Origin of the sequence: Halomicrobium sp. IBSBa (genome assembly GCF_017612575.1) — an archaeon.
Lineage (GTDB): Archaea > Halobacteriota > Halobacteria > Halobacteriales > Haloarculaceae > Halomicrobium.
This window is the reverse complement of the sequence record NZ_JADPQC010000003.1, coordinates 280,022-334,104: the sequence shown is the minus strand read 5'-3', so window position 1 is coordinate 334,104 and position 54,083 is coordinate 280,022. Positions and strand designations below refer to the sequence as shown.

The following is a 54,083-nucleotide window of genomic DNA, read 5'->3' as shown; positions in this document are numbered from 1 at the left end:
GTCACGATCTCGTTGAGATGACTCATGGAACTCAAAAGCAAGAGCTCAAACAGATCCGTCAGCAGATCTCGCCTGAGCCGTTTGCAGAATAGCCTACTGCCTCCGTAACCGTCAGCCGCAAAAATGAGGAAACGTACGGCCCTATTTACAGCAACTCCGGTGTATCACTGGGTCCGCAGACAACAATATTCGCTGATGATGACTCGGTAAATTCGTCGATCAGCTGAACACCATCGTCGACCACGGAGTCTGGTACAACAAGGGTCCGCGTGTACCCCGGCTCCGAGAAGTCAGCGAGCTGTTCGAGTGCGTCACCATCTAGTGAATCTCCTGTCTCGACCTCGACGACAATGTTGTTGTCCTCGAAGCCCTCCAGAACGAGATCCGGCACATGATCTGTGCCCGGAGTAGCCGAGCGCGGATTTCCGTCTGCATCGACATCAATATGATCGGTGTAGATCGATGAGTTTGGATGTGCCGCGCCGGAAACCGCCTGAAAGGTTTCCTCGACGACGTCGTCGTGGTCTTTGTTTGTCTTGCTCAGCCTGTCCAGGACGTATCCTGCCGCGATCGTACCAACAATAGCGAGTCCAGTGCTCATTGTGTCTCTGTCTCCGTTGCTTTCAGTGGGAGACAGTCGTTTGGTATGTGTGATTAGATAATAAAAGCTCGTTAACCAGAGTGAAAGTAATAGACGGTAGGCTATACCGCCACTTCTCAGCTAACCGAGGAATGTTGGGCTCAAGAGTTTGCTCCTTCGTTGTGACTGGGTTTTATGTAATGTGCAGAGTAGGTGTGAGCTATGACCCTCCAGCAGATTACTGCTGATGACATCGCAGGCTGGGAATCTCTCGATGATATCGCTTCTTCTTTCGAGAAACGTGGGCTGAAGCCACAGGAGTAACTTGGCGAGGACAACGAACTCGTTCTCCATCTCACCGACACAGAGTTCATTGTGATCGTCGAGATTCTCGAGATCTTCCTTGATCAGATCAAATCCAGAGAGGTCGAAGTAGCCGATAGCGATGCGAATCTCCTCACAGTCTGGAATGACCTTCCGGTACGTGTCTTCGAGGGTCCACTCAGAATTGTCGACGAGTGGATTGAGTGAGAGCATAGCTGAGATAGTTGTGATATCCGCAGCAACCTGTTGAATATTTCGCCGGTTTTAGTCGACAGCATGCGACTGGACACCATACGACTGCTACCGGGTCATTCAGCTCGTTTGAATACTATTTTGTACTATCTTTCCGACGAGCAATGATATCATGACTCCTCTTGACATAATCATCCAATTCGTATTGTCTCTGCTGTTTAGCGTGCTACTCTCGGTTCTGATCGGATTGCCAACTTACCTCTTCCTGTCCAGAACAGACCAGACTATAGCACGAACCGCCTCTACTCTGTTCGCAGATGTAGAGCGCAAAACACTGCTAGCCAAGTCAATTCGAACTGCGATCATCGGCGGTATCGTCGGTGGGGTTGCATTTGCTGCCCTTGGACCGGCAATCACACCTGGAATCTATGACGCACAAGTAGAGTCTGGCCTCGTACAACAGCCGACACCAGAGATCGGTGTGTATGATGTTGGGGAACCGCCAGCATCTGCTCTGCATCAAGCGGGCTTACCTGAGAACGATTCATATTCCAGATATATGCTGAATATGAGCCTCAGTGGGCGGCGATCCATTGAAAACTACAATCTGAACATCCGGTTCGATGGATGTGTTGAAACAGCGTCGCTCGGGATTACAAACTTTGACTCCGCTGTCCTGACCAACCAGTCCGATCGGGTCCAGGTTGGTGAATTCAGAAACCGTCCAGCCAATTCGACCTGCTACGGTGCGGTACAGATTGATGACTTTACACCCTCTAACGAAGCAATATTCGTATTTATTGTAGATCACACACCTGAGTCCCCTCCGCAAAATATGTACCCTGAACCACAGCAATCTGGGTCTGTTTTGATGACAGATTCCTATTCATGGACCTTCAACGGTCGTCAGTACCACAACCGTGCTGAGTTACAGATCCATCAAATGAATACGACATCTACAAACGAAAAATAACATCGGGCTCAGACGGGGGCAGCACGACTTTACATGCTACTCCGACTCGTTGAGTAACGCGCCGAACCGCACCAACATCTCTGCTCCTTGCTCCGCACTCGTCGCCAACTTGTATCCATCCTCACCTTCTTCAACAACCCTAAGACTCGGGTGCGCCAACAGCACGAGCGACGACCGAATCCGATCCTCATCTGGCACCCCACCGTCGAGCATCCCGGTCAACACGTGACGTAGTTCCCCAGCAGTGTAGGCCCCATCACCGCGCTCCAGCGCTTCCATCACCGACACCAGCTCGTCCGCTGCCTGCCGTCGCTCCGTGATCGCTTCGTCGATCTCATCCATACGATCGTCCAGGAAGGCACCGGGCTCGAACAACACCGACGCGACGAATTCGGGCCGGAGCCCGAACTCCTCGTGTCGTTCGACCAGCCCTCGCAACCGAGCAGCGCTCACGAGCACCAGCCCGTCCCGGTTCGCGTCGTCGATCGCGGCGGGCGTGAAACCGGGCGCGACGACGACGGCGTATTCAGCCCCCCGACTCTCTTGATGCCCTCGAATGCGGCTGGCATCCGGCGACTGGAGTTGCCCGTTGCCGCGGGCCTTCACCTCGACGATCGCCTCGACTGGGCTCGTCAGTTGGACGTCCGTGTCGTCGCCGCCCTCGATCCACTGCGCTTCGAATCCGAGCCGGGAGAACGCTTCCGCGACCAGCTGCTCGAACTCGTCGTAGGCGTCGCCGTTCTTGCTCGCTGCGACGAGGCGCTCGCCGAAGTCCGCCGTCTCCTCCTCGTCGTCATCGTCAGGATCGTCGTCGACGTGGTGGACTCGCGACCCGGAGTCGGTCAGTTCGTTGATCGCGGTTTCGACGGACTCGTGTTCGGCCTCGACGCGTTCGATGCGATCGTCGGCGACGCGAGTGAATCCCTGGGGACGGTACCCGCTCTCGTAGCCGACCAGCTCGTTGAACGGCGCTACGTCGACGTCGATCTCCTCGAAGTCGGTGAAGAAAGTCAGGTACTGCCAAGGGTTGTCCAGATCCCACGGATTGCCTTCGAGGTCGTAGAGGTGCTCCGCGAGAGCCAGATCATCGCGCTTCGACAGGACTCGCGCCTGGGCGATGAAGCCGCCGTCGCGGTACACCAGTACGAGATCCCCCTGCGAGACCTTCCGCCACTTGTTCGCGACCGAGGTCCCCCAGACGCGAATCGGCTCGTCCTCGCTCGCTCGTGCCGTGAAGTCCTCCGGTAGGAAGTCGGCGAGCTCCGCGGGCTCGTAGCCCTCCTGCACCGATCTGAGATAGTCCTGATACGCGTCCTCCCGCCCCGCGGTGAAGATCACGATGCCGGTCATTTCTAGCCCGCAGAACGATCAGGGAGATAAAACCGACCGTCTTGATGAGTAGAGTGCCACAAATCAGCTGAAACACTCTCAGAACAGGAGAATAACACATGCCACGACAGGTGAACCGTAGCCCTGTGCGAGAAGATAGTAATCACTCCCGAGCGAATTCTTCTCGATGTAGGTGTACATCCCCACAGCAGCCATGATCAGTCCAAGGTTCGCGTACAAGACAACCAGTTGATGTGGACTGACGACATCACGAACATGCACGTTGATCGCGAGCGCATTGGCGAAGACCGCTGTTCGACTCACGTAGTGCTTCTCGACAAAGTACCCCAGCGTAACGAGTGCTAACGGCGTCAGATGTTGCAGGACGATATCCGGGAGCTCTTCGATCCAGACTGAAAAGACGAATTCGAGCTGTAGCAAAACCGTCTCAGTCATCTCGGCGTCCCTCCACTCCGACCCGGGGAACAGCCCCCAGATACTGAGCAATCTCGTTGACGGAGCTGGTGTTGATACAGCGGTGATTTCGATCGGGCATGCGTAGCTTTCAGATTGGTGTCGGTATAAGTCGACTAGACAGTTCAGGTGTAAACACGACGGAGAAGAGCGTTTACAGGCGAAAAGAGGAACTTCAGCTACTGAAGGACCTATGTGATATAAGTACCATCCGCCAGTGGACAATCACATGCCACCAACGTACAGCGCCCGAATCGACGAGGAGAAAGTTGAGGAGTTGAAAGAGCAATCTGGTGCAGACGCCGACAGTGAGGCAATTCGAGCGGCCGTCGAGTTCGCACTCTACGAGTCCCGAAAAATGCAGTTTCGGCTTGTGATGGGGATGTTCTTGCTCCTCATGGGAGCATCGAAGTATTTCACCGTTGAGATTGACCCCAGCTTTGCTCCCGTAGCGCTCATCGCTGGTATCGTTCTTCTCGAATATCCGTCGGTCCGTCGACTGGTTGAACGAGGTTCCAGCTTCATTCGCGGCTAAACTGATACATGAGGAAGGGTGTGAGATGTCACGACGACAGAGAAGCATACTTCAGAAACAATTCGCGCTGAGGAGAAAAAGAAAACCGCGGTCGTGACCTTGACCAGGCTCGGCAACTGGATATCGGTGTCGTCGTCGCCCTCGATCACGAGTGAACGACAGCGAACAACGTCACCCGTTACGTCCGAGTGTCTACGAGTTCCTCGTAGTCATATCCCGAACCACAGCTCTGGCAGTACACGGTCGGCCCTTGCTTGTCCCGGATATCGGCGTGACCCTTCGGGCACCGCATGATCCACCCGTCTTCGATCAGCGCGGGAATCTCAGATAGCTGGGCCATGTCGCAAGGATTCACAGAAATCCGCCACTGCTTCGCTGGCACACGCCCCGCGGCCCTCGACCGGGATGCCATCCTGGGAAGCGAGCCAGCGCCCCGTCGGCTGCTGTTTGACGACGATCGAGGTCCACTGGTCGTCGTGTACACACGTTTTCGGTCGATTCCCCGTCTCCCGATCGACTGCTATCGCGTGCCTTTGCATCGCAGTCGTCCCATGGAACTGGTGGGTAAAAGAGGCGAGCCACGGCCGCGGAGTGAAAGTGAAAGTGAAACGCGCGGCAGTTTCCGTCCGGATGTGGCTGTTCTTCACTGTCGCAGCCATTGAACGTCAATGCACATCCGATCGCACGGCAGCAGTGCGACCGGTGTGTACATCGTTCAATTTCCAGTATAATTCATACCGCCGGCTGTCCGTCTGTGAAGCATTTCGCGACTCCGTGTCGCGAATATCTTGAAGCAGTAACAGCCAGCAGTATCAGTACGTCTGTGGCGGCCGTTCGAGAATCTCGAAGATCTCCCGGGCGCGGTACTCCTTGTTGCGCTGTTGCCCCGTTACCTCCTCCAAGACACCCTCATCTTGGAGTGTATCGATCGCACGATAGGCCGTCGACCGCTCGATATCGAGCCGCTTCGCGACCGTCTTCGTCGTCACGTAGGGGTGTTCGAAGAGCGAGCACGCGAGCCGGTTTTTCGCGTACTGGACGCCGCCGTACTCGTCTTCGTAACGCCGTCGAAGCCGGTCCAGTGCCAGCGTTCGGTCGACCGACTCCTCGGCTTGCCGGGCGACACCATCGAGGAAAAACGACAACCAGCGCTCCCAGTCACCGCGGGTCCGAACCGCCTCCATCCGATCGACGTACGTGGCTTTGTTCCGATTGAAGTACTCACTGAGGGAGAGGTTCGGCCGTTCGAGTAGCCCAGTGTCGTACAGTTGGAGCGTGATGAGGAGGCGGCCGAGCCGTCCGTTACCGTCACCGTACGGGTGGATCGTTTCGAACTGGTAGTGGAACAGGGCGATGTCGACGAGTGGGTGATAGCTCCCACCGGTCTGATAGTAGGTGAGGAGAGCGTCCATGAGGCCGTCGACCTCGCTCGGAACCGGAGGAAGGAAGTCGCCGAGATGATTGGGCACTGACTTGTAAACACCGATGGTGTCGGTTGCGACGCGGTCGTCTGGAACGTCCGTGAGGAGTGCCTCGTGCAGTCCATGCAGCAGCGAAACAGAGATTGTCTCGCCGCTATCGAGCGAATCGATCCCGTCCTCGACCGCCTGTTCGTAGTTGAGGACTTCGCGTGTGTCCTTCGTTTCCGCGCTGCTCGTCGAAGCTTCGATCGGCGTGTCGCCGTCCGTCTCATCGAGAATTCGTGTTTCGAGGCTGTAGAGGGCATTATAGTCGACATCAGCGCCTTCGATCTCAGCTGATTCCATCGCTTCCTTCCGGAGGAGTGATGTGTAGAGGACAGGCGGGAAGTCGAGTTCGAGGCTGACGCCGCTCAGCTTGCCGAGCCAGAACGTGGCATCGGCCAGCAGGTCGTAGAAGTCCGAATCCAATGCGAGATCCCGCGAGGGTGGGAGTGGATCTGGCCTGTAGTACGACTCCCGCCCGTAGGAGATGAGATCACCGGGTGCGGAGTCTTCGAGTTCGCTATCTCTCATGCACGTACTGTCCCTATTTTCGCGAGGTAAATGAATTTAGCCCCTCTAAATGCAAAGAAGGTCCTGCAAGAGAAGAGAATGTTGTGTCCCAGCACCCTATACGCAACGATAACACCGTGTCGATCCGGTACTTTCGCACTGTTGCCGCAAAACACAGCCACAATCGTCGGGACTCACTGGTCGACCGGATCGAAGTTCAGCAGTAACCGCTCGCGCGTCTCGTTTGCCGAGCCGCTTGTCCCACTGTTGATGTAGTTCTTGCTGTCACGGGCCAGCACTCTCAAATCCGAACTACCCTCGGGGAGCTCCTGATACGAGCAGATCCCGTAGCCGTCGAGGTCACTGAGCATCCCAACCAGTTCCTCGTGGACGATCTCGCTGGTGGGGTAGTAGTCTTCGGTCCCGACGTAGGGCGGGTCGAAGTAGAACACCGTCTCGTCGCTGTCGTACTTTTCGACCAGTGCCTGCCAGTGAAGGTTCTCGACGACGACATCCTCGAACCGGTCGGCAAACTCCCGGAGCCGATCGATCTTGTTCGCAAAGCTGAGCGCCCGATTCGATACCTTGCTCGTTGCGAAGCCGTTTTGTCCGTCGTAAGCTCCGCCCCACTGCGCGTAGCGGAGATAGAAGAACTGGCCGGCCCGCTTGACGTCCTCTTTCGGGCGGTAGCCCTGGTAGTACGCTTCGGCCCACTCGGAGTGAATTGCCCGCGAGTACGGCACAGATGAGAGCCATTGCACCAGTTCGTCGGGCTGCTGACGGAGCACCTCGAAGAAGTGTACGAGATCCTCGTCGAGGTCGTTGTACACCTCCACAGTGCTCGTGTCGGGGTTTTTGTTCACCAGGACACCGGCAGCGCCGCCAAACACCTCGACGAAACACTCGTGTTGTGGGACCTGGTCGAGAATCCACGACGCGAGTCGGCTCTTGCCACCTGGGAAGGGGAAGACAGCGTCGACCATCGTCAAGCATCACCTCGCGTCTGAATGTCGACCACGCCGAGCCCGACGAGGATCTCCGTCACCCATCCCGGGATGTCTAGATCGCAGACAGTATCGGTGGCCACTGCCGTCGTCAGTGGCGTAGCGATCCCCTCAGCGTCGACACCGAACACCCACGGCTCTTCGGCGTCAATCTCGATCCGAGCGGCGAACTCTGGGTCGGATCGCCAGAGACGAACGCGGACATCTTCGTCGCCGACTCGTCGACGGGTCGTCTGATCTGGCCGCTGTGAGCGCGACATGTTTGAATCGACTAGACCGATGCTAAAAGGGCTGCGGCGGGCGGGTGACCGAATCGCCACGATAGCTGGCTATTTCGAGCGATTCGGCACTATTCGGCGCTGAAATGGCCGATGCGAGGTGACCGAACAGTGACCGAATGTGACCGAAACGGCAGGCTTCGCGATCAACAGAGCGGTCGGTATCGGCTGTCCTGTGTACTCCCATCGCGTTCGATCAGATCCGACTGGCAGAGGCTCCGCAGATACCGTCGGCGGGTCGACCGTGCCTTCGGCGACTGGGCGCGGTCTTCGTAGCGGGCGTGGAGCGTCCCGCTGTCGATCCCGTCGGCATCGCGGATGATTCGGAGCAAGAGACGATGGTGCGAACCGAGTGACCGGATATTTCGATCGCGGATTTCACTTGCGGCGTCGTCGGCGACTGCATCCACGACTGGTTTGGTGAGCTGGTTGTTCTCGTTGCGTTCGACGTGCAGAGCGGCCTGCCGAAGAAGTGCGATTGCATGACGCGCATCGCCGGCCGCGAGGTCCGCGATGTAGTCGATAACCCCGTCGGCGAGCCGCGAGCCGACCAGTCCGTGTTCAACGCGGCCGTCGATGATGTCGACGAGTTCGGTGTGTCTGTACTTGTCCATTCGGACAGTTTCAGCGCTCTGCATCCGTGATTTCGTCTTCGTACTGAGCTCTGTGAACCACTTGTCTTCGTCGATTGTGATGCAGATGAGCGAGACGTTCGGCACGTTCCAGAGGGCGAGCAACGGCTGATCGTCGATCGATCCGACCTCGTCGAGGACTACGATGATGTGGTCGTCACACTCTCGGAGTCGGCGTACGGCCTCCGACGACGCCGTCCCTTCGCGCTTGAGGTCGGCACCGAGACCGGTCTCTCGGATGATCTCGAAGAGGACTGCAGCAGGTGTGTTGTCGGCCATGCAGTTGACGTACGCCCATCGCAAATTCAACGCCTCCTTCTCTAACTGGCCGAGCGTGTATTTCGCGATCGTTGTCTTTCCCGCGCCACTGGGGCCGAAGATACAGACATCCTCGGGGCGACCGACCCTCGTCGGGTCGAGAACCGACGAGAGGTGATCGAGTTGTCCCTCGCGATGGTACAGATCCCGCGGCGGATACTCCGGTCGGAAGACCTTGGCGTTCGTGATCATGGGTCATTCGTTGGCGTACCACTGGTCAGACGATTCACACAGTTCCCGCGGCAAGGCGACGTTGCGTTCGGCCCCCACGACATCGCCATCGACGCTGAACCCCCCACAGTTATCGCAGTCGAAGAGTCGCTCGGTCGGCCTGTCGGGTTCGTCATCGTGGGGTAGCCACCCGTAAAATTCGATAGCACCGGAGCCACAGAACGGACAGTATTTGATGTCCTGATGGTCGCGATAGCCGCGAACGATCTGGTCGTCGGGTGCTTCGATACGGTACGTCATGTGAGCGTGCCGCAGCAGGTCAATCGCGGCGTCTCGATCCCATCGCCCACTCTCGTACCGATCGACGGCTTTCGATCGGAGTTGACGAAACATCTCTCGGTTATTTTCTTCCATATTCGTGGCATGAACGAGTTGGTAAATAGGTGGTCGCCACGTCCAGAGTGAAAGTGAAAGTAGAGCAAAAAGAGAGAACATCAGAAGTGGAGCGGGCGAAAGACGACTTGTTATACAAGTCGTAACAGACGCCGGGATTTTCACTCGGTACGCGGGGTGTATCGGGACCGATCCCACCGTTCGGAATTACTTTACTAACGACTTTTGAAGAAATCGGTATGCGAATCGAAGCGACCGAGGGGAACGAACACAAGGTCTGGCTGACCGACGGCGAGATCGAGGACCTCCGGCGAGCGACGAATAGCCAGCGCGACGACCTAATCATCCAGCTCGGTGCGTTCGTCGGCATGCGCGCCTTCGAGATCCCGCAGGTCCGTCCCGTCGACGTGAAGCAGACCGAGAGCGGCCAGTACCGTCTTCGGGTCGAGGCCGGGAAGGACACGAGCGGGAACGGCGGGAAGCCTCGCGACGCCTACCTCCCGGACAGCGTCGAGCGCGATCTCCAGCGCTACCAGAACGAGCACAACATCGCGCCGAAAGATCCGTTCGTCGACCTGTCCCAGCCCGGCGTCCGCGCGGTGGTCCGTCGGACCGCCGAGCGTGCAGCTGATCAAACTGGCGACGACGACTTCGAGAAGGTCTCGACGCACGACCTCCGGCGGCGCTTCGCCCAGCGCCTCCTGGTCGACCAGCAGATGAACCCGCGCGTCGTGATGGCCGTCGGTGGCTGGGACAGTTTCGCTGCAATCGAGCCCTACCTCAACGCGCCCAGTGAGGACGTGATCGACGAGGCGTTCGCAGAACTGTGATCGCCGATACTTCTAAATCTCCGTAGAACGGTCCAGCATACGGATAGGGTCGCCCCGCAACGTCTCTTTCGTGGCCCGGTCAGTTTCCATGCTCGCGGATGTCACATCCTACAGTGACGACCGCCGGGCAGGTCCGGCGAGGCGGTAGTTGTGGATGTGACTACTGATGTGATAGGTTTTCGGGAGATGTGCCGGGAAAAGTGACTCTCAGTCGAGACGCGTGATCATTTTGCCGTCGTCGATGTCCCACTCGATCAGGACCTCGTCGCCCTGTTCGATTTCGAACGCGTCAGCGAGCCCTTTCGGGATACTGACCCCGACGCTTCCCCCGAGATCGGTCACCGTCCGCGAGCATGGTTTACGGCCCATAGACAGCTAAATGTGTGACGTGGGGATCAAAAAGCATTGCCACCGTATGTAGCGGATTAATAGCTATTCTGTAGAAGATACGTAGCCGTTGCTCAGCTACCGCATAGCTATTTTATTTGATACTTTATCCACGGCTCCGGATGGCGCGGGTATCCGCGACCAAGCGTCGCGGATAGTACCCCTACCCATGCGATACGACGCTGCCGGCGGCGACGAACCGCCGGCTGACGGGCCAGAACGGCCCAGTCGAAACTGGCGAATCGACTGGCACAACGTCGACGAGCAGCGGCGCGTGCGGTCCCGTCGAGAAGCCGGCGGGGCGAGCCGCGATCTTGTCGACAAACCTGCCCCAGGAGGAAGCGCGTGAGACCCATCGAAGCCGCTGGAGTCGTCTCCCGGCTCGACGACACTGAGTGCAACCTCCGTTTTCGCGCCGAAACCACGGGTAGCGACCGAAACCGCTCACAGAACGAATGAGAAACACGATACTCGCGATTTTCCTGACCCTGACGCTCGTGGCATCGCCCATCGCCGGCTCGGCGGCCGCCGCTCAGCCCGGCCTGAACTTCACCTCGGAGAAGACGCCCAACCCGACCATCGTCGAAGACGAGCTGGTCGTCACCAGCCACGACATGGACGAGATGGACGGCCCCCTGGAGTACTACGACGACTCTGGTGAGGTCGCCACGCTTCCGGCGACGGTGAACCAGTCACAGGACACGCCCGTCGGTATCCGCTTCGACAAGATCGACGCCGACGTGTACACGCAGTTCCCCCGCATCTCTGGCGAAGTCGACAACGAAGCCAACTGGACCGTCGCCACCGACTGGACGACCTCCTCTGGTGGATCGTCGTCGATGAGCGTCGCCGACGCTGACGCCGACGGCGTCGAGAAACTGGAGTTCGCTGCTTCGGCTGCCTCCGGAGAGACCGCGACGGCGACGCTCTCCGAGAACGTCAGTATCACGAACGACCCCAACAAGCGCGTCCTCTCGACCGTACTGAACGTCGAGACGCTCTCGGGCACGGCCGAACTGCGTGCTGTCGACGGAGACGGTGACTACCGCTACGCCGAGATCAACGGCTCGGAGAACGCCGACGCCTCGGACATCATCGCCAACAGTACCGGCAACGGCTACGTCCTCCAGGAGCGCCTGAGCAACCTCCCACTGGCTGGCTCCGGTGACGGGAGCTTTGACGCCATTCAGAAGGTCGAGATTGTCGCTATCGACAACGACGTGACGGTCACTGTCGCCGGTCTCGATCTGGACAAGAAGTCTGAGTACGATCTCGCCGAAATCGAGCGCGACACCGACAGCGACGGCGAACGCGAACAGACCGTCGTCACCGATTACTACGAGGGTGGCACCGCCGACATCACCGGTCTCGATACCCTCGGGAGCGAGTTCGACAGCGCGGTTCTGAAGGATCTGCACGTCTACGACGTGCGATACGAGTTCGCCGATCTCACCGACGAGTCGGAGTACTCGATCAACGTCACGTCGGCCGACGAGTACAGCTATCCCCAGAAGCTCGAACTCTACGCGGACCTGCAGGTCCCTTCGCCGATCGACCTCTCGCACGGAACGCTCACGCTGGAGTTCGAACAGGGGCTTCCCGGTGAACGGTATCAGGTCGCCGAGGTCGCTCCCGACGCCGATAGCGACGCGGAGTTCGGCAACGTCTCGGACTCCGAGTACACCAGCTACGGGAGTTCGTTGAACTCGCAGGGCACGACACACGAGCTGGCGACTGTCTCGGCCGACACGAATCAGCGCGTTCACTTCGTCATCCTCTATCAGAACGAGGAGGTCGACACTCTCCAGGACACGAGTGCGATGGGGCCGACCGGTACGAGTGGCGACGGGTTCTTCTCGTCGCTGTTCGGGAAAGCCATCAGCGTCGTCGGAGCGGTCCTGGGTGCAGTGGGACTGCGACGCTACGCCGGAGGGTCGTAGCCGTGTCCGCTTCCGGTGCGGGCGGCTCTCGTGTTCGCCGTCTGTTCGATCGAGCGGCCAGAGCCGACTCCCTCGCAGGCGTCGTCTTCCAGGGGATCGGTGCTGTCCTGCTGGCTGGCGGGACAGCCCTCTCCAGCGGTGTGCTGACTATTGCCGACGTGATCATCGTCCCGGTCGGCTCGCTCACGAGCGAAGTGGGCGATCTCATCGGAGCCACGTTCGGCGGGGCGGCGACCATCATCAACGCCGGAGCGCTGGGCACCGCTGTCTCCATCGGTCCCGACGGGATGTTCAACCTCGGGCCGCTGTCGTTCGCGTTGGGCGTCGGCTCTGTGTTGCTGGCGGTCTACGCGATCTCGGCGTACCTGAGCGAGGAAGACACGGGCAATTTCTTTCCAGGACTCCCGTTCGACATCCCGACACCGGGCTTTGGCGGGCCAGAGGAGGACGATCAGTAGCACGATGCCCGGTCCCGAATCCGATCGTAGCGGCCACGTCACGGGGGTGACCGTCCGTGGTTGACTGGCGACAGTTCTTTCGTGCGGACGGCTACCGTCTCGACTTCGGTCGCATCGCCGAAGTCGGAGTCGGGACCGTCGCCAGCGCGGTCTTCACTGGCGTCGTGAGTGTCATCCTCGGCCTCGCGGATCTGCCCATCTCGCTGCTGTCGGGGCTGGCAGACTTCCTCGGCCGGTTCGTCGACGTGCGAATACTCGCACCGGAAGTCGTCCAGGCAGCCTTCGCGAGTGCAGGCGACTTCGTCCGCCAGAGCGGCCCAGCCGGCTATATAGTCGCGCTGGGGATCGTTCTCGTGACGACGTACGTCATCGCGGAGGTGGTCAGCCGTGTCCGCTAACGGCGGCCGGGACGGCGTCACTCTCCGCACGATCGTCGAAACGCTGGGACCGCTCGTCCAGTTCCTCCGGAGCAACGGCATCCAGTCGACACTGGGGACGCTGTTTCGGTTCCTGCGGAACCCGGTCAGGTTCGTGTTCAGCATCATCTCGTTCTACGTTCTGAACGGGATTCTGAACATCGTCTCGACGGTCACGAGTGCCGTCCTCGGCGCGTTCGACTACCTCGTTGCGTCACTGACGTTCGCACAGCGAGCACTCGGGCAGGCGTTCGGAGTGGCCGGCTTGAACGTACTGAGCGCACGGGCCGCACTGAACCAGATCGTCGTTACGCTCGCGGCCAGTGCCGGCCCAGCCGCGCCGATACTCGTCATCGGTGCCGGCGCGGTGACGTTGTTCCTGATCTATCGGGTCGGTATCGCACTGCTTGGAGAGCTGCCGGTCGGTAGCAGCGTCATCGATCTCCTCGGACTGAGATAGCCATGCAACGACTCAAGAACTTCATCTGGCATCCGCTCACCGGCTTGGCGGTCGGCATCGGTACGCTTGGCCAGTTCGGGTTCGCGTGGTTCGAGCCCATCTGGGGCCTCATCGTCGCCACGTCGAGCTACTGGTTCCCGGCAGTCGCGACCAGTTCGTCGACGCTGCTGCCGGAACTGGGCTACGGCGACCTCGGCACGAGGTTGCTGATCGCGGCGGCGAGTGTCTTCGTCGCTGTCCAGATCGACCGGCTCTACGAGCGGACCCAGGAGTACCTCGAAAACAGATGAGACACACACAGTACCCATCGATACGGCCGTACCGAGACCCCTCACCGAGAGGGTGTACTACTCACCGCCACGCGGGAGGTGTGCCGTGATGCCGTTCGGGAGCCTCGATTTGCTTGCCGGCGCTGGCGCGCTCTTTGGCGTCCTCGCGCTGGTGTTCGTCGGTCGCTACGCCGTCGCCTACGCTCGGTCGGACGACTTCGAGGTAGCGTGGGACCGGACAACGCAGTGGACGATGGCTGTCGCGATGGGTCTCGGGGCCGCTGTCTCGACGGGGCTCATCCAGCTCGGCGACCTGCTTGCAGCGGGCTTCGAGTTCGTCGTCGGTCACCCCTTCGCCGTCTCGAACCTCGGTATCACCGGTCTGGGAGCAGGCGCACTTTCGGGAGTCGTCTCGCTCAGTTCGTCCCAGTTCGTCGGTCTCGCGGTGATGATCGTCGGCGCGATCCTGCTGTTCGTGGAGGTGGACGACCTTGTCGAATAGTCTCGTGTCGGTCGATCGGGTCCGACTGTCGGATCTCTCGCCGATCGGATGGTTCGGCATCGCTCTCGCGATCGGCGCGCTCGGTTACGCCGCGAACGACCTCCTCAAGACCGTCGTCCGGGGCGGTCCCTGGGTTGATCCACTGGCCGTCGCTGGCGTTGGCCTCGTCTTCGGATTCGGTGTTGCCTACGTCGACGGCGGGCCAGAGATCGAAAGCACGTGTGACCATTGCGGTGCGTACATTCGCGCCCAGTCCAGCCGTGGCGGTGTCGACGAGTATATCGAGTGCCACGCGTCGGCCACGCCACGGCGGGCTACTCTCGGCCCGCTGTCTGTCGTCCTCCAACGCCAGACGGCCGAGTGGACGTACTGTTCGGGTGACTGTGCGACCGCTGACCGAGATCGTCGTGTCGCCATCGACGATGCCAGAGACGACATCGGACTGACCACAGAGGTGGCCGATGACTGAGCCATACTCGTTCCGGACGCTGGCCCATCCGACGATCGCACCGGAGACACTCGCCAGCTTCGTCGGTCTCGGATCGGTCGCCTACATGAGTGGGATGGCAATGAGGACCGGCGACTACGTCCTCGCCGGGCTCGCTGTGATGGCGCTGCTCGGATTGCTGGTCGCGCTGAATCGGGTCGACAAGCGAGCGCGGGAGTTGGAGGAGCCCACCACGCGATGACCCGCACGTCCATCGCGCTGCTGGCGCTGGTTGCCCTGCTGGTCACTGCCCCCGTGATCGGGCTGGTCGAGGCTCAGTCCGCAGAGACGACCACCAACGCGACGAGCAACGCCACTGCCAGCGGTGACGATCTCACCCTCGACGATCTCACAGACACTGGTCCACGGATGAGCAACTCGCCACCGAGCGTTCGGATGGGCGAGGATCAGTTCTTCTGGGTCGTCTACTGGCCGGCGAACAACCCCTTTGCCGACGTGGGTTCGTCGGACTCCGGCGAGTACCTTCCGCCTGGCCACACGGTCGGTCGGAACGCCGTCTACCTCCGGACGTGGGTCTACGAAAACCAGCAAGAGACCGTACACGTCGCCTACTGGGAGAGAGACCAGAAGGTCGTCCAGCAGGAAAACACGACGACGACGGTTCCGGTCGCCCGGAACGTCACCCACGTCACGCACAACGTCACCTTCGAGCGGGGACGGCCGACAGTGAAGGTCCCGCTCCGGCAGCACGACGACGAAGTGCGGGTGACGATGTGGATCGAGGGCAAAGAGTACGCGCGATGGGCTAACTTCGGCCACCGGAGTATCGCGACCACCCAATCGGTGGACATCGACAGCGCTGGAGACTATCTCTCAAGCGTCATCGTCGACTTCCTCGTCTGGATCCTCATCGGCGGGTTCGCCGTCGGCTGGGCGTGCAAGCGGGCACTCGACGAGGCAGGGATTGGCCCGCAGTACGGCTATGGTCCCTGGTTCCTGGCCCTCTCGATCCTCACCGGGCTGGGTGGCCTGCTGTTCTACGAGAACCTCGCGAATCTCGTCGTCAACGCCCAGTACGTGCTGGCGCTGTACGTCGTCGCGGTCATCGGCATCGTGATGCTGGAGACGTACACACGGAACATCTCGGCCGCCCTGTTCCTACGACCGACGCTGGAACACGCGGAGTCGCCGACGGGCGACGACGCCTACGACGTAGTCGACGCGGAAGCTCGCGAGGAGAAGATCGTCCGGACGAACCACGGCGTTTCGGTCGTCAAGCCGGGGCTGTTCCCGTTCCTCGCTCGCGTGTTCGGCAAGAGTGCTCGCCTCGCGAACGTCGACCAACTCCGAACGCGCGTCCCGATGCAGGACGACTCGAAGTGGGACGAACTCTACCTCGTCGACCCTGAGAGCGCGAAGCTCCTGTACTACGAGCCGGAAGGCTGGCGGCTCGACTGGCCACCGCTCGATCGTGAACACGCTGGCGAGTGGCTGGCGATCGCTGGTGCCATCACACTGGCTGTCGCGTCTGTCGCGCTCGGCGTTGCGGGCTTCCTGACGGTCGCGACCGTCACGAGCGTCGGCCTGCTGGTCTGGGCTGCCCACCCTGTTGACGGGAAGGCCGCCGTCAAGCCCGCCCCGGTGCATCTCCGGTCGGCCTTCGGCACGATGGTCAAGTACGCGGAAGATGTCGACGACGCGAAACACCTCTCGGAGGTCAAAGAGCAACTCGACCGCGAGCGGGTCCGGAAACAGCGCGATGTCGACGAGAAAGTGTCAGATCACGACCGCACGCTCGTCGAGGAGATCCTCGATCCCGACGAAGAGGTTCCGGCCGCGATGCGTGACGGCGACGGTGACGACGAGGATCTGACCGAGAGCCGCCGAGAGAACCCCCCAGCGACCGCCGACGGTGGTGACAGTGATGTCTGAAAGCGAGCGCCCTCACGCGTTCCGGCCGGCGCTGGTCACGCTCTCGAACAACGTCCGAGAGCGGTTCGACGAACTGCTCACCGGCGGGCTACGTGACGAGGATCGCGTGCTGACGTGGTTACAGGAGATGACGATGCGGACGCTGGGCCGTGTCGACGCACGCGTCTACTGGGACTTCGCTCGCCAGTTTCGGGGCACACAGGGGCTTCTCGTCGCCGCGATGGTTCGACCGTGTGCCCGTCGAGGCAAGATGCGAAGTCTCGACGAGGACGTGGCCGAGAAGCTACGCGAGCGGCTGCTGGCGAACTACTTTCAGCCGGCCCACGTCGACGCCTTCCGCCGGCTTCGCCACGAGGCAACTGAATACGTCAGCGAAGCCGACGGTGAATCCGAACACGACCCGACACGCCAGTCCTACCTCGCCATGCGGCCAGCAATGAGCGAGCTGGACGAGTGGCAAGAGCGTGCGCTGGCGTCGCTCCTGGACGGGTTCGAGAGCCGGTCAGCGATCCTCGACTGGGGAGACGACCTCCTGCTCGCAACGCACGGCGAGCTGGGCCGTGAGTGGACGAAGCGCGCCTACGAGGAGGAGCCGACCGTCGAGGTTCTGACCGGCGCGCAACCGGAACACGAGCGGGCTCGACGGCTCTTCGCGGCTCATCACGTGCTCCCGAAGTTCCGAGCCGGAGTTCGCGCTCTGAGTGGCGATGCCGGCGAGATGCCAGAGAACGGCCAGCACAACGACACGGAGCCACCGGACTGGTGATTCAATGAGTAGTCTCATCGAACCCAAGGCAGACACACAGGCACAGATTCGAGAGCAACTCCGAGCGGTCACGGAGCCACACGAGAAATCGTGTCAGGCTCTCGGCGATCCAGAAGCGCCGAACCACAACGACGGTGAAGCGCTCCACCGGCACTTTGCAGTCCCGCCGCTGCACAAGTACCTCGCTCAGGCAGACCGCAACGACGCGGCGGTCGCGAAGTTTCCGCGAGCGTTCGTGGACGCGATCGTTCACACAGACGAGCGCGATCTCGAACTCCTCCGTAAGCTCGTCGGCAAGGTCGACTACGACTTCCGCGATCCGAATCCAAGCCACGAGGCACTGGAGCGCTACCCTCGCTACCGCGCGAAGACGCTGGAGTGGATCGCCGACGATGCCGATCGGGTCCAAGACATTCGAGCGGTGAAAGGCACGGATCTGTTCGTCCACGGCGAGCCCGGCGGCGGGAAGTCGACACTCGCTCTCTCACAGGTGCTCTGGCGGATGGAGGTCAACAACGAGACGTGCCTCTGGGCCGAATCCGTCGACGAGTCTGGAACCAACGAACGCACCGAGTGGCTCACGTTCGCCCCGTTTGCGACGCTTGCGATACCGGAGGGAATGGATACACAGGTCCGGATCGTTCCGGAGAACGTCGCCGTCGACGAGTTCACTGTCCGCCCCGAGGAGATCGCCCGCGACGTGATCCGGTACGAGTCGATCCAGGATCTCGTCGGCCAGCTCGTGCCCGGCCAGTTCTACGTCGTGTTTCCGGATCCGCTGCATCGAGGGTGTCGAGAGGTGTCGAAGTTCAATTACTTCAACTACCGACAGGTGACGCCGCCCGACGAAGACGGCCCGGATCAGCCGACGGACGCCGACCAGTGGTGGTTCGCGTTCGTCGCCCACCGCATCTCCGGCGACGTGTTCCCGCATCCGACGTTCATCAACTTCGACGAGGCGGGAAATATCTTCGACCCCGACGCCGAGAAGGGCGTCCACGACCACTACGACAAGCTCCGCTGGTTTCGCAACAAGTACGCTGACGCTCGTAAGAAGCGGGTGAGCTTCGGGTACCAGGCACACGCACTCTCCGAGGTTCACCAGTTCGGTCGACAGAAGATCCGCTGGCGGCTGACGATGAACGGCAACAAACCGCCGATCGGTCGCTCGCTGCCTGGTGATCGCTCCTGCCCGCTGAACTCCGATCTCACGTCAGACATGGACGCTGGCGAGGGCATCATCTGGAAGGCACCGCACTTCGCGCCCGTCAAGTGGCCGAATCTGAAGGCACAGGCCAAACTCGATGCGGAGGTCAGTATCGACTTCCGCAACTGGCAGGAGGCGGTCAGCGGTGTTTGACGACCGGTTGGTTCGTTCAGAAAAACGTGCCAATTATGAGCGAATTCGGCGGTATGGTTCGAATCTGAGATCCGGTCGATACGGTGCCGTCGAGCCGATCGAGCTGCCCGCTACACACGCGCGCGTGCTTCAGATAGGAGTCGAGGGGGGACCCCCGTGTGAGCGCGTGCAGTACTGCGGAGGTGCGGTCGCGTGATGGTCGTCTACGAACTGGTGCAGTGGCTCGCCGATTTGATCGCGCCGCTGCTCGGCATCGAGGGCGTCCTCGTTACCGGGCTGGCGTCGACGGCGGTTGCTCTCTACTACCTGCGAGAAACGGCTGGCGTACTGGTCGTACTGGCTCGCTGGGCACGCATCGCATCGGTCATCATCGCCATCTTGTCGATCGTGCTGGCTGCTGGAGCCCATCTCGGGATCGTCGACCTCGCAGGCGGCTCACTGGTCGAACAGGCAGGGAACTGGATTGCAGAGGGGATTCACTGAGATGTCCGACTCACACACCGACTCGATAGCACTTGGATCGTGGTTGAACGAACGATATGACACGAGTGGCTGGCAGCGGCTCATCCGTCAGTGCGGCACGGTCGTGGCTGCGGTGCTGATCGTCCTCGCTGGCGTTCCGGTCGGCCCACTCTCCGGTAGTGTCGGAACAGCGGCGGCAGCCGACGACGGCACTCCCGTCGTCATTACTGGCGGAGGCGATGGTAATCTCAAACTGATTACCGCAAACAACGAAACGGTGAAATGGACCTATAGCAGACCCAACAACCTTGGTTCAGTGAGAGACTCTGAAATTGGCGATGGTGCCGTGTATGCGACGTTTGCCGATGAAGTCCACAAGGTCGATGTGACTGACGGAACGAAGATGTGGAACTATACCGGCCACGAGTACAGAATTCGTGCGCTCGACATCGGCCCGGATGGCTACGTATACTCCGGCTCACAGGACAACGAACTACACAAGATCGATCCCAGTGACGGATCGACCGTCTGGACGTACAGTTACGGTTCGACGGTAGAAGCCGTCGAAACAGCAGCCTCGGGCCACATCTACGTGGCGGGCGGCTCTGGCGAAGTACACAAGGTCAATCCGGACGGCACTAACGAGTGGACGTACACGGGAGATTCCAACCAAGTGTTGTCGATGGCAGTCGACAGTGGGAATGCGGTGTATTACGGCTCCTACAAGGGCTACATTCGGAAGCTCGATCCCAGCAGCGGGTCGAAAGTCTGGGAGTATAACGGCCACTCGAACGACGTGAACGGGTTGGGGGTGACCGACAGCGGCAATCTGTTATCGGCCGCCGAGGACAGCGAAGTCCACAAGATCGATCCAAGTGGTCCGTCTCGAATCTGGACGTATACCCACTCAGGATGGCTTAGAGACGTGTCGTCCGGATCCTCAGGGGATGTGTATGCCAGCGACATTGATGGCTACATCGTCCGCGTCGACGGCGATGCTGGTTCACAGGTGTGGGAGCGAAACGCAGTGAGAATCAGGGCATACACCGTCTCTGCCGGCACTGCGACGATCCCATCGACCGTCTCTGGGACAGTAACCGATGATGACGGCGACCCACTCAAAAACGCGACGATCAGTGCCACGTCTGGCCAGTCGACGAAAACGGACGCATCTGGAGCATACTCACTCCAGCTCTCGCCTGGTGAATACACGCTGTCGGTCTCGAAATCTGGCTACGCGGATGCGTCCCGTTCGATGACGGTTGGAGGGAGTTCGGCGAGCGGCGTCGATTTCACACTCTACGAGAGTGGTACCTACGAACAGCGGTTTGTCCTCGACGACCAGACGACCGATCGCCGGTTCAGCGACGATCCGAAGCTCATCGTCTGGCGACCCTCGCCACCCAGTACGACGACGACGTTCAATCACAACGACAGCGCGTTCGTACGCCTACAGGATGGCCAGCGGTACAACCTCACGGTCATCGATGGACTGGCGTACTACGAGCGGGTTGGCTTCGAGGCAAACAGGAGTCAGCCGAGGGAAACGCTCGTCGTCGGCGCGAGGGAGAACCAGACGACTCCGACGCCGACACCCACCATCCCGGAACGCTTGCAGGTTCGCTTCGAAGAGCTGGAGGACGAGTCCGACGGACAGGAAGTCGTCGTCCGATCGCCAGAGCCGGTGACGGAAGTGAACTACACGATCATCAACGAGACCGACGATCCGGTCTACAACGACACGCAGGAATTCGAGGAGCCGCGTGAGTACTACGAGGGAGAACTCGACGAGATCATCTCCACGAACGGGACCGAACTCTCTGAGGATGCGAGACTACGCTACTCCGGAGAGTTTGCCAACGGGTCGGCGTTCAACGGGACTGTCCCGTTCGAGACGTTCGAGTCCAGTGGCTTCCTCGGCGGGCCGACTGGTGCAGCCGGCAGCGAAGGCGGTGGATCGACCGGTGGACTCGTCATCCTCGCTGGCGGGGCACTCATCGTCGCGTATCGATACCGGGACCGACTCACGACTGCAGCCGGTCGTATCGCCGGCAAAATAACCAACTAAAAGCGGCTCTGACAGCAACAGAGTCGTCAACTCTCGCTTTGCCGCGACAGTATTCACAGACATCGTTTCGAGTGCTTCTCTTGCTTCGTGCGGTACGGTGCGGTGGCTGTGTTTTTTCGCTGATGTGCCCTTATGCACAATCCCCAGAACAGACCTGATCCTGCTTACCTTATTTGTACGCGTTTGTCAGACACCGTTCGGCGAAGACTATCCATACTGATATTCAACCAGAAGATTCTTGCTACATAAATAGGAAGAGCGTGATATCCAGACAGCATATGAAGCCACATCAAAAAGTTCCCTTGATCTTCTTGTATACCGATAATCGATCGGCGATAGAGGGAGCTACTCGGTTTCAGAAGCTGGTGTTTTTAGCACAGGAAGAAACAGATATCGAAGATTTCTATGAATACCGAGCGGACCGATTTGGTCCGTATTCCTACGGGTTACGACAGAATCTTGAAGTTCTATACGATGAGGGGTACCTTGACCGGCGAGTTGAAACGACGAGATATGGAACGCCGCGGATTGTCTACTCGATTACGCCTGATGGAGATCAAGCTGTTAGAGAACTTCTCAAAAAGGCGAACAACAGCGTATTTGATTTGATTGAGGAAACTAAACAGAAGTGGAACAATACGTCCACGAGCGAGTTGCTGGACTATGTATATGGCAAGTATACTAATTACTGCACAGCGAGCGAAATAACTCAGGGTACTCAGATGGATCCTGATGCTATAGCTGAACTCGGCACCGATGCCAAGCGAACACCAGCGGATCCTGAAACCTGGGGTGATTTACTCACCCCGACCCCGCACACGCTATACCAGCTTCCAAAACGTGACACGAACGCCTATTTCTACTACTTTACAGATTCCCAATACTCACGACAAGCGTCCAAATTTAAAGTACTCGATAACCAACTGACGCTGATCGGTCGGAACCGTACTCAGGCTGAGGTGGTGATGATTGATCGAGATCGTATTCGAACTGAACGTTGGGACCTGTTAACTGAAGGATTCGGAATTGATGACTATCCAGCACTCGTGGTCTCAGAGGGAGAGCTGGGGGTATCAGACCTCGAACTCACAGCAACCTCTTTCGAACCCACAGGTGCGGCATATGCCAAACTCGAAAATGGCATCATCGCTGATGATCTCCTTGGAGATGTTGACGACGTAACAAACTTCCTTAACAATCTATTTGATTGTGCTCGTGATGGTGAGTTGGAAACCGGAATGAGAAAGAAAAAGATTAAATCTTCACTCACCATTGCTGGGAAAGAAATAAAAGATATCCTTTCGGTCCCTGTTTAATCATACATCCTGGCGAACGTCACCAAGATTATCCGCCCCCTTCATTTCGACTGGTCCATCTGGAGTCAGCGGTGCAGGGGTGGGGGCTGGGTGTGTATTTTTGGACCGTATGTGCCCTTAGGCACACGTCCTAAGGGGTGCGTCCCGCTGGCCGGGCACGCGAAACGCGCTGACGGGCGACGATAGGCGGCGCTGGCCGGTCGAAGACTCGACTCGAAACTGGGGTTAGCGGGGTGCTGCGCGGATCGACTTATAAAAGAAGGACGCGAACGACAGCGTTGCCACTCATCTGTCGGGCTCTACCAGAGGGTCGCGGCCCGGTGCTGCTCTCGGGTGCCGTCGACGGAGACCTCGACGATTGCGTCGGCGAGCTGGTCGATCGACCGACCGTCACGCTTCCACGCGGTCCCCATCTCGTCGAGGACATCATCGAACATCGGCCGATCGGTGTATTTGAACCGGGAAAGGACGGTGTCGATCCGGACAACGGGCCTTTCACTCTCTGATTCGGTCGGCTCGAACTCGGCACCGTACTTCGCGAGCCACCGATCGAACGCGCTTGAGGCGGACTGACGCACGTCCTGGTCGACGATCTCGGCGACGCGATCGGCGGCGGTCTCGATCTGGTGCTCCACGGATTCGAAGATCGCTCGGACCTCGCGACGAAGCCGGTCGGTCACGAAGCGAACGTGGCCGTTGTCGCTGGTGAGAACGCCGTCCATCCGATCGAGACAGCGGTAGATCGTCGAGAGCGATAACCCAGTCTCGTCGGAGAGATCGCGAGCGTGGGTCCCGCCGTCGGCCGTCAGCGTCTCGACGATGTCCTCGTCGGCCGGCGTCATGTCACGAAGGCAGGTCAACAGGAGGTGCTCCTGCTGGGCTTCCAGCTGGGGAAGCGGGTCCGAGTGGATCGGAACCGGATCCGCAGCGGCGTGTGCGTAGAAGTGATCGTCGGCGACAAACGTCGTCCCACCGGCCGCGGTCGGAATGTCCGCCCACGTGAGGATCGACAGTAGTCGCTCGTCGAGTTCCTGGACGACATCGTAGCGATCCGCCCAGTCGACGGAGCCGCCGTCGGTGCGACCACCGACGAACTTCGTACCGACCTTCGGGTGATATAGGGGATCATCGGGTTCGAACTCCTCAGGATGCTCTGGCAAGTAGCTCTTGAGTTGCCCGCCGAGGCGGTGCTGAGAGACGAGGTGGGAGGCGCTAGCCGAACCGTGGCGGATCACGTGGTGATGGCCGCGTTCGTCCTCGTTGTCCCACTTGTGCATCCCTTTCGTACCGGCAGTGTCGGACAACAGCATCGCGAGGCGATCCATCACTCCGCCGGTCCCGATGAGCTTCTCGTTCATCGATCGCGTGATCCGAACGTACCGCTCCAGCGCGCTCACCCGTCCACCGAACGGCGCGTCGAAGTAGCCGTGATAGAGAGCGAGATCAGCATCATCGGCAAGCTCGAAGACGGCTCGCGTGAGGAATTCAGGGACCTCGTCGAGACGCATGTTCGACGGCTGGCAGTGGACTGACAACCCCTCATCGGGATCGGTGTGATCGAACGCCGTCGTCGTGGGTTCGCCCTCGGAGTTACGCATGTTCGGGTGCCGTGGAGAGAGGTTGTAGTCGCACTTACGCTCGTTGCTGCCCTGGATGTTGATTTCGAGTTCGTAGAGCCGATCTCCGGCAACAGCATCGGTCGGTCGCGGCGTAAACCCGGACTTCGAGTAGGTGAACCGAATCGTGACGGGTTCGCCGTCGATCTCAGTATCCATCTCGTGGTAGCCGTCGAACTCGTTGATGAGCAGATCCGACAGTGCCCAGTATGGATCGAGGCCGTCGTAGTCGACGCTCTCACTGTCTCCCTGGTCGACCGGCCCGTAGTAGAGCCAGCACTCGGCCTCGTGGTTTTGAGGAGCGACTTGGGTCACGCGTCGTCATCTCCGTCGGCTGCGACGGCTGTCTCGGTGCTCTCGGCAGCGTTGTCACCGTCGTCGAACAGATGTGGGTAGCGCTCCCGAAGCGGGCCGAAAATCCGCTCAGCGTGGAAGGTGGCGCGATCAGCAGCCTCGTCGACATCATCGCGATCGGGAAACTCCGTCTCGACCGGCGGGAGATCACGAGGCTCCGCGCGCTCGTCGAGTCGGTCGGGTCGTTCCCCGTGCAGCGTCAGCCACTGTTCGCGCTGGTCGAGACGCTGCATGATCTTCGATCGAGGCTCGCGATCGTGTTCGACAGCGAGCGCCCGCTCGACTGCCTTCCAGGCACGAATGCGCTCGATCGAATCGATGCTGTCGATGAGATCCAGCGCGATGTTGCGACGACTCGGGTGACGGACGAACTCCCAGTCGAGCCACCGCGCTGGATCTTCGCCGATGTCGTTCTGGATGCGCTCGAAACGCTGGCGCTGCCGCTGGGAACCGCCCTGATTCTCGGACGGCATGGTCAGTGATCGACCTCTGTAGCGTCGAAGACGCTCCCCCAGGAGACCTGTGCGTAGTCAGAGCGCGTCCCGCTGGAGTCGATCCAGCTATGGATCACCTCGTCGACGGTCGTCGCTGGAACGACTTTGAGCGCGACTGGCGGCCGATCGGGCAGATCTCGACAGACTGCGAAGAGGTAGACGCCACCGATCTCCAGGAGCGTCTCGTGCTGGCTTCGCCGGATCTTGAACCGACCCCGGCGACCGTCGGCGTAGGTGACGATCGTGCTCTTGATCTCGACCTGTGTGCCACGCTCCAGGAGACAGAGGGCGACGAACGGGATGTCGGCCGTCGGTGTAACGAGCGTCGTCGCGACGGCGTCGTAGTGTTCGGCGACTTCGTCGGGGACGAGCTGGAGTGCAGGGACGTGGTCAGTCGTGATCGCGATCTCGACGCCGATCCCGGCCTTCTTGTTCGGTGCCAGTGAGGCGTCGAGACTCACTGTGATCCCTCCCGATCTGTGGCCGTGTGTATTGAGCAAATATCAGTGGTGGTTTGTTCGACAATCCTGAAGCCAGTATTAATGTCCTCCAGCAAGCACGGCAGTTCAAGTACTGATCTATCGCTCGTTATCGTGTTCCAACTTGGTTTCTGTATGTTGTTGTTAGCACAAATTGCGCACGCTACCCGTGGATGGGGGACATTAATCAGCCTCTCGGGATACGTCGTCGGTGGCCTGACGGCGGTCAGTGCATCGCTGGCATTTCTGGTGCGTCGTCTGAGCGTACCAGAAAATAGTTGAGGGTCACGAGTCCACCGCGTGATGGTTCTGATGGTCGCCAAAACCTCCGACTCCACGGAGTGATCCGCGAACGCATGGAGGATCTGGAATCGGTCAGTATCACCTTCAGACATCCCGCTCACCTCCCGCGTGTAGTGAGCGGTGACTCCAGCAGTGGCTCCCATCCAGCACGAGATTTCCCAATTTATAAGCAGCTATTTGTCGAACCGAGAGGTGATTCGTATGAGTGTACCCCTGCACATCGGTCTCGAACACCCCAACCTGATCTGGATCGTCGCGACAGCTATCATCTCCTTCGCCGTGGGGACTGGCTTTGGAGCGTTTAAGCTCCAGCCCAAACTGCAAGACGACACTGAGCCGAACTCTGAGACGGTAAATAACTGACTTCTCAGTCCCACTCTCGGATTGCTCACTGGGCATCGGAGTCACCTCCGTCGGCGACGAGCTGGCGATCGGCTGTCGTGTCTGGTGACGGGATCGCGTCGACGCGGTCGCCCCAGACCTCGGTCATGTGCTCGCGCTCTGGCTCGCGGACGATGTCGGTCGGATCAGTGCGCGGGACGATCGAGCGGGGCCAGTGGCTGCCGCGCTCGACGAGCCCGGCGGGGACGACGCCACCGTTGTCGATCGCGTAGGCACCGGTGGTGTATACCAGCACGTACGGCTCGGTCGGGTGGGCGTAGCGGATCTGAAGCCGCTTGCCGTTGTAGTCGGTTGTCGCACTGACGGCGTAGATCCGCGGCGACCCGGCGCGCCGATCGGCGGCGTCGGGGTGTGAAATCCACGACGCGGGGATCGGGTCGAACGTCTGGCCGTCGATCTCGATTGGCCAGGACATCACGACTCACCTCCCGCGACGCGGCGGGCGTCTTCCCAGGTCGTCACGTCCTCGTCTTTCAGGATCGAGGTGACCTGTGAGTAGGAGCCGGGACTGCTGTAGGCATCTGTCCCAGAGGCTTCGCCGCCTTCGTCGGGCGACCGATGGAGCAGTTTCCCCTGACCCGAGAAGACGAAGTGGGTGACGTGGTCAGGAACTTGGTCGTCCGGGAAGCACAGCTCGCAGAGGTCGCGGTTGCGGCGTCGGGACGAGTCGATAGGACAGATCCGGAAGTCGGCGACGTGGTAGCATGCGGAGTCCGCCGTCGGCGACGTCATGGCTGACACCTCCCGTCGTCGAGGGCGGGACAGTCCTGTGGCTCAGACTCGATCGTCTGGCCGCAGAACTCGCAGTGGACGGCGTCTCGCGGCAGTTCGTGAGCGGGGAAGGTGCTCACGCGGACCACCCCGAGAGCGGCCGCTCTTGATTGTTAAAACCATGCGTTAAATTAAAGTTCGGTATGGGGTCGGAGGGATTTGAACCCCCGATCGGCTGATATCTCCGGTGTGTGCCTCGGAACTCCAGAGGGTCATCAACGCGAGCCGATGATCAGTCGGCCGCTCAGTATATCAACCCTGGAGTGTCGTCACCGGGCACGTTGCCTCTGGAGTCAGCCGCCTTCCCGGACTAGGCCACGACCCCGCACTCCGGCGTAAGCCCACCTGTATGAAAGGGGTTACGGTTGCGTCCGGAGGTTAGTCGTCGCGGTCGGTGTCGCTCCAGTCGCAGTCCTGACACTTGTAGCCGGTGACGAACTCCGTGATACCGGGCATGTAGCCGACCGAGAGCACGTCTCCTCCGCAGTCGGGACACGAGCGGTCGGCGTCATCGATCGCTTCGGCGTCCATGACGTCGTCGTCTTCGATCAACTCCGCGAGGGACTCGGGTGTGACCATGCGGCCCTGCACGACGCGGTTGTCAGCCATAGCAACAACGGGGGCACTGAGCAACCTAAGGGTTGTCACTTCGTATCGCGCCGAGCGCGGTCAGAGCCAGGGCGCGCGGTCGTCGTCGTCGTCGACGGTCGGGTGGGAGCTGGCGTCGGTGGTGTCGTGGTCGACGCCCTGGGACGCGCCGCCGTCGGCGAAGGCGGCGGTCACGTCGACGGCGTCGGGCTCGTAGTGTTCGTCGCGTTCGCGAGCGCGCTGTGGGTCCAGCGAGAGCAGCGTCGTGACCGCGAGGACGGCCAGTGAGACCGGAGCCTCGACCGACGTGAGGATGCTGATCGGCAACACGCCCAGTGCGACGGCACTTCCGAAGCGGAAGCGGTCGATGTCGACGGCGTTGCGGAGCCACGGCGCGCCGACGGCGGCAGTGAGTGCGAACCCGACGCCGACGCCGGCAGCGGCGGCGGCCCTGAGCATGAGTTCGGGATCGGTCTGGATCTCCAGCGAGAAGCCGGAGGCGTTGACGCTGGCGACGAAGCCGATGAGCAGGATCATCGACGGACGCGGGAGCCAGTCGCCGATCTTCGCGCTGGCGGTCCGGCCGGCGATGGCGAGGATGATGATCGCCGCGAAGCGCTCGAAGACGACGGGATCGAGGACCGTCTGGATCGTCGGCGCGAGGGCGGCGACGACGACGGAGCCGGCGATCACGATCGCACCGACCGCGAGGATCGGGGTGGCGACCTCTCTGGGAGAGCCTTCCATCTCGGCGAGGATCACGGCGAGGGTGGCAGAGCCACCGAAGACCAGCAGGCCGACCTCGATGATGCCGGTCACCGACGCGAGTCCGCCAGCGAGGACGACGGCGGCGAAGACGCCGTCCAGCAGCGGGAGCAGCATGACCGTCGCGAGCAGGCGGGTGGCACCACCGACGCGTCGCTCTAGTGCGAGCGCGACCGGATGTTGGGAGCTACTCATTTCGTGCTACAGTCTGCCCTCACCCGTGGGCGTCGGGTACTCGCTGCGTGGGGACGGTACTGCCGACGGCCGAGACGGCATATTCCCTCCCTTCGGGGACCACATATTCCACCCCTTCGAGAACCCCTGAAAAGCTGTGTCTCCCATAAACCAGTTTGTGACAGCCACGGAGTCGGCGGTCTGTCGGCGAACGGAACCAGCGCTGGGAGACACAGCACAGTTCATGTTCATCATTATCTTTTGTCAGCGGATAAACGTTGTGTGAGATTGCGACTCATACACAACGGACGGCAGGAGATGTCAGCGTCTGGATGGAGATTGTCCACATTTCACACGTGATACTTTCCATTTTTAGAGTGCCGTGTGACTCTCGTCGCGCCGTCCGCGTGTGACATCGGTAGGCACTCGGGAGAAATCTCGGAACGTTTTTCAGCGCCCGTCTGCCACCCTTGACATGGCGAACGAGTCCGAACCCTTCTCGGAGAAGCTCCGCGTTCCGGAAGCCCTGACGTTCGACGACGTACTGCTACGACCCAAAGAGTCCCGCGTCGAGCCGGACGAGGCCGACACGGCCACACGCGTCTCGACGAACGTCGAACTGAACGTTCCGGTGCTCTCGGCGGCGATGGACACGGTCACCGAGGGCGATATGGGCATCGCGATGGCCCGACACGGTGGCCTCGGCGTCCTCCACCGCAACATGGACGTCGAAACGATGGTCGACGAGATCGAGCGCATCAAGCGCGCCGACGAGCTGATCATCCGCGACGTGGTCACGGCCTCGCCCGATCAGACCGTCCGCGAGGTCGACGAGATGATGGACCGACGCGGCGTCTCGGGCGCGCCGGTCGTCGGCGACGACGACGAGGTGCTGGGGATCATCTCTGCCACCGACATTCGCCCCTACCTCGAAGTCGGCGAGGAAGACCTCGTCAGCGAGGCGATGACCGACGAGGTCGTCACGGCATCCGAAGACGTGACCGCACGCGAGGCCCTGGAGCTGATGTACGAGCACAAGATCGAGCGCGTCCCGATCGTCGAGAACGGCGATCGACTCATCGGCCTCGTGACGATGCAGGGGATCCTCCAGCGCCGCGAGTACGATCAGGCCGCTCGCGACGACGAGGGCGCACTGGTCGCCGCGGCGGCGGTCAGCCCGTTCGAACTCGATCGTGCGCGCGCGGCAGACGATGCGGGAGCAGATGTCCTGTTCATCGATACCGCTCACGCGCACAACATGAACGTCATCGACAGTTCCCGCGAGATCGAGGCAGAGGTCGACGCAGACGTGGTCGTGGGCAACATCGGGACCCGCGAAGCCGCCCAGGAGGTCATTGACTTCGCCGACGGCGTCAAGGTCGGCATCGGTCCGGGATCGATCTGTACGACCCGCGTCGTCACCGGTGCGGGCATGCCCCAGATCACCGCCGTCTCGCAGGTCGCCGACGTGGCCAGCCAGCACGACGTGCCGGTGATCGCCGACGGCGGCATCCGCTACTCCGGGGACGCGATCAAGGCGATCGCCGCCGGTGCGGACGCGGTGATGCTCGGTTCCTACTTCGCAGGCACCGACGAGGCACCCGGCCGCGTCATCACGATGAACGGCAAGAAGTACAAGCAGTACCGCGGCATGGGATCGGTCGGCGCGATGAACGAGGGCGGCGGCGAGCGCTACCTGAAAGAAGAGGAAGAAGACGAGGAGTTCGTCCCAGAGGGCGTCGAAGCCGCGACGCCGTACAAGGGCTCGCTCCAGTCGGAGCTTCACCAGCTCGTCGGCGGGATGCAGTCGGGGATGGGCTACGTCGGCGCGGAGACGATTCCGGAGTTCAAGGAACGCTCGGAGTTCGTCCGCGTCTCCGCGGCGGGCCAGCAGGAGAGTCACCCCCACGACGTGATGATCACGGACGAAGCGCCCAACTACAGCCCCGACAACTGATCGACGCGTCCGGCGATGTGGCGGACCGAACTGCTTTTGAGCGGTCGTTGGCTACCCCGTGTCAATGAGAGTTCTCGTCGTCGGCGCGGGAGCGATGGGACGGTGGTTCGCTGACAGCGTCGCGACGGCCGACGACGAGGTCGCGTTCGTCGACGCCGACGAGACCGCAGCGACGGCGGCGGCCGACGCGCTCGACGGTCGCGCGCTGACACCGCCAGTCCAAGAGCGCTTCGACCTCGTCTGTGTCGCCGTCCCGCTCCCGGCGGCGGCGAGCGTGATCGGGGAGTACGCCGATCGCGCGGATCGGGCGATCTGTGACGTGACCGGGAGTATGCGCGATCCGATCGCCGCGATGCGAGCACACGCCCCCGAGATCGAACGCGTCAGCCTCCACCCGCTGTTCGCGCCCGAGAACGCACCCGGCAACCTCGCGGTGGTGACCGACGCCGACGGGCCGGTCGGCGAGACGATCCGTGAACGACTGCGAACGCGTGGCAACGAGCTGGTCGCGACGACGCCGGCAGAACACGACGAGGCGATGGAGACGGTGCAGGCACGCGCCCACACGGCGGTGCTGGCGTTCGCGCTCGCGGCCGAGGACGTACCCGAGACCTTCCAGACGCCGATCTCCGAGGCGCTGTTCGACCTCGTCGAGCAGATGACCGACGGCGAACCGCGGGTCTACGCCGACATCCAGGCAGCGTTCGAGGGAGCCGACGACGTGGCGGCCGCCGCACGACAGATCGCGCGGGCCGACGACGAGACGTTCACCGAACTGTACGAGAGCCTACAATGAACGACGAGACGAGAGATTCGATCCGCTCGAACGCGAAGTACCTCCGCCAGGTCCGCCCGATCGATCCCGAGGAGATCTGTGAATACGTCGACGGTCAGCCCCACCCCGCCGTGGTCCGCCGAGTCCTCCGAGAGGAGGCGTTCGATCTGGGGCTGGTCGAACGCGAGGACGAGACTTTCGAACCGATCGGCGACGAACCGCCGTCACCGGCCTTCGAGGGGGTCGACGCGTTGCCGCCCGAGTACGTCCGCCGACTTGAGGACCTGCTCGTCGAGCGCGAGGGCGTCGGCTGGCCCGACGGCGAGACCGGCGACCGACTCCGCGAGCGCATCCGGGCGATCAAAGAGCGGTACCTCCAGCAACGGCCCGTCGAGTACGACGACCTGACGGCGCTGGCGTACGCGATCTACCACCTGCCCGACTACTACGCCGTCACGCAGTACGTGATCGCCGACCTCCTGAGCGACGGGCTCCTCGACAGGCAGATTCGGGTCCTGGACGTGGGTGCCGGCGTCGGCGGCCCGGCGCTGGGGCTGCTCGACCTGCTGGGCGAGGAGTGTCTCGTCGACTACCACGCCGTCGAGCCGAGCGCGGCGGCGGACGTGCTGGAGGCAATGCTCGAAACGACGCCCGCGAGCGTCCAGACGACGACCCACCGGACGACCGTGGAGTCGTTCGAGCCCGACGACCAGTTCGATCTGGTGGTCTGTGCCAACGTCCTGAACGAACTCGACGAGCCGGCGTCCGTCGTCGAGCGGGCGCTCGACTGGCTGGCTCCGGCGGGGTCGCTGGCGGCGATCGAACCGGCAGACAGGAACACCGCGATCGGGCTCCGCGAGATCGAGCGGGCCGTCGCCGACGACGGGCCTGCGACGGTGTACAGCCCGACAGTCCGGCTCTGGGCCCACGAGTCTCCGACCAGCGAGTCGTGGTCGTTCGACGTACGGCCCGACATCGACGTGCCGCCCTTCCAGCGCCGGCTGGACGAGGGTGCGAGCGGCCCGGACCACCAGCCCGGAGAGTTCGTCAACGTGGACGTACAGTACGCCTACTCGATCCTGCGGACCGACGGACGGACCGCCATCGACGCGCGCGGGAACCGCTCGCAGGTCGCGAAGATGGCCGAGGCAGACTCCTACGTCACCGACCGGATCAATCTGCTGGGCGTGAAGCTGAGCGGCGACCTCACCGAAGCGGGCAACCCCCTCTACCTGATCGGCGACGGGAGTCAGTCGACGGACCACTTCGCCGTCCTCACCGAGGAGTCGATCCTCAACGAGGACCTCCGCGGGGCGGCCTACGGCGACCTCCTCCTCTTCGAGAACGCGCTGGTGCTCTGGAACGACGACGAGGGCGCGTACAACGTCGTCGTCGACGGCGAGACCGTCGTCGACCGCGTGCCGGCGTAACCGATCGACCGAGCGGCTGCCGCCGCCGGAGTGTTTTTCCCGCTCTCGGCCCGACGGAACGTATGAACGACGAGCCGTCGATCCTCCTGACCAACGACGACGGGATCGACAGCGTCGGTTTCCGGGCGCTGTACGACGCACTGACCGAGGTGGGATCGGTGACGGCGGTCGCACCGAAGAGCGATCAGAGCGCGGTCGGGCGCGCGATCTCACACGAAGTCCCGGTCCACCAGCACGAACTGGGCTACGCCGTCGCGGGCACGCCGACCGACTGCGTCGTCGCCGGCATCGAGTCGCTGGTCCCCGAAACGGACCTCGTCGTCGCCGGCTGCAACCGCGGCGCGAACCTCGGGGCCTACGTCCTCGGACGGTCGGGAACCGTCAGTGCCGCCGTCGAGGCGACCTTTTTCGACGTGCCCGCGATCGCCGTCTCGATGTACATCCCGGTCCGCGAGGACGCGGCCTTCTCCGAGGTCGAGGAGAACTACGACAGCTACGGCGAAGCCACCCGGGCTGCGAGCTATCTCGCCGCCCACTCGATGGGCGCGGGCGTCTTCGAACAGTGTGACTACCTCAACGTCAACGCGCCGGTCGCCGACCGGGGTCCCACGGAGATGGCGATCACCGAACCGTCCCGCGTCTACCAGATGGGGGCCGAGCGAAACGGCGAGACCGTGACCCTCCACGACCGGATCTGGGAGCGGATGGCCGAGGGCGACATCCCCGATCCGGAGGGCACCGACCGACGGGCCGTCGTCGACGGCAAGGTCAGCGTCTCGCCGCTGACGGCCCCACACACGACCGAGCACCACGAGGCACTGGACGGACTCGCCGAGACCTACGACCGCTCGTGAGGACAGTGCCACCACGATGAGCACACGCCGAGAGACGCTCCTGTTCGTCCTGCTGGCGATGCTCTGGGGGACCTCCTTCGTCGCGATCAAGGCGGGGCTCGAAGACCTGCCGCCGGTGTTGTTCGCGGCGATTCGCTACGACCTCGCGGGCGTCCTCATGCTCGCCTACGCGGCCGTCGCGACCGACGACTGGCTGCCCCGCTCCCAAGCGGACTGGGTTGCCGTCGCGATCAGCGCCACGCTCGTGATCGCGCTGTACAACGCCTTCCTGTTCGTCGGCGAGCAGGACGTGACCAGCGCGGTCGCGGCCATCCTGATCGCGACGAATCCGATTCTCGCGACGGCGTTCTCGCGGGCGCTACTCCCGAACGAGCGACTGTCGACCGTCGGGACGGCCGGGCTGGTGCTCGGTTTCGTCGGCGTCGTGCTGGTCACGCGTCCGGACGTGACGGGCGGGCTCAGTGCCGAACTCGTCGCGTCCGGGTTCGTCCTGTTGGCCGCGCTGTCGATCGCCCTCGGGAGCGTCCTCCTCCAGCGGGTCGACAGCGGGCTCGGGACGGAGGGGCTCGTCGCCTGGTCGAACGGTGTCGGTGCCGTCCTCTTACACGCCATCAGCCGGGCGCTCCCGAACGAGTCCCTGGGCGGGATGACCCTGACGGCGGAGTCGGTCGTCGCGATCGTCTACCTCGCCGTGTTCGCCAGCGTGATCGGCTACTTCGTCTACTTTCGCCTGCTCGACCGACTCGGAGCCATCCAGATCAACCTCGTCTCGTACGCGACGCCGGTCTTCGCCGCGGTCACGGGCTGGCTCCTGCTCGAAGAGACGATCGACGCCACGACCGTGACCGGCTTCCTCGTCGTCCTCGTCGGCTTCCTGCTCCTGAAACGAGACGCGATCCGCGAGGAACTGGCTGCGCTCCGATGACGCAGAGCAGTCGATCTGTGGCAATTTAAGCGGCCACGGTCGATAGAGCGACTCGATGAGCACTATCCGACGCGCTCGCCCCGACGACGCGGCCGCGTGTGCGGACATCTACGCACCGTACGTCCGTGACTCGGCGGTCTCCTTCGAGGAGACGCCACCATCCGACGAGGAGATGAAAGAGCGTCTCCGTTCGACCCTCGAAACGTACCCGTGGCTGGTGTGTGAACGCGAGAACCGAGTGGTCGGCTTTGCGTACGCCAGCGACCACCGGAACCGAACGGCCTACCAGTGGAGCGTCGAGCTCTCGATCTACGTCGACGACGACCACCGTCGTGCCGGGATCGCGACCGGTCTCTACGAGTCGCTGTTCGCCGTGCTGGGCGAGCAGGGGTTCTACAACGGGTACGCCGGTGTGACACTGCCGAATCGGGCGAGCGTCGCGTTCCACCGGGAGATGGGATTCGAGCCCGTCGGAACGTACGAGAACGTCGGGTACACTGCCGGGGAGTGGCACGACGTACAGTGGTGGCGCAAACAGCTGCGCCAGCCCGAGGACGACCCGGAGCCGCCAGTACCGATATCGACGTTCTCGACCGCTCAGTTCGAGGCGGCCGTCACCGCGGGCGTCGACTCGCTCGACGTCTGATCCCGATTTCGGCGACGGATCTGACCGTTCGCTCTCACGGGGTATTCCAGCGACGCGACCAGCGACGAGATCGGCCCGCGCTCACTCGCCGTTCGACTCGGCGGGCAGCTTGTGCCGGAACGCCCGTAACGCGTTCCCTCCCGTCTCCGTCAGCGAGATCCGTTTGGTCCGTCCGACCGACTCGACGGAGACGTAGCCGTCTTCGAGGAGTGGCTCGACGATGCGGTTGTTCAGCAGTGCGAACTTCGCTTTGTCGTTGGCCGGGTCCGACTCGCTGATGAACGCCAGTCCCTCCCGCTCGGCGAAGTCGATGAGCTCGCTCTTGTTCGGCGTGTGGGCGGCGGTATCGTGCTCGTCGACGTAGTTCAGTATTCGAACCTGGTCCGTCGTCGGCGTCTCCAGGGGATACGACGGGAGCTGCTCGGCCACGATCGTCTCGCCGGTCTGTGGCGTCTCGTCCACCGGGTGGAGGTGTTCTGCCGTCCGAACGTGGTAGCCACTCGCGTCCGTCGCCATACACGCCAGTGCAGCGCCGACGGTCGCGAGCTTCGGACCGCTGGAGACGTTCACCCGGACGATGTCTCCCTGGTGGCCGTCGATGAGCGTCGTGATCCGCCCCAGTACGTCGTACACGTCGTCGAGGTCGGTCTCGTGGTACTCCAGGACAACGCCGTGGTCGGTGAGTTCCCGCTCCAGGCGTTCGTGGTACGCAGTCGTCTCCAGCTCGCTGTCGGTCAACAGGTGGAGCGTGTCGACCCCGTACTCGACGACCGGATCGCCGATGCGGTCGTACTCGTAGCCCAGCGGTGCGATGTGTACCTCCTCGACAGAACGGAGCGAATCCGAGCCTTGCATGTCTGGTACGTGTGTGCCTTCGCTCGCGTCGTACAAATAGTTACGATAGTATCGATAGTTTGAATAGTATCTTGATAGACATGAATATACGTTCGGAGCAACACCGAGTCGGGGCGTACGCACGCCCGGATATATCGATGAGTAATTTCCCCGCTACCGATTGCCCGCTGTCTGGCCGACACGCCGAGGAGACGGACGATGCGACTCGCCCGACGGTCCCCGACGGACAGGACCTGCTCGAACTGGTCGGCGATCCGTACACGTTCGACATACTGGACGCGATCACCGACGAGCCGATGGAGGCCCAGGAGATCGCCGAGACCACCGACGTGTCACAGCCGACGGTGTATCGTCGACTGCGACGACTCTACCGGGCGGGCATCGTCGATACGGAAGTGAGCGTCGACGGGTCGAGCAACCATCCCACGCAGTTCGCGCTGGCCGTCACGCGCGTCACACTTGAAGTCGAGGACGACGGTCTCGGTGTCGACGTCGAGTCTGCCGACGAACGGACAGGAGAGTAAAGTAGTCCAGTGGTATCGACTCTCTCTCGCTGTTCGACCTTGTTCAACGATTTGGGGACAGTGTGTAGCTGTTGAAATTGCCCAAGAATCCACCAACACCCTTCTGGTGGTAAGATTCTTTGCTGATGGTATCGTACTACCATTCATGTCAGCAGAGACGGACGCACAGGGGCGGCTGTACATCCCGAAGGAGGTGCGCGAGAAGTACGGCCAGAAGTATCACATCGTCATGTACGAGGACAGAATCGAATTGATCCCGGTCGCGGACGACCCACTCGCTGCAGTCCGCGAAGCGGCAGGCGAACTGCGCGATGCATCCGCCGAGGCGATCCAGGAGGACATCGAGGAAGCGGCGAAAGACAAAGCTGAGGGAGTCAGCGGCGACAGATGACGGTGTACGTCGAGACGGATTTCCTGCTCGCACTCACCAAAGATTCCGATTGGTTACAGAACTCCGCAGAGGACGCCCTCGTCGAGAACGATGTCGAAACGTCGGCGTTCTCGTATCTGGAACTCCTCCTCGCCCGGGAACGCTACGAGTTCGACTACGTCCCACTGGTAGCGAACCTGCTCGAACTCGTCCCCGTGCGAAACGAAGAAGAGAAACAGGTCGTGCTGAAAGCGGTCAACTACTACGACGAGGGCATGACGCCGTTCGACGCGTTCCACGCGGCGACTGCGGAAACGCGGGGGATGGACGTACTCTCGTCTGAGAAAGACTACGAGGAGATCGAGGTCGAACGAGTTCCACTGGAACCAACTGACGAGGGATGAGGACAGAGTGTCTGCTGATACTGCCGGCTGTAACTTCGTGAAGAGCTTCGCCACCCCGGGGTGGCGAGATCGTTCACAGATGTACAGCCGGTAGTATGAGGAAGCGGGAAACTCGTAGCAGTGTTTGATTCTGCAATTGATCGAATCGTCTGGCCACTCGAAACTGTAAAATATGTGGTTGGAGCGCGTCTAACCCCGTTCACTCACTCACCGACTCTCCCGCTGCTCGACCTTGTTCAGTTCGATCAGCAGTCGGAAGATCGCTTTCACGAGGTTGGCGTCCACGTCGAACCGTTCGGCGTTCTCGCCGGCTCGGTCCATCACGGACTGTTCCTGGTCTTCGTCCGTCGTGGGCAGGCCCTTCTCGTCTTTGACCTCGGCGATCGTGTCGGCGACGTAGGTCCGCTGTGCGATCTTCTCGACGATCTCCCGGTCGATCGTCTGGATCTCTGTGCGCAGTTCGTCGAGACTCATGTCCTCTGGATTCGTGCTCATAGTGTGTGTGTTCCCTCCGTTTGGGTCGTCGTTAGCCAGGTGTTGCCGTCGCGTCGGTCCCAGTAGACCTGGACCTGTTCGAGCGCAGGTCGTGGACCGACGGCGACGTAGGACGGGCCGGTGCCAGAGAGCGAGACGCCCTCGACCTGTCGCATCGCCTCGATCAGCGGCTCCGAGTCGAAGTCGAGAGCCGCACAGAAGGCCAGTCCGTTGACCGTCATCGCTCGTTCGTAGTCGCCGTCGAGCGCGAGGTCCTCGACCAGCCGGGCCATCGGCGCGACGTGCTCGCAGCGGCGTACGTCCGCGTCGGCGCTGAACGCCTGCTCTGGGGGCGTGTAGACGAGCACGTCCCAGTCGATCTCGTCGCGTGCCAGTAGCTCGTCGGCGTCGTTGTCCGTGACGGTGACGCCCCCCAGCATCGAGGCGGAGGCGTCGTCGAACGCGCCGGTGGCCGTGACGCCTACGTCCCGTGCCGCCATCACGCCGAGACGGGCCATGTCCTCTCGCGTCATCCGATCGGTCCGGTCGAGCGCGTCGAGTGTCGCCATGACGGTCGCGTTGGCGGCCGCCGAGCTGCTCTTGAGACCGGACGCCATCGGCACGTCGCTCTCGGTTCGGACGACGGCACCGGCCACCTCGGGTTCGCCGTGAGCGTCGAGGACGTACTCGACGCAGGTCTCGATCAGGCGGGTGTCGGCCTCCGGTGCGCCAGCGATCTCCCCGACGATCGCTTCCTCGTCGTCGTCGATCTCTGCCTCGGTGAACAGATCGACGGTCGCGTGGGTGTACTCGTCGATGGCGAACGCCGACCCGCGGTGGGTGGCGAGCGCGTTCAGCACTGTCCCGGCGGCTGGGGCCGCAGCCTTCCCCTGCATCGTCTCACTGTCCCACACGACCGTATTTACCTGTGGCGGTCTGGTAGCCGCCGGTGGAACGCGGCGCTTTTGCCGATCCGAGGCGAACCGTCGTCAATGAGTGCCCGCAACGACGTAGCCCCGGAGACGCTGTCGGTCGAACTCACGGAAGACGGCGTCGTGGTCGAGTACACCGACGGCCGAGAGGTGTTCTACCACGGCGTCCCCGAGCGAGTCGAAGACAGCGTCGTGGCAGCACCGGCCAAAGAGGTCCACGTCCTCGTGACCGACCCCAACGAGACCGAGGGCGTGTTGCTGTACGTCAACGATCTCAACACCCACGACGACATCCTCGAAGAGACCGGCGTGGGACGGATCATGCTCGACACGGGCGAGCAAGAAGAGGTGTTCCCCGGCGTGACGATCAGGGACACGTCGATGCGCGTCGAAGTCGAGGCCGACCCCGAAACGGCCCGTGGGCGCGTCTTCGTGTTCGTCGAAGACGAGATGGGCGAACGGAGCTACGAGATCGTCGCCGGCGAGTGATCCCCGGCGTCCCGTTTCGAGCTACTCGCAGCCGCTGGGTCGCGAAGCGGTCGTGGCCGCACAAACGCGCCGCTTCGACCGTCGCAGCGGTCGATCGACGGGTCGTCTACTGGATGTAGGACGGTTCTTCCGAGTCGCAGTTGCGTTCGTGCTGGTCGGCGTCGCTCTCGTCGTCGAACATGAGCCCGCAGTGCTCGCACTCGTACCAGGTCATCTCGTCACGCTCGGTTTGAGAGACCATGTCACATGTTCCACACGCCACCGATATAGGCGTTTCTCCGGGCCACGCTCGACAGACGACCGCCGGATCGCCGTCGATGGACACCGTGACCGCCCAGCCACCAGGCGACGGTATCAAGACCGTCGGTCCTCTACCCGAGCGCATGAATGGTCACCCGTCTGGCGGGATCGAACTCGAAGTCGAAGGGGCCAACAAGCGCGACGCGGGGCGTGGCATCGCTCGGCTGCCGGACTCGGTCCGGGACGAACTGAACGTTCTCAGCGGCGACCCGATCATCGTCGGCGGCGACAGGAAGACCGTCGTCAAGGTCTGGCCGGCCAGCGACAACGGCGGCCAGTTCGTCAGAATCGACGCTGACACGCGGGCCAACGCCGGTGTCAACATCGGCGACACCGTGACGGTCTCGAACGCGAGCGTCGACGACGCGACGACGATCACCGTCCAGCCGGCAAAGCCCCTCCCCGGCAGCGAGTCCTACGAACACGCCGTCCGTGACCGGCTCGTCGACCGGCTCGTCCAGCGAGACGAGCAGGTCCACGTCGAGGGGCTGGGGACGTTCCTCGTGCGCTCGACCTCCCCGGAGGGCTCCGTGCGCGTCGCCGACGACACGCGCGTCACAGTGTTGCCCCACAGTGGCGACCGCGAGGAGTCGTCGACCGCGTCGTCGGTGAATCCACCGTCCGAGGACGAGGCGACCGAGACGGCCGACATCGACGTGAACTACGAGGACATCGGCGGTCTCGACGAAGAACTCGACCAGATCCGCGAGATGATCGAGATGCCACTCTCCGAGCCCGAGCGGTTCCACCGGCTCGGGATCGACCCGCCCAGTGGTGTCTTGCTCCACGGGCCGCCCGGCACCGGGAAGACGCTGATCGCTCGGGCAGTCGCCAACGAGGTCGACGCGTACTTCGACACCATCTCCGGCCCCGAGATCGTCTCCAAGTACAAGGGCGAATCCGAGGAGCGGCTACGAGAGGCCTTCGAGCGCGCCGAGGACAACGCACCGTCGATCCTCTTTATCGACGAGATCGACTCGATTGCGGGCTCTCGCGACGAGGACGCCGACATGGAGAACCGCGTCGTCGCCCAGCTGCTCACGTTGATGGACGGGCTGGAAGACCGCGGTCGAGTCGTCGTCATCGGCGCGACCAACCGCGTCGACACGATCGACGACGCTCTCCGGCGGGGCGGGCGCTTCGACCGCGAGATCGAGGTCGGCGTACCGGACGAGCCCGGTCGTCGAGAGATTCTCGACGTCCACACCCGCGAGATGCCGATCGACGACGACGTCGAACTCGACGACGTGGCGAGCCAGACCCACGGTTTCGTCGGCGCGGACCTGGCGACGCTGACCACGGAGGCCGCGATGACGGCGCTGCGACGAGAGAGCGAAGACCCCGACGTGAACCGGGCCGACTTCGAGACGGCGATGGCGGCCGTCGAACCCTCGGCGATGCGAGAGTACGTCGCCGAGTCGCCGTCGGTCTCGTTCGACGACGTCGGCGGGCTCGACGAGGTGAAAGAGCGGCTCACGGAGGCCGTCGAGTGGCCACTCGCCTACGGGCCGCTCTTCTCGGCGACCGACACGGATCCGCCCAGCGGCGTGCTCCTCTACGGGCCGCCGGGGACCGGCAAGACCCTGCTGGCCCGCGCGATCGCCGGCGAGAGCGGCGTCAACTTCATCCACGTCAACGGCCCCGAACTGCTTGATCGCTACGTCGGCGAGTCCGAGGAGTCGGTCAGAGAGGTGTTCGAGCGAGCCCGTCAGACCGCCCCGAGCATCGTCTTCCTCGACGAGATCGACGCCATCGCAGGCCAGCGCGGGGAGAGCAACGAGGTCTCCGAGCGCGTCGTCTCCCAGCTGCTGACCGAGCTCGACGGGATCACGGAGAACCCCAACCTCGTCGTCCTGGCGGCGACGAACCGCCGCGAGACGCTGGACGACGCGCTCTTGCGGCCGGGTCGGTTCGAGCAACACATCGAAGTGCCGAACCCGGACCGCGACGCGCGTCGCGAGATCCTGGCGGTCCACACCGCCGACAAGCCCCTCGGCGACGGCGTCGATCTCGACGGGCTGGCGGCCCAGACGGAGGGGTACTCGGGAGCCCAGATCGAGGCACTCGTCCGGGAAGCCTCGATGCGAGCGATCCGGACCGTCGCCGACGACATCGATCCCGACGACGTTGCAGCCAGCGCCGAATCGGTCGTCGTCGAGACGGCCGACTTCGAGGCCGCGCTCGAATCGGTCTGAACCGCGACGAATCGACTGTACGAGCGCCGCGGAGACGCGTGAGCTACTACGGACGGTCACTCGCAGAGTGATCGAAACCGAGCCTCGGTAATCGCGACCCAGGTGACGAAATCGCTCACAGGATCACAGCCCAGGTGTGAGAGGGGACGGTGTCGGTGCAGATTCGTGACATAGATTTTTGTCCACCGGGGGTCAAGTTCACACGCTCACATGACTCGAGACAGTGAGGTCCCCGGCAGCCACTACATCGACGGTGAGTGGACAGACGGCGACAGTACGACGACATTCGAGAGCCGCGAGCCCGCGACCGGCGAGGTGCTGGCCGAGTTCCAGCGCGGAACGAGCGACGACGTATCCAGCGCCGTCGCCGCCGCCGAGGCCGCCGCCGACGAGTGGCAAGCCCTCTCTTACATCGATCGCGCAGAACACCTCTGGGAGATCTTCCACGAGCTCCGAGATCGCACCGACGAACTCGGGACCGTCGTCAGCAGAGAGTGCGGGAAAGAACTCTCCGAGGGCCGAGCCGACGTGGTCGAAGCTTACCACATGGTCGAGTGGGCCGCGGGCAACGCCCGCCACCCCCACGGCGACGTCGTTCCGAGCGAGGTCGCGAGCAAGGACGCCTACATGCGGCGCAAGCCCCGCGGCGTCGTCGGCTGTATCACGCCCTGGAACTTCCCCGTCGCCATCCCGTTCTGGCACATGGCGGTCGCGCTCGTCGAGGGCAACACCGTCGTCTGGAAGCCCGCCGAACAGACCCCGTGGTGTGCACAGATCGTCGCGGAGATGTTCGACGACGCGGGGATCCCCGACGGCGTGTTCAACCTCGTTCAGGGGTACGGCGACGCCGGCAACGCCATCGTCGAGGACGACCGCGTCGACACCGTCCTCTTTACCGGCTCCGCGGCGGTCGGCCACGAGGTGGCCGGCAAGATCGGCGGCCAGCCGGGCCGGAGCGCGTGTTGTGAAATGGGCGGCAAGAACGCGGTCGTCGTCACCGACACCGCCGACCTGGATGTTGCGGTCCACTCGGCGGTGATGTCCTCGTTCAAGACGACCGGCCAGCGCTGTGTCTCCGCGGAGCGCCTGATCGTCCACGAAGACGTGTACGAGGAGTTCAAGCGCCGCTTCGTCGACCTCGCGGAAGACGTGACGGTCGGGGACCCCCTCGACGAGTCGACGTTCATGGGCCCGGTCGTCGATCAAGAGCAAGTCGAGAAGTTCGCCGAGTACAACGAACTGGCCCGACAGGAGGGCGCGACGGTACTCGTCGACCGCGAAGAGCTGGCTCCCGACGCGATTCCCGACGGCCGCGAGGAGGGCAACTGGGTCGGGCCCTTCGTCTACGAGATGGAGTACGATCCGGAACTGCGCTGTCTCACCGAGGAGGTGTTCGGCCCCCACGTCGCCCTGCTGGAGTACTCCGGCGGGGTCGAACGCGCGGTCGAGATGGTCAACGCGACGCCGTACGGCCTCGCCGGTGCGATCATCGCCGAGGACTACCGCCAGATCAACTACTTCCGAGACAACGCCGACCTCGGACTGGCCTACGGCAATCTCCCGTGTATCGGCGCGGAGGTCCACCTCCCCTTCGGCGGCGTCAAGAAGTCCGGCAGCGGCTCGCCACACGCCCGCGAAGTGATCGAGGCGGTCACCGAACGGACGGCCTGGACGCTCAACAACTCGAAGGAGATCGAGATGGCACAGGGGTTGTCGGCGGATATACGGACCGAGGAGTGAACGACGCTGGGAGGCGTTTGATCGCCGACCAGTGGTTCACTGCGAGTAGAGGAGTGATGCACCCAGCGAGCGGTGTGGGCCGCGAGTAGTGGATCACTGCGAGCAGAGGAGTGAACGACGCTGGGAGGCGTTTGATCGCCGACCAGTTGTTTACTGCGAGGAGGAGTGATGCACTCAGCGAGCGGGACGAGCCGCGAGTAGTGAATCACTGCGAGTAGAGGAGTGATGCACTCAGCGAGCGGTGTGTGCCGCGAGTAGTGGATCACTGCGAGGAGGAGTGATGCACCCAGCGAGCGGTGTGTGCCGCGAGTAGCGACGGCGTGTGCTTCGAGAGAGTTCGACCCGCGGGAGCGCGTCGACGGGGCCTTTGTGAGTGTGGGGCACGAAGTGGCAGTATGATCGACGATCGGACAGCGGTCACGCGGCGGCGCTCGGTGCTGGCAACGATCGCAGCCGGCCTCGCCGCGGGCTGTACGGGCCGGTCGCCCGATCGAGCGACGACGACCGGCGACGACGCGGGGGTCGCCGTCGAACGGGTCGCCGACTCGCTTACGGCTCCGTGGAGCGTCACACCGCTGCCCGGCGGGGAACAGTTGCTCGTGACCGAACGGCCCGGTCGGCTCTCGCTGGTGTCGTTGCCCGAGGGAGAGCAAACGACGGTCAGCGGCGTGCCGTCGGTCCACGCTCGGGGGCAGGGTGGCTTGCTCGACAGCGAACTCCACCCCGAGTTCGAGGAGACGCCGTGGGTGTACCTGACCTACGCCAGCGCGAACGGCGGCGGCGAGTCGACGACGGCGCTGGGTCGCGGGCGGCTGAACGTCGACAGTGGCTCGCTCGAAGCGTTCGAGCGGCTCCACGTCGCCGAGCCGTTCGTCGAGTCGAACGGTCACTTCGGCTCTCGGGTCGCTTTCGGCCGGGACGGCACGGTCTACCAGACGGTCGGCGATCGACAGTTCAAGGACTTCGGCCCCGAGCACGTCGCCCAGGACCTGACGACGGAACTCGGTGTGACGCTGCGCCTCGAACCCGACGGCTCGGTCCCGGACGACAACCCGTTCGTCGACGAGCCGGCGGCCGCCGACGCCATCTACAGCTACGGCCACCGCAACGCCCAGGGCATGGCCGTCCATCCCGACACCGGCGCAATCTGGCAGAGCGAGTTCGGCGAACAGGACGGCGACGAGATCAACGTCGTCCGGCGTGGGGGCAACTACGGGTGGCCCGTCGCCGACGAAGGCTGTACGTACGGTTCGGGCGATCCCATCGGCGTGGCACACGCGGACCGCGACGACGTGGTCGGGCCGGTCTACTCCTGGCCCTGCGGGAGCGGTGGGTTCCCACCCAGCGGGATGACGTTCTACACCGGCGCGGCGTTCCCGGACTGGAACGGCGATCTGTTCGTCGGCGGGCTGGCCTCGCAGTCTCTCGCTCGCTTCACCGTCGACGGCACCGACGTGACCGAGGCCGAGCAGCTGCTGTCGGAACGGGGCTGGCGAATCAGGGACGTGGCCCAGGGCGTCGACGAGGGGCACCTCTACGTGGCGGTCGACGCCGAGGCGGCACCGATCGTGCGACTCTCGCCTGCGTGATGGGCTGTGGGTCTGTGAACGAGTTCGCCACCACGCGTGTCTCACAGCGTGACAGCCGACGGTGTGAGCGACGCTCCGAGAACACGAGAGAGAACGGTTGCGAGCGAGCGTCAAAAGGGCTGGAGACCCAACACGATGGAAGGACGCCGAGGAAGGCTGTCCGGACAGCCTCGGGCGATCGCCACCGTGGCCGAGCAGCGAGTCGAGCGAGCCGAGCTAGTTCGCCGGCAAAGACGTGAAAAGCGCCGTGCCGGCATGTGGTACTCTCGACCGAGCACGTATAAATATCAGGGTTGCCGCCGGTCGTCGAGCGCCGGGAACGACTCGCGGACGGCAGCGACCCGATCCGGATCGAGGTCGGCGGTGACGAGTGCCGGCTCGTCGCCCGTCGACGCGATCGGCGTCCCCCACGGATCGTACACCGTCGAGCGACCGAGCAGCGCCTCGTCGTCGAACGTGCCGACGCCGTTTACCGCCGCGACGTACGTGAGGTTCTCGACGGCGCGTGCCTTCGGCAGGACCGACCAGTGCTCGACGCGGGGGTAGGGCCACGCGCTCGGGACGAGCACGAGCGTGACCCCGCGGTCGGCCAGTTCCCGGTAGAGCTCCGGAAAGCGGAGGTCGTAGCAGGTCGTGACGCCGACGGTAAAGCCCCCGACGTCGGCGGTCTGGAGACGCTCGCCCGGCTCCAGTAAGTCCTGTTCGGCCGAGCCGTAGCCAAACAGGTGGTGTTTGCGGTACACACTGCGGCGCTGTCCATCGCTGTCGAACAGCACCGACGTGTTGGCGTAGCCCGCCGTGGCCGGCGTCTCGATGCCGGCCTCGTGGCTGGCGGCCAGATCCTCGACGATCGATCCCGCGAGGAGTGCGACGTCGTGGTCGATCGCCGTCTCCCGCAGTCGCGTGAGCGTCGGCCCGGTCAGGGACTCGGCCGTTCGGGCGTAGGCGTCGAAGGCGAAGTAACCAGTGGCGAACAGCTCCGGCAACGCGACGAGCGCCGCACCGCGGTCGGCGGCTCGTTCGATCATCGCCGTCGCTCGCTCGACGTTCCCCTCGACGGTGCCTGCTTCGACGCGGTGCTGTGCGAGCGCGATTTTCATGGTCGGTCCTCGACGTCTGCCAGCAGCGCGCGTTCGAGGTTCTCTAGCTCGGCGTCGAAGTTACGCTTGAAGAACCGTTCGACGCCCGGGATTCGACCGTCGACGACGAACCGGTTCGTCAGTCGCGTCGCCACGCTCCCGTCGTCTCGGTCGATCGCTTCCAGTTCGTGCTCGCCCCGCACCGACATCACCTTCGATCGGCCGGTGAAGCTGACGTAGTCGGGCGCGCGCCGTTCGTCGTCGCTGGTCTCGACGGCGACCGTGCTGTCGATCAGCGGGATCGGGAGCGCGAGGTGCCACGTGGCCGAGCCGTCGTCGTGTGTCTCCCAGCGCTCGATGACGCTGATCGGCGCGGCGCGTCGGTCCGGGTCCGCGATGAACTCCCAGACTCGCTCGGGCGACGCCGGTACCGTCATCGTCCGCTCGACCCGGACAGTCATACGATGTCGTCAGGGGTACGTGGTCAAAAAGACGGCGAAGACCGCCACGACTAGCTCAGCGTGACGCGCCACGTCGTCGAGCGGGATCGGCCCCACTTCTCGATGTCGACTTCGTCGGCCTCCTCTGCGAGTCGTGGCAACCGGGCACCGACCTGCTTCGACGAGAGACCGAGCTGCTCGGCGATGTTCTTCGCGCGGAAGTAGCTCTGCCCGCGGGAGACGCTGTCCCTCAGGTAGTCGAGGATCTGCCGATCTTCCTCGCTGATCTCTCCCATGCCTCGAAGTAAGGTCTTCGAAGTCTTAACCGTTCCTTTCCGAGCTATCGAACCGGAGTAGACGGGCAGGAGGTGGGAACAAAAGGGAGTCCGAACGACGACTCGTCGGCCAGCCGATCAGTCGTCGAACGCGTGGATCGCCACGATCGCCAGGCCCGCAGCCAGCATCGCGACGCCGAAGGCGATCCCGCCGTTGACCTGCACTGCACGGGCGTGTTCCAGCGCGTACGAGTAGCCGAAGACCCCTGTCGCGACCGAAGCGACGACCGCCACGATCGAGAAGAGCAGCCCCAGTCCGACGCTCATGTCCGTCTTCGACGACGTTGTTGCCATACGAGTTGGTATCCCGAGTGGCCACTTAATTCATGCGGAGCGAGCGTCCCGAGACCGACGACGGCGTGCGCTGACGGACGGTTACTTGATCTCGGTGTGTTCGGACTCCTCGTTGAGCGCGAGGTTCGTCGCGATCTCGGCGTTTCGGACGGCGTACTCGGCGGTCTGCTGGAGGCTCACGAGGACTTCCCGCACCTGCAGGAGCGACTCGTTGCCCATCTCCGGGAGATCGTCCAGAATCTCGGTCTCCCGGTCGCCGATCTCGGCGTAGGTCTCGCGGACCTCGATCGCGGTGTCGTAGTCGCGCTCGACGGTGGCGGTCACCGCCTTCTCGGTGATCTCGTTGACCTGATCGGTGAAATCGCGGATCCGACGCATCGTCGAGGACTCGACCGTGAGCGTGTGATCGTCGGACTCCAGGGCGATCTCGGCGATGTCCTCGGCGTTGTCGGCAGTCAACTCCAGGTTCTTCGCGATCGATCGGTAGCCGATCAGCGGGAAGCCGTCGTCGAGCCCGACCGCCCGCGCCAGATTGGGGTTCTGGTAGGAGGTGAAGATGAGGCGAAGGAGCAGCACGAAGATCTTGTTGGCCTGGCGTTCCCGGTTGAGTGCGCGCTGTGCGAGGTCGGGGTTGCCGTGGGCCAGTGACTTGACGGCCTCGTTTCGCATGGTGCTGCCGGTCGATTCGAGCCGTTCGAGGAGGTTGTTCAGCGTGAAGTCTTCGGGGTCGACCGAGCACCGGATGGCGATGCGTTCCGGTCGTTCCTCGATGACGCCCAGCCCCATCAGCTGGGTCTCGGCGTTGTAGACGGCGTTGATGTGTTCCGAGGGGAGCGTCTCGCCCTCGCCAGCGTCGATGTGGATGATCCGGCGGCCCAGCACGTACTGGGCGACGATCGCTCGCTCGACGGCGTCGGCGTCGAGGTTGGCGGCGTAGATGATCGCCTCGGACTCCTCTGCCTGTACCGATTCGGGCAACACAGTCAGGGCACCGTTGCCGCTGATTCGCAACGACACTTCGTCGCCTTTCTCCACGTCGTGGGCGCTGGCCCACTCCGCCGGCAACGTCATCGCGAGCGTCGAAGGGCCCAACCGCTGTACCTTTCGGGTTTCCATATGTCCTTTACTTGTCCCAGCTCACCTTAATGTTGTCTATACGGGCGAATACATTCTGCGAATAATAATATTGAATCTCTTTGCCGGGAATCGGTGGACGAACATCCACCGGTCGTCGCGGCGTCAGGCGACCTCGACGAGACGGCGTTCGAAGGCCCCGACGCGCACCCGGAGCCAGCCGCGCAACTGCTCGTCCAGTGCTGGATCGCCGGTGTCGACGCGCAACACGCCGATGTCGTCGAGCTTGGCCCGCGAGGCGACGACCTCGATCTCACAGCGTTCGATGACGGCCGGTGACAGCTGCTGGTTCCCTCGGCCGAAGACGAACCCCTGTCCGCCGATGGGCGAGACGATCACGACGTTGTCCTCGCCGAGCGCGTCGACGATCTCCGCCTCGCCGCCGTCCCTGACGAGAACCGCCCCGTCTCGCCACACGTCGACGCCCAGGGTCGTGCCGTCGAACCCCAGCGCCGACTTGATCGCGCCGACGGTGCTGCCCGGTCCGAGGACGTAGGTGACTCCCGGCCGTGCCTCCTCGGCGACGGCCTCGGCCAGCGTCTCGACGGTGCCGCCGCCGAGTTGCTTCGCAGACTGGCGCTCGTCTGCCTGTGGGACGCGGACGACGGCCCGGAGTTCGGTGACGACTTCGCCCCGACGATACTCGTCCTCGTCGATGTCGTTGACCTCTGCCCGTTCGGTGTCGGTAAAGCGGGCTGCGATCCGGCCGGCCGCACGCGGCGAGACGCCGAAGACCGAGGAGTACACCTTGACGCCGGCCGGCACGCCGAGCATCGGCGTCTCCTCGCCGAGTTCCTCGGCTACGTCGACGGCGGTGCCGTCACCGCCCACGAAGAACACGAGATCGACCCCCTGCTCGCGGAAGGCACGCACGGCGGCCCGCGTCTCCTCGCTCGTCGTCTCCTCGCTCGCCGGCTCCCCGAGCACGACCGGGTCGAATCCCGCGTCCCGAGCCGCCCCGGCACCCATCGGCTCGCCCCAGGTGAGCACCTCGATCCCGTCGCCGTACTCCCGGAGTGCGGCCAGCGCGGTGGCCCCACGCTCGGGTGCGCGGGGCTCGGCCCCCCGCTCGCGAGCCGCTTCGACTTTGCCGTCCGTCCCTTTGAGTCCGACCCGCCCACCCATTCCAGCGATGGGGTTGACGACGACACCGATTCGGCGCATACCACGCGTTCGGTCGCCACTCGCAAAAGCCACCCGGGAACGAATCTTTGAAGCGGGAGGGCGATGGACGTAGTCGTATGTTCGTTCCGCTGCAAGAAACCGTACAGCCCGGGATCATCGACGCGGCCGGCTACCTCGTCACGATCGGTGGGATCGTCGCGACGGCGCTCTGGCTCAAGTTCCTCGGGCGCTAGTCGTCGGCGGACTCGACCCGCGCTTCGAACCACGCCGCCGCTTCCCGGACGAGTTCCCGATCGGTCCCTTCGAACTTGACGCTGACACGCTCGCCCGGATAGCTCCCGACCTTCACCGGGAACCGCTCCTGGACCGCGGCGAGGCGATCCAGCAGCGCACTCTCGGGTTCGTCGGTCTCGACGACGGTGACGTGTCGCCCTTCGCCGTCGAACGCGTCTTCGATCTCCTCGAACATCCGTTTCATCTCTGCGGGGACACCCGGCAGGACGTAGCAGTTCTCGACGACACAGCCCGGCGCGACGCCCTCGTGGTTGGGCAGCACACGCGCCCCTTCGGGGACGTGGCCGGTGCCGTCGGTGAGATCGGCACGCTCGTAGCCGCCGTGTTCTTCCAGCCACGACAGCGCTTCCTCGCTCTCGACCACGTCACGGCCGAAGGCGGCGGCGACGCCCTCGATCGTCTTGTCGTCGTGTGTCGGTCCGAGCCCGCCGGTGACGACGACGGCGTCGTACTCGGCGTGGTACTCGTTGACCACGCGGGCGATGTCCGCCAGCCGATCTGGGACGACCGTCGTCCGTTCGACCGACACTCCGCGGTCGGCGAGCTGGCGGCCGAGCCACGCGGCGTTCGTGTTGACGGTGTCGCCAGCGAGTAGTTCGTCGCCGACCGAGACCAGCGCGACGTGCATGTCGCGGCGTTGGTCGTCACCGAGTAAAAGCCTCTCGTCGTCGCGACTACCGCATGCCCGGCGGCGGTCCGTCGTCCCCGAAGTCGTCGCCGTCCGTGTCGATGTCGATGGCCGTCTCCTCGCGCTTTCGTTTCAGCGACTGGATCTGTCGCCAGTAGTAGACGCTCCCGCCGATCGCCAGGACGATCCCACCTCCGAAGACCGAGCCGAAGATCAGCAGGTCACGCTGGAGGTAGTACCGCACGCGGATCGTCTGGGCGGTCACGTTCTCGTAGGTCAGCGTCATCCGATTGTCCGTCACCGGTCGCTCGCCGGCCGGTGGGTTCACCTGCGAGAGCAGCGGGACGCCGACGCGGGCTCCCGGCGGGAGGGTGAGGTTCGTCGCCCCCTCGACGAACACCGGCGTCGAGTAGCGTTTGCCCTGTCGCGGCGCGGTGAACGCGACCTGTCCGGCGGTCTCGTTGGGCACGTCGAGGATGGTCCGCTCGCGGGTCTGGGTCACCGACAGCGCCGAGTGATCGGCGGTGACGACGGTCCCGTTCGGGTATCGGTACTGGAGTGCCCTGATTTCGAGATGGCTCTCCTGGCCCAGCGCGTCGCGCTTGTACACCTGTAGTTCCGAGCGGTTCTCGGTACTGTACACGTGGACAGAGGCGTTCTTTTCGAGGGTGATGGAGGCGTTGACGCTCGAATCCCAGTCGTAGTCGGCGGATTCGTTGAGCCGCTGGGGGTCCGGTTCGCCCGGCCCGAGAAGCGAGGTGCAGCCACTCAGGGCGACGAGTGCGAGCACCGCAGCGAGCACGAGACCCCGACGCCTCATGGGACGATACAGAGCAGCTCCGAGGGCAGGTACTGGCCGATGCTGGACAGCAGCCCCGGCGGATCGGTCTCGTCGCGGCAGACGATACTCTGTTCGAGCAGGCCGACGCGCTCGACGGTGATGATGTCCTGGGCGTGGCCGGCGCGGTTGACGGTCGCCCGAACCTCTGCCCGGGTCGCGCTGTTGACGTTGACGCGGCCCTGTCCTCGGGTCCACTCGTACAGTTCGTCCTGGGCGGCGTCGCTGAGGCGTGGCGGATCGTCGTTGACGAACTCCAGCGGGAGGTGCTGGACCAGTCCGAAGCGGGTCCGGACCTGTTCGGGACTCCCCCGGCCCAGTCCGATCGAGTCGGCCGGGAGCCGGACGGAGTCGCCGTGGCCCACGTCGAGGACGAACCCGTCGTCGTCCCAGGAGTCGAGCGTGCCGACGTAGGTCTCGCCCGATTCGAGGGTCGGGACGATCTCGCCGAACTCCTCGCCCAGGAGGTTCCGGGCGATCGTCTCGTCTGGCCCCGAGATCGTGACGCTCGGGAAGTCGTCGTCACGGATCCCCACGTCGTACTCCACGTCCAGATCCGCGAGTTCGTTCCCCACGAGCGAGGTCAGCGAGTCGAGCGCACGCTGGCGAGCGTCGCCGTCGACGTACAGCTTCGTTGCGAGTACGACCATCAGGCTTCGGCGTCCTCTCGTTCGTGGTCGACGTTGAGTTCGTCCCGGAGCTTCGCGATCCGCTCGTCCATGGCGTCGACGAGTCGCGTGTTCTCCATCGATTCGACCTGGTCACCGCACTCGGGACACTGGAAGCCGAACTCCATCGCCTCGTCGAACTCGAAGCGGATGCCACAGCGCTCACAGAGGTAGAACTCGTTGTCTCGCTCGTAGGACTCGCGGTCTTCGAGCGCGTCGAGCAGGCGGTGCATCTCCTCTTCGAGCTTCTCTGGGATGTTCTCGTACTTGAACGTCCAGAGATAGGTGAGCCACCCCGAGTCCTCGTCTCGGAGTCGTCGATACGACGCCAGGTCGTTCTCGTAGAGAATGAACAGCGCCCGGCGCACGTCGTTGAGCTCCAGTCCCAGTTCTTCGGCGAGTTCTTCGTCGGTCACTTCGCCGTCCGGCGGCGCGGCGGCGACCGGCATCCCTTTCGGTCCGACGAGTTCGTGGAGGTATTTCTGTATCACAGGATCCTCCAGGAGGTCCTCAAAAGCCATTGTATGCTCTTCGGGCCGTCGTCCGGTTAAGTTTTAGCTTTCCCGTACGACACCCGGAGTCGAAAAGCAGAGACGGCAACCGAGCCAGTGGTGGAGGGATCGATTGTCGGCGTCGGCTCGTCGCGACAAATGGTATATGTGTCCAAGGAACATACGAAACGGTATATGCTTGACAACGGCCCTCGGAAGACGGGGCTGGACGAATGAGCGGCGACGAACAGCCCTCGCCCGACCAGAACTCGTCTGCCCCGGTCGAGAGAGAGTCTTCGGCGTCGCTGGGTGAGCGATACTCCCGCGTCGTGGGTCGGTTCGTCCACGGGGTCGAACTCGCTGCCGCGACGGTCTTTGCCCTGCTCTTTGCGGTCGGAGTGTTCGACCTGATTCTGGAGATACTCGATGCCGTGCGATCGGGCAGGATCACCGATCCGCTCGTCGTCATCAGGTTCATCGACACCGGACTCCTCTTGTTGATCATCGTCGAGGTGTACCAGACGGTGCTCGCGTACGTCGAACAGAACGACACCCGGAGAGTCGTCAGGCTGGTCATTTACACCGGTGTCATAGCGATGGTTCGGAAAGCTATCATCTTCCGTACGGGTGAGTACGCCACGCTGGAAGACGCCGTGTTGGCGGCCGGATCGTACGCGATCATCATTCTCGCGCTGGTCGCACTGCTCTTCGTCGAGCGGGTCTACGGGAACGACTCCCTCCAGTTGTCCGACGGCGAGTCCGCGTAGCGAGCAGTCCCGGCGATAGGACGGCCGTGACAGGCCGGCAGACTTTTGCACACGTCCCGACCGAGGTCACGCATGGTCGCTGTCACTGTCTGGAACGAGTACGTACACGAGCGAGAGAACGACGCCGTCGCGGAAATCTACCCCGACGGCATCCACGAGACGATCGCCGACGCGCTGGCCGAGCGCGGCCACGAGACGCGAACGGCGACGCTGCAGGAACCCGAGCACGGCCTCACCGAGTCGGTGCTCGACGACACCGACGTGTTGCTCTGGTGGGGTCACGCCGCTCACGACGAGGTCGCAGACGACGTGGTCGAGCGGGTCTGTAACGCGGTCAACGACGGGCTCGGCCTGCTCGTGCTCCACTCCGCGCACTTCTCGAAGCCCTTCCGGCGACTGCTGGGGACGCCCTGTACACTGAACTGGCGAGAGGCCGGCGAGCGTGAGCGTCTCTGGGCGATCGATCCCGACCACGCGATCCTCGACGGCATCGAGACGCCGATCGTCGTCCCCGAGGCCGAGACCTACGGCGAGCCGTTCGGGATCCCACAGCCCGACGAACACGTCCTCAGCTCCTGGTTCGAGGGCGGCGAGGTGTTCCGCTCGGGCGTCTGCTATCGCCGCGGCAGTGGCCGGATCTTCTACTTCCGACCGGGCCACGAGACGTACCCGATCTACCACGACGAGACGATTCAGGACGTGCTCGCGAACGCCGTCGAGTGGGCGGCACCGACAGGTCGCAGCGTCACTCAGTGGGACAACGTCAACGTCGAAGCCAGCGAGTAAGGGCGGTCG

General features: G+C 63.0%; 65 protein-coding genes and 1 tRNA gene (1 of these 66 cut by a window edge). 34 read left to right on the top strand and 32 right to left on the bottom strand.

The window, feature by feature from the left end; all coding sequences use genetic code 11:
• A protein-coding gene (locus tag IL252_RS11275; protein WP_208628079.1) for a radical SAM protein crosses the window boundary here: on the top strand, positions 1-92 show its 3' end. The gene continues 1,180 nt to the left of window position 1, outside the view; 92 of the gene's 1,272 nt are visible here — the last part of the coding sequence; the start codon falls outside the window, past its left edge; the stop codon is at positions 90-92.
• Positions 93-145: 53 nt separating this feature from the next.
• Here IL252_RS11275 and IL252_RS11270 read toward each other — a convergent pair whose 3' ends face one another.
• Together IL252_RS11270 and IL252_RS11265 are read right to left on the bottom strand one after the other, a co-directional pair.
• Positions 146-601, bottom strand: a complete 456-nt coding sequence (locus IL252_RS11270) for a hypothetical protein (RefSeq protein ID WP_208628078.1) — start codon at positions 599-601, stop codon at positions 146-148.
• 120 nt (positions 602-721) lie between these two features.
• Positions 722-1,117: a hypothetical protein gene (locus IL252_RS11265; protein ID WP_208628077.1), complete on the bottom strand. Its 396-nt coding sequence runs from the start codon at positions 1,115-1,117 to the stop codon at positions 722-724.
• A gap of 151 nt (positions 1,118-1,268) precedes the next feature.
• Here IL252_RS11265 and IL252_RS11260 point away from each other — a divergent pair, with 151 nt between their 5' ends.
• Positions 1,269-2,069 carry a hypothetical protein gene (locus IL252_RS11260; protein WP_208628076.1) on the top strand — a complete coding sequence of 267 codons (801 nt, stop codon included), beginning with the start codon at positions 1,269-1,271 and terminating at the stop codon, positions 2,067-2,069.
• Between the two features lie 36 nt (positions 2,070-2,105).
• Here the strand turns inward: IL252_RS11260 and IL252_RS11255 are convergent, their stop codons facing one another.
• The gene (locus IL252_RS11255) at positions 2,106-3,419 is read right to left on the bottom strand and encodes a restriction endonuclease (protein WP_208628075.1); all 1,314 of its coding nucleotides are present in this window, start codon (positions 3,417-3,419) and stop codon (positions 2,106-2,108) included.
• Between the two features lie 78 nt (positions 3,420-3,497).
• Positions 3,498-3,854: a hypothetical protein gene (locus IL252_RS11250; protein WP_208628074.1), complete on the bottom strand. Its 357-nt coding sequence runs from the start codon at positions 3,852-3,854 to the stop codon at positions 3,498-3,500.
• A 247-nt stretch (positions 3,855-4,101) separates the two neighbouring features.
• On the opposite strand from IL252_RS11250, the gene IL252_RS11245 reads away from it, so the two are divergent.
• Positions 4,102-4,407 (top strand): hypothetical protein, encoded by a 306-nt coding sequence (locus tag IL252_RS11245; RefSeq protein ID WP_208628073.1) that lies wholly within the window; start codon positions 4,102-4,104, stop codon positions 4,405-4,407.
• An 812-nt stretch (positions 4,408-5,219) separates the two neighbouring features.
• On the opposite strand, the gene IL252_RS11240 is transcribed toward IL252_RS11245, so the two are convergent.
• The 5 genes from IL252_RS11240 to IL252_RS11220 all read right to left on the bottom strand — a co-directional run bounded on the left by IL252_RS11240 (position 5,220) and on the right by IL252_RS11220 (position 9,083).
• Positions 5,220-6,401: a Fic family protein gene (locus tag IL252_RS11240; protein ID WP_208628072.1), complete on the bottom strand. Its 1,182-nt coding sequence runs from the start codon at positions 6,399-6,401 to the stop codon at positions 5,220-5,222.
• Positions 6,402-6,574: 173 nt separating this feature from the next.
• The gene (locus IL252_RS11235; RefSeq protein ID WP_208628071.1) at positions 6,575-7,363 is read right to left on the bottom strand and encodes a DNA adenine methylase; all 789 of its coding nucleotides are present in this window, start codon (positions 7,361-7,363) and stop codon (positions 6,575-6,577) included.
• Between the two features lie 2 nt (positions 7,364-7,365).
• Positions 7,366-7,644, bottom strand: a complete 279-nt coding sequence (locus IL252_RS11230; protein ID WP_208628070.1) for a hypothetical protein — start codon at positions 7,642-7,644, stop codon at positions 7,366-7,368.
• A 164-nt stretch (positions 7,645-7,808) separates the two neighbouring features.
• Positions 7,809-8,804 (bottom strand): Cdc6/Cdc18 family protein, encoded by a 996-nt coding sequence (locus IL252_RS11225; RefSeq protein WP_208628069.1) that lies wholly within the window; start codon positions 8,802-8,804, stop codon positions 7,809-7,811.
• Between the two features lie 3 nt (positions 8,805-8,807).
• On the bottom strand, positions 8,808-9,083 hold the full coding sequence (locus IL252_RS11220; protein ID WP_170094351.1) for a hypothetical protein: 276 nt from the start codon (positions 9,081-9,083) through the stop codon (positions 8,808-8,810).
• A gap of 332 nt (positions 9,084-9,415) precedes the next feature.
• Between IL252_RS11220 and IL252_RS11215 the strand changes: the two genes are divergently transcribed.
• Positions 9,416-10,006, top strand: coding sequence for a site-specific integrase (locus IL252_RS11215; protein WP_208628068.1), 591 nt, complete (start codon positions 9,416-9,418; stop codon positions 10,004-10,006).
• Between the two features lie 207 nt (positions 10,007-10,213).
• On the opposite strand, the gene IL252_RS11210 is transcribed toward IL252_RS11215, so the two are convergent.
• Entirely contained in the window at positions 10,214-10,375 is a 162-nt protein-coding gene (locus IL252_RS11210; RefSeq protein WP_170094349.1) for an AbrB/MazE/SpoVT family DNA-binding domain-containing protein, read from the bottom strand.
• A 515-nt stretch (positions 10,376-10,890) separates the two neighbouring features.
• Here IL252_RS11210 and IL252_RS11205 point away from each other — a divergent pair.
• The 14 genes from IL252_RS11205 to IL252_RS11140 all read left to right on the top strand — a co-directional run bounded on the left by IL252_RS11205 (position 10,891) and on the right by IL252_RS11140 (position 22,790).
• Positions 10,891-12,333, top strand: a complete 1,443-nt coding sequence (locus IL252_RS11205) for a hypothetical protein (protein ID WP_208628067.1) — start codon at positions 10,891-10,893, stop codon at positions 12,331-12,333.
• Positions 12,334-12,335: 2 nt separating this feature from the next.
• Complete coding sequence (locus IL252_RS11200; protein WP_170094347.1) at positions 12,336-12,791, top strand: hypothetical protein; 456 nt, start codon at positions 12,336-12,338, stop codon at positions 12,789-12,791.
• A 56-nt stretch (positions 12,792-12,847) separates the two neighbouring features.
• A complete protein-coding gene (locus IL252_RS11195; RefSeq protein ID WP_208628066.1) occupies positions 12,848-13,189 on the top strand; it encodes a hypothetical protein in 342 nt (113 codons plus the stop codon).
• Positions 13,179-13,667 (top strand): hypothetical protein, encoded by a 489-nt coding sequence (locus tag IL252_RS11190; protein ID WP_170094345.1) that lies wholly within the window; start codon positions 13,179-13,181, stop codon positions 13,665-13,667. The genes IL252_RS11195 and IL252_RS11190 overlap by 11 nt, the downstream gene beginning before the upstream one ends.
• A 2-nt stretch (positions 13,668-13,669) precedes the next feature.
• Positions 13,670-13,957, top strand: coding sequence for a hypothetical protein (locus tag IL252_RS11185; protein WP_208628065.1), 288 nt, complete (start codon positions 13,670-13,672; stop codon positions 13,955-13,957).
• Between the two features lie 88 nt (positions 13,958-14,045).
• Positions 14,046-14,438, top strand: coding sequence for a hypothetical protein (locus IL252_RS11180; protein ID WP_170094343.1), 393 nt, complete (start codon positions 14,046-14,048; stop codon positions 14,436-14,438).
• The gene (locus IL252_RS11175) at positions 14,428-14,907 is read left to right on the top strand and encodes a hypothetical protein (protein ID WP_208628064.1); all 480 of its coding nucleotides are present in this window, start codon (positions 14,428-14,430) and stop codon (positions 14,905-14,907) included. Before IL252_RS11180 ends, IL252_RS11175 begins: the two co-directional genes overlap by 11 nt.
• On the top strand, positions 14,900-15,127 hold the full coding sequence (locus IL252_RS11170; protein ID WP_208628063.1) for a hypothetical protein: 228 nt from the start codon (positions 14,900-14,902) through the stop codon (positions 15,125-15,127). The genes IL252_RS11175 and IL252_RS11170 overlap by 8 nt, the downstream gene beginning before the upstream one ends.
• On the top strand, positions 15,124-16,818 hold the full coding sequence (locus IL252_RS11165) for a hypothetical protein (protein ID WP_208628062.1): 1,695 nt from the start codon (positions 15,124-15,126) through the stop codon (positions 16,816-16,818). The genes IL252_RS11170 and IL252_RS11165 overlap by 4 nt, the downstream gene beginning before the upstream one ends.
• Entirely contained in the window at positions 16,811-17,584 is a 774-nt protein-coding gene (locus IL252_RS11160) for a hypothetical protein (RefSeq protein WP_208628061.1), read from the top strand. The genes IL252_RS11165 and IL252_RS11160 overlap by 8 nt, the downstream gene beginning before the upstream one ends.
• Positions 17,585-17,588: 4 nt before the next feature.
• Entirely contained in the window at positions 17,589-18,944 is a 1,356-nt protein-coding gene (locus IL252_RS11155; RefSeq protein ID WP_208628060.1) for a hypothetical protein, read from the top strand.
• A 195-nt stretch (positions 18,945-19,139) separates the two neighbouring features.
• Positions 19,140-19,427 carry a hypothetical protein gene (locus IL252_RS11150; RefSeq protein ID WP_208628059.1) on the top strand — a complete coding sequence of 96 codons (288 nt, stop codon included), beginning with the start codon at positions 19,140-19,142 and terminating at the stop codon, positions 19,425-19,427.
• A 1-nt stretch (position 19,428) separates the two neighbouring features.
• Positions 19,429-21,474 carry a PQQ-binding-like beta-propeller repeat protein gene (locus IL252_RS11145; protein WP_208628058.1) on the top strand — a complete coding sequence of 682 codons (2,046 nt, stop codon included), beginning with the start codon at positions 19,429-19,431 and terminating at the stop codon, positions 21,472-21,474.
• A 278-nt stretch (positions 21,475-21,752) separates the two neighbouring features.
• Positions 21,753-22,790, top strand: coding sequence for a PadR family transcriptional regulator (locus IL252_RS11140; protein ID WP_208628057.1), 1,038 nt, complete (start codon positions 21,753-21,755; stop codon positions 22,788-22,790).
• Positions 22,791-23,089: 299 nt separating this feature from the next.
• On the opposite strand, the gene IL252_RS11135 is transcribed toward IL252_RS11140, so the two are convergent.
• The 3 genes from IL252_RS11135 to IL252_RS11125 are packed head-to-tail and all read right to left on the bottom strand — an operon-like array spanning position 23,090 to position 25,715.
• A complete protein-coding gene (locus IL252_RS11135; protein ID WP_208628056.1) occupies positions 23,090-24,721 on the bottom strand; it encodes a winged helix-turn-helix domain-containing protein in 1,632 nt (543 codons plus the stop codon).
• A complete protein-coding gene (locus IL252_RS11130; RefSeq protein ID WP_208628055.1) occupies positions 24,718-25,233 on the bottom strand; it encodes a hypothetical protein in 516 nt (171 codons plus the stop codon). The genes IL252_RS11135 and IL252_RS11130 overlap by 4 nt, the downstream gene beginning before the upstream one ends.
• A 2-nt stretch (positions 25,234-25,235) precedes the next feature.
• Positions 25,236-25,715, bottom strand: coding sequence for a hypothetical protein (locus IL252_RS11125; protein WP_208628054.1), 480 nt, complete (start codon positions 25,713-25,715; stop codon positions 25,236-25,238).
• 522 nt (positions 25,716-26,237) lie between these two features.
• Between IL252_RS11125 and IL252_RS11120 the strand changes: the two genes are divergently transcribed.
• Positions 26,238-26,399, top strand: a complete 162-nt coding sequence (locus tag IL252_RS11120; protein ID WP_208628053.1) for a hypothetical protein — start codon at positions 26,238-26,240, stop codon at positions 26,397-26,399.
• A gap of 25 nt (positions 26,400-26,424) precedes the next feature.
• On the opposite strand, the gene IL252_RS11115 is transcribed toward IL252_RS11120, so the two are convergent.
• The 5 genes from IL252_RS11115 to IL252_RS11095 form a co-directional block, all read right to left on the bottom strand.
• A complete protein-coding gene (locus IL252_RS11115; RefSeq protein ID WP_208628052.1) occupies positions 26,425-26,853 on the bottom strand; it encodes a hypothetical protein in 429 nt (142 codons plus the stop codon).
• Entirely contained in the window at positions 26,853-27,170 is a 318-nt protein-coding gene (locus tag IL252_RS11110) for a hypothetical protein (protein WP_208628051.1), read from the bottom strand. The genes IL252_RS11115 and IL252_RS11110 overlap by 1 nt, the downstream gene beginning before the upstream one ends.
• A 183-nt stretch (positions 27,171-27,353) precedes the next feature.
• Positions 27,354-27,534: transfer RNA gene (locus tag IL252_RS11105), tRNA-Trp, on the bottom strand.
• A gap of 53 nt (positions 27,535-27,587) precedes the next feature.
• Positions 27,588-27,818, bottom strand: a complete 231-nt coding sequence (locus IL252_RS11100; protein WP_170094328.1) for a DUF5795 family protein — start codon at positions 27,816-27,818, stop codon at positions 27,588-27,590.
• 60 nt (positions 27,819-27,878) lie between these two features.
• Entirely contained in the window at positions 27,879-28,757 is an 879-nt protein-coding gene (locus tag IL252_RS11095) for a DUF5794 domain-containing protein (RefSeq protein WP_153553250.1), read from the bottom strand.
• Between the two features lie 454 nt (positions 28,758-29,211).
• Here IL252_RS11095 and guaB point away from each other — a divergent pair, with 454 nt between their 5' ends.
• The 6 genes from guaB to IL252_RS11065 all read left to right on the top strand — a co-directional run bounded on the left by guaB (position 29,212) and on the right by IL252_RS11065 (position 35,323).
• Positions 29,212-30,693: an IMP dehydrogenase gene (gene guaB / locus IL252_RS11090; RefSeq protein WP_208628050.1), complete on the top strand. Its 1,482-nt coding sequence runs from the start codon at positions 29,212-29,214 to the stop codon at positions 30,691-30,693.
• Positions 30,694-30,757: 64 nt separating this feature from the next.
• On the top strand, positions 30,758-31,489 hold the full coding sequence (locus IL252_RS11085; protein ID WP_208628049.1) for a prephenate dehydrogenase/arogenate dehydrogenase family protein: 732 nt from the start codon (positions 30,758-30,760) through the stop codon (positions 31,487-31,489).
• Positions 31,486-32,898: a small ribosomal subunit Rsm22 family protein gene (locus IL252_RS11080; RefSeq protein ID WP_208628048.1), complete on the top strand. Its 1,413-nt coding sequence runs from the start codon at positions 31,486-31,488 to the stop codon at positions 32,896-32,898. Before IL252_RS11085 ends, IL252_RS11080 begins: the two co-directional genes overlap by 4 nt.
• Positions 32,899-32,960: 62 nt before the next feature.
• The gene (gene surE / locus IL252_RS11075) at positions 32,961-33,752 is read left to right on the top strand and encodes a 5'/3'-nucleotidase SurE (RefSeq protein ID WP_208628047.1); all 792 of its coding nucleotides are present in this window, start codon (positions 32,961-32,963) and stop codon (positions 33,750-33,752) included.
• 16 nt (positions 33,753-33,768) lie between these two features.
• Positions 33,769-34,677 (top strand): DMT family transporter, encoded by a 909-nt coding sequence (locus IL252_RS11070; protein WP_208628046.1) that lies wholly within the window; start codon positions 33,769-33,771, stop codon positions 34,675-34,677.
• Positions 34,678-34,732: 55 nt separating this feature from the next.
• Positions 34,733-35,323 (top strand): arsinothricin resistance N-acetyltransferase ArsN1 family B, encoded by a 591-nt coding sequence (locus tag IL252_RS11065; RefSeq protein WP_208628045.1) that lies wholly within the window; start codon positions 34,733-34,735, stop codon positions 35,321-35,323.
• Between the two features lie 81 nt (positions 35,324-35,404).
• Here IL252_RS11065 and IL252_RS11060 read toward each other — a convergent pair whose 3' ends face one another.
• Positions 35,405-36,178: a DUF6293 family protein gene (locus tag IL252_RS11060; RefSeq protein ID WP_208628044.1), complete on the bottom strand. Its 774-nt coding sequence runs from the start codon at positions 36,176-36,178 to the stop codon at positions 35,405-35,407.
• Positions 36,179-36,315: 137 nt separating this feature from the next.
• Here IL252_RS11060 and IL252_RS11055 point away from each other — a divergent pair, with 137 nt between their 5' ends.
• From IL252_RS11055 to IL252_RS11045, 3 genes are all read left to right on the top strand, one after another.
• Complete coding sequence (locus IL252_RS11055; protein ID WP_208628043.1) at positions 36,316-36,702, top strand: helix-turn-helix domain-containing protein; 387 nt, start codon at positions 36,316-36,318, stop codon at positions 36,700-36,702.
• A 145-nt stretch (positions 36,703-36,847) separates the two neighbouring features.
• Entirely contained in the window at positions 36,848-37,093 is a 246-nt protein-coding gene (locus tag IL252_RS11050) for an AbrB/MazE/SpoVT family DNA-binding domain-containing protein (protein WP_153553259.1), read from the top strand.
• On the top strand, positions 37,090-37,476 hold the full coding sequence (locus IL252_RS11045; protein ID WP_208628042.1) for a PIN domain-containing protein: 387 nt from the start codon (positions 37,090-37,092) through the stop codon (positions 37,474-37,476). Before IL252_RS11050 ends, IL252_RS11045 begins: the two co-directional genes overlap by 4 nt.
• A gap of 207 nt (positions 37,477-37,683) precedes the next feature.
• Here IL252_RS11045 and IL252_RS11040 read toward each other — a convergent pair whose 3' ends face one another.
• Positions 37,684-37,971 carry a chorismate mutase gene (locus IL252_RS11040; RefSeq protein ID WP_015763303.1) on the bottom strand — a complete coding sequence of 96 codons (288 nt, stop codon included), beginning with the start codon at positions 37,969-37,971 and terminating at the stop codon, positions 37,684-37,686.
• Entirely contained in the window at positions 37,968-38,846 is an 879-nt protein-coding gene (locus tag IL252_RS11035) for a shikimate kinase (RefSeq protein WP_208628041.1), read from the bottom strand. The genes IL252_RS11040 and IL252_RS11035 overlap by 4 nt, the downstream gene beginning before the upstream one ends.
• Before the next feature lie 96 nt (positions 38,847-38,942).
• On the opposite strand from IL252_RS11035, the gene IL252_RS11030 reads away from it, so the two are divergent.
• Positions 38,943-39,371 (top strand): DUF5796 family protein, encoded by a 429-nt coding sequence (locus IL252_RS11030; protein WP_208628040.1) that lies wholly within the window; start codon positions 38,943-38,945, stop codon positions 39,369-39,371.
• Positions 39,372-39,477: 106 nt separating this feature from the next.
• On the opposite strand, the gene IL252_RS17740 is transcribed toward IL252_RS11030, so the two are convergent.
• A complete protein-coding gene (locus IL252_RS17740) occupies positions 39,478-39,612 on the bottom strand; it encodes a hypothetical protein (RefSeq protein WP_015763299.1) in 135 nt (44 codons plus the stop codon).
• A 142-nt stretch (positions 39,613-39,754) separates the two neighbouring features.
• Here IL252_RS17740 and IL252_RS11025 point away from each other — a divergent pair, with 142 nt between their 5' ends.
• The 3 genes from IL252_RS11025 to IL252_RS11015 all read left to right on the top strand — a co-directional run bounded on the left by IL252_RS11025 (position 39,755) and on the right by IL252_RS11015 (position 45,195).
• Positions 39,755-41,866 (top strand): CDC48 family AAA ATPase, encoded by a 2,112-nt coding sequence (locus tag IL252_RS11025; protein ID WP_208628108.1) that lies wholly within the window; start codon positions 39,755-39,757, stop codon positions 41,864-41,866.
• Between the two features lie 210 nt (positions 41,867-42,076).
• Positions 42,077-43,606, top strand: coding sequence for an aldehyde dehydrogenase family protein (locus IL252_RS11020; protein WP_208628039.1), 1,530 nt, complete (start codon positions 42,077-42,079; stop codon positions 43,604-43,606).
• Positions 43,607-44,001: 395 nt separating this feature from the next.
• On the top strand, positions 44,002-45,195 hold the full coding sequence (locus IL252_RS11015; RefSeq protein WP_208628038.1) for a PQQ-dependent sugar dehydrogenase: 1,194 nt from the start codon (positions 44,002-44,004) through the stop codon (positions 45,193-45,195).
• Positions 45,196-45,482: 287 nt separating this feature from the next.
• On the opposite strand, the gene IL252_RS11010 is transcribed toward IL252_RS11015, so the two are convergent.
• The 10 genes from IL252_RS11010 to IL252_RS10965 all read right to left on the bottom strand — a co-directional run bounded on the left by IL252_RS11010 (position 45,483) and on the right by IL252_RS10965 (position 52,551).
• Complete coding sequence (locus IL252_RS11010; RefSeq protein ID WP_208628037.1) at positions 45,483-46,295, bottom strand: carbon-nitrogen family hydrolase; 813 nt, start codon at positions 46,293-46,295, stop codon at positions 45,483-45,485.
• Positions 46,292-46,735 carry an SRPBCC family protein gene (locus IL252_RS11005; RefSeq protein ID WP_208628036.1) on the bottom strand — a complete coding sequence of 148 codons (444 nt, stop codon included), beginning with the start codon at positions 46,733-46,735 and terminating at the stop codon, positions 46,292-46,294. The genes IL252_RS11010 and IL252_RS11005 overlap by 4 nt, the downstream gene beginning before the upstream one ends.
• A 50-nt stretch (positions 46,736-46,785) precedes the next feature.
• Positions 46,786-47,010 (bottom strand): hypothetical protein, encoded by a 225-nt coding sequence (locus IL252_RS11000; protein WP_018258663.1) that lies wholly within the window; start codon positions 47,008-47,010, stop codon positions 46,786-46,788.
• A gap of 117 nt (positions 47,011-47,127) precedes the next feature.
• A complete protein-coding gene (locus IL252_RS10995; protein ID WP_223270951.1) occupies positions 47,128-47,343 on the bottom strand; it encodes a hypothetical protein in 216 nt (71 codons plus the stop codon).
• 81 nt (positions 47,344-47,424) lie between these two features.
• Positions 47,425-48,459: a phosphate uptake regulator PhoU gene (locus IL252_RS10990; protein ID WP_015763290.1), complete on the bottom strand. Its 1,035-nt coding sequence runs from the start codon at positions 48,457-48,459 to the stop codon at positions 47,425-47,427.
• Between the two features lie 123 nt (positions 48,460-48,582).
• A complete protein-coding gene (locus tag IL252_RS10985; protein ID WP_208628035.1) occupies positions 48,583-49,641 on the bottom strand; it encodes an ATP-NAD kinase family protein in 1,059 nt (352 codons plus the stop codon).
• A 190-nt stretch (positions 49,642-49,831) separates the two neighbouring features.
• Entirely contained in the window at positions 49,832-50,524 is a 693-nt protein-coding gene (locus IL252_RS10980) for a molybdopterin-binding protein (protein WP_208628034.1), read from the bottom strand.
• Between the two features lie 46 nt (positions 50,525-50,570).
• Entirely contained in the window at positions 50,571-51,344 is a 774-nt protein-coding gene (locus IL252_RS10975) for a DUF5803 family protein (protein WP_208628033.1), read from the bottom strand.
• Positions 51,341-52,012, bottom strand: coding sequence for a DUF2110 family protein (locus IL252_RS10970; RefSeq protein WP_208628032.1), 672 nt, complete (start codon positions 52,010-52,012; stop codon positions 51,341-51,343). Before IL252_RS10970 ends, IL252_RS10975 begins: the two co-directional genes overlap by 4 nt.
• Entirely contained in the window at positions 52,012-52,551 is a 540-nt protein-coding gene (locus IL252_RS10965; RefSeq protein WP_015763284.1) for a transcription factor, read from the bottom strand. Before IL252_RS10965 ends, IL252_RS10970 begins: the two co-directional genes overlap by 1 nt.
• A 203-nt stretch (positions 52,552-52,754) precedes the next feature.
• On the opposite strand from IL252_RS10965, the gene IL252_RS10960 reads away from it, so the two are divergent.
• Positions 52,755-53,288: a phosphate-starvation-inducible PsiE family protein gene (locus tag IL252_RS10960; protein WP_208628031.1), complete on the top strand. Its 534-nt coding sequence runs from the start codon at positions 52,755-52,757 to the stop codon at positions 53,286-53,288.
• Positions 53,289-53,360: 72 nt separating this feature from the next.
• Positions 53,361-54,074, top strand: coding sequence for a ThuA domain-containing protein (locus tag IL252_RS10955; protein WP_208628030.1), 714 nt, complete (start codon positions 53,361-53,363; stop codon positions 54,072-54,074).
• Positions 54,075-54,083: the final 9 nt, after the last annotated feature.

What these genes read in the sequence shown, in the direction of transcription:
- IL252_RS11085 (WP_208628049.1), top strand. Translation starts at nt 30,758, where the DNA reads ATGAGAGTTCTCGTCGTCGGCGCGGGAGCGATGGGACGGTGGTTCGCT.
- IL252_RS10955 (WP_208628030.1), top strand. Translation starts at nt 53,361, where the DNA reads ATGGTCGCTGTCACTGTCTGGAACGAGTACGTACACGAGCGAGAGAAC.
- IL252_RS11055 (WP_208628043.1), top strand. Translation starts at nt 36,316, where the DNA reads ATGAGTAATTTCCCCGCTACCGATTGCCCGCTGTCTGGCCGACACGCC.
- IL252_RS11245 (WP_208628073.1), top strand. Translation starts at nt 4,102, where the DNA reads ATGCCACCAACGTACAGCGCCCGAATCGACGAGGAGAAAGTTGAGGAG.
- IL252_RS11070 (WP_208628046.1), top strand. Translation starts at nt 33,769, where the DNA reads ATGAGCACACGCCGAGAGACGCTCCTGTTCGTCCTGCTGGCGATGCTC.
- IL252_RS11180 (WP_170094343.1), top strand. Translation starts at nt 14,046, where the DNA reads ATGCCGTTCGGGAGCCTCGATTTGCTTGCCGGCGCTGGCGCGCTCTTT.
- IL252_RS11220 (WP_170094351.1), bottom strand. Translation starts at nt 9,083, where the DNA reads ATGACGTACCGTATCGAAGCACCCGACGACCAGATCGTTCGCGGCTAT.
- IL252_RS11255 (WP_208628075.1), bottom strand. Translation starts at nt 3,419, where the DNA reads ATGACCGGCATCGTGATCTTCACCGCGGGGCGGGAGGACGCGTATCAG.
- IL252_RS11230 (WP_208628070.1), bottom strand. Translation starts at nt 7,644, where the DNA reads ATGTCGCGCTCACAGCGGCCAGATCAGACGACCCGTCGACGAGTCGGC.
- IL252_RS11250 (WP_208628074.1), bottom strand. Translation starts at nt 3,854, where the DNA reads ATGACTGAGACGGTTTTGCTACAGCTCGAATTCGTCTTTTCAGTCTGG.
- IL252_RS11130 (WP_208628055.1), bottom strand. Translation starts at nt 25,233, where the DNA reads ATGCCGTCCGAGAATCAGGGCGGTTCCCAGCGGCAGCGCCAGCGTTTC.
- IL252_RS11000 (WP_018258663.1), bottom strand. Translation starts at nt 47,010, where the DNA reads ATGGGAGAGATCAGCGAGGAAGATCGGCAGATCCTCGACTACCTGAGG.
- IL252_RS10970 (WP_208628032.1), bottom strand. Translation starts at nt 52,012, where the DNA reads ATGGTCGTACTCGCAACGAAGCTGTACGTCGACGGCGACGCTCGCCAG.
- IL252_RS11160 (WP_208628061.1), top strand. Translation starts at nt 16,811, where the DNA reads ATGTCTGAAAGCGAGCGCCCTCACGCGTTCCGGCCGGCGCTGGTCACG.
- IL252_RS11005 (WP_208628036.1), bottom strand. Translation starts at nt 46,735, where the DNA reads ATGACTGTCCGGGTCGAGCGGACGATGACGGTACCGGCGTCGCCCGAG.
- IL252_RS11210 (WP_170094349.1), bottom strand. Translation starts at nt 10,375, where the DNA reads ATGGGCCGTAAACCATGCTCGCGGACGGTGACCGATCTCGGGGGAAGC.
- IL252_RS11270 (WP_208628078.1), bottom strand. Translation starts at nt 601, where the DNA reads ATGAGCACTGGACTCGCTATTGTTGGTACGATCGCGGCAGGATACGTC.
- IL252_RS11170 (WP_208628063.1), top strand. Translation starts at nt 14,900, where the DNA reads ATGACTGAGCCATACTCGTTCCGGACGCTGGCCCATCCGACGATCGCA.
- IL252_RS11065 (WP_208628045.1), top strand. Translation starts at nt 34,733, where the DNA reads ATGAGCACTATCCGACGCGCTCGCCCCGACGACGCGGCCGCGTGTGCG.
- IL252_RS11050 (WP_153553259.1), top strand. Translation starts at nt 36,848, where the DNA reads ATGTCAGCAGAGACGGACGCACAGGGGCGGCTGTACATCCCGAAGGAG.
- IL252_RS11225 (WP_208628069.1), bottom strand. Translation starts at nt 8,804, where the DNA reads ATGATCACGAACGCCAAGGTCTTCCGACCGGAGTATCCGCCGCGGGAT.
- IL252_RS11140 (WP_208628057.1), top strand. Translation starts at nt 21,753, where the DNA reads ATGAAGCCACATCAAAAAGTTCCCTTGATCTTCTTGTATACCGATAAT.
- IL252_RS11080 (WP_208628048.1), top strand. Translation starts at nt 31,486, where the DNA reads ATGAACGACGAGACGAGAGATTCGATCCGCTCGAACGCGAAGTACCTC.
- IL252_RS10995 (WP_223270951.1), bottom strand. Translation starts at nt 47,343, where the DNA reads ATGGCAACAACGTCGTCGAAGACGGACATGAGCGTCGGACTGGGGCTG.
- IL252_RS17740 (WP_015763299.1), bottom strand. Translation starts at nt 39,612, where the DNA reads ATGGTCTCTCAAACCGAGCGTGACGAGATGACCTGGTACGAGTGCGAG.
- IL252_RS11115 (WP_208628052.1), bottom strand. Translation starts at nt 26,853, where the DNA reads ATGTCCTGGCCAATCGAGATCGACGGCCAGACGTTCGACCCGATCCCC.
- IL252_RS11185 (WP_208628065.1), top strand. Translation starts at nt 13,670, where the DNA reads ATGCAACGACTCAAGAACTTCATCTGGCATCCGCTCACCGGCTTGGCG.
- IL252_RS11120 (WP_208628053.1), top strand. Translation starts at nt 26,238, where the DNA reads ATGAGTGTACCCCTGCACATCGGTCTCGAACACCCCAACCTGATCTGG.
- IL252_RS11165 (WP_208628062.1), top strand. Translation starts at nt 15,124, where the DNA reads ATGACCCGCACGTCCATCGCGCTGCTGGCGCTGGTTGCCCTGCTGGTC.
- IL252_RS11010 (WP_208628037.1), bottom strand. Translation starts at nt 46,295, where the DNA reads ATGAAAATCGCGCTCGCACAGCACCGCGTCGAAGCAGGCACCGTCGAG.
- IL252_RS11095 (WP_153553250.1), bottom strand. Translation starts at nt 28,757, where the DNA reads ATGAGTAGCTCCCAACATCCGGTCGCGCTCGCACTAGAGCGACGCGTC.
- guaB (WP_208628050.1), top strand. Translation starts at nt 29,212, where the DNA reads ATGGCGAACGAGTCCGAACCCTTCTCGGAGAAGCTCCGCGTTCCGGAA.
- IL252_RS11235 (WP_208628071.1), bottom strand. Translation starts at nt 7,363, where the DNA reads ATGGTCGACGCTGTCTTCCCCTTCCCAGGTGGCAAGAGCCGACTCGCG.
- IL252_RS11240 (WP_208628072.1), bottom strand. Translation starts at nt 6,401, where the DNA reads ATGAGAGATAGCGAACTCGAAGACTCCGCACCCGGTGATCTCATCTCC.
- IL252_RS10960 (WP_208628031.1), top strand. Translation starts at nt 52,755, where the DNA reads ATGAGCGGCGACGAACAGCCCTCGCCCGACCAGAACTCGTCTGCCCCG.
- IL252_RS10965 (WP_015763284.1), bottom strand. Translation starts at nt 52,551, where the DNA reads ATGGCTTTTGAGGACCTCCTGGAGGATCCTGTGATACAGAAATACCTC.
- IL252_RS10990 (WP_015763290.1), bottom strand. Translation starts at nt 48,459, where the DNA reads ATGGAAACCCGAAAGGTACAGCGGTTGGGCCCTTCGACGCTCGCGATG.
- IL252_RS11030 (WP_208628040.1), top strand. Translation starts at nt 38,943, where the DNA reads ATGAGTGCCCGCAACGACGTAGCCCCGGAGACGCTGTCGGTCGAACTC.
- IL252_RS11215 (WP_208628068.1), top strand. Translation starts at nt 9,416, where the DNA reads ATGCGAATCGAAGCGACCGAGGGGAACGAACACAAGGTCTGGCTGACC.
- IL252_RS11045 (WP_208628042.1), top strand. Translation starts at nt 37,090, where the DNA reads ATGACGGTGTACGTCGAGACGGATTTCCTGCTCGCACTCACCAAAGAT.
- IL252_RS11155 (WP_208628060.1), top strand. Translation starts at nt 17,589, where the DNA reads ATGAGTAGTCTCATCGAACCCAAGGCAGACACACAGGCACAGATTCGA.
- IL252_RS11265 (WP_208628077.1), bottom strand. Translation starts at nt 1,117, where the DNA reads ATGCTCTCACTCAATCCACTCGTCGACAATTCTGAGTGGACCCTCGAA.
- IL252_RS10985 (WP_208628035.1), bottom strand. Translation starts at nt 49,641, where the DNA reads ATGCGCCGAATCGGTGTCGTCGTCAACCCCATCGCTGGAATGGGTGGG.
- IL252_RS11015 (WP_208628038.1), top strand. Translation starts at nt 44,002, where the DNA reads ATGATCGACGATCGGACAGCGGTCACGCGGCGGCGCTCGGTGCTGGCA.
- IL252_RS11020 (WP_208628039.1), top strand. Translation starts at nt 42,077, where the DNA reads ATGACTCGAGACAGTGAGGTCCCCGGCAGCCACTACATCGACGGTGAG.
- IL252_RS10980 (WP_208628034.1), bottom strand. Translation starts at nt 50,524, where the DNA reads ATGCACGTCGCGCTGGTCTCGGTCGGCGACGAACTACTCGCTGGCGAC.
- IL252_RS11150 (WP_208628059.1), top strand. Translation starts at nt 19,140, where the DNA reads ATGGTCGTCTACGAACTGGTGCAGTGGCTCGCCGATTTGATCGCGCCG.
- IL252_RS11060 (WP_208628044.1), bottom strand. Translation starts at nt 36,178, where the DNA reads ATGCAAGGCTCGGATTCGCTCCGTTCTGTCGAGGAGGTACACATCGCA.
- IL252_RS10975 (WP_208628033.1), bottom strand. Translation starts at nt 51,344, where the DNA reads ATGAGGCGTCGGGGTCTCGTGCTCGCTGCGGTGCTCGCACTCGTCGCC.
- IL252_RS11145 (WP_208628058.1), top strand. Translation starts at nt 19,429, where the DNA reads ATGTCCGACTCACACACCGACTCGATAGCACTTGGATCGTGGTTGAAC.
- surE (WP_208628047.1), top strand. Translation starts at nt 32,961, where the DNA reads ATGAACGACGAGCCGTCGATCCTCCTGACCAACGACGACGGGATCGAC.
- IL252_RS11260 (WP_208628076.1), top strand. Translation starts at nt 1,269, where the DNA reads ATGACTCCTCTTGACATAATCATCCAATTCGTATTGTCTCTGCTGTTT.
- IL252_RS11025 (WP_208628108.1), top strand. Translation starts at nt 39,755, where the DNA reads ATGAATGGTCACCCGTCTGGCGGGATCGAACTCGAAGTCGAAGGGGCC.
- IL252_RS11100 (WP_170094328.1), bottom strand. Translation starts at nt 27,818, where the DNA reads ATGGCTGACAACCGCGTCGTGCAGGGCCGCATGGTCACACCCGAGTCC.
- IL252_RS11035 (WP_208628041.1), bottom strand. Translation starts at nt 38,846, where the DNA reads ATGCAGGGGAAGGCTGCGGCCCCAGCCGCCGGGACAGTGCTGAACGCG.
- IL252_RS11040 (WP_015763303.1), bottom strand. Translation starts at nt 37,971, where the DNA reads ATGAGCACGAATCCAGAGGACATGAGTCTCGACGAACTGCGCACAGAG.
- IL252_RS11110 (WP_208628051.1), bottom strand. Translation starts at nt 27,170, where the DNA reads ATGACGTCGCCGACGGCGGACTCCGCATGCTACCACGTCGCCGACTTC.